The organism is Rhodococcoides kyotonense (genome assembly GCF_001645385.1).
GTDB lineage: Bacteria > Actinomycetota > Actinomycetes > Mycobacteriales > Mycobacteriaceae > Rhodococcoides > Rhodococcoides kyotonensis_B.
Map to the genome: position 1 here is coordinate 1 of NZ_LVHI01000020.1, position 57,671 is coordinate 57,671.

General features: G+C 65.9%; 60 protein-coding genes (1 of these 60 running past the window's edge). 50 read left to right on the forward strand and 10 right to left on the reverse strand.

Annotation, left to right across the window (positions count from 1 at the left end):
* Positions 1–187: 187 nt before the first annotated feature.
* A complete protein-coding gene (gene purU / locus A3K89_RS14940; protein ID WP_068427364.1) occupies positions 188–1,075 on the reverse strand; it encodes a formyltetrahydrofolate deformylase in 888 nt (295 codons plus the stop codon).
* A 12-nt stretch (positions 1,076–1,087) separates the two neighbouring features.
* Complete coding sequence (locus A3K89_RS14945; protein ID WP_068427365.1) at positions 1,088–1,936, reverse strand: class I SAM-dependent methyltransferase; 849 nt, start codon at positions 1,934–1,936, stop codon at positions 1,088–1,090.
* Between the two features lie 43 nt (positions 1,937–1,979).
* Between A3K89_RS14945 and deoC the strand changes: the two genes are divergently transcribed.
* Positions 1,980–2,636 (forward strand): deoxyribose-phosphate aldolase, encoded by a 657-nt coding sequence (deoC, locus tag A3K89_RS14950; RefSeq protein WP_068427470.1) that lies wholly within the window; start codon positions 1,980–1,982, stop codon positions 2,634–2,636.
* 14 nt (positions 2,637–2,650) lie between these two features.
* Here the strand turns inward: deoC and A3K89_RS14955 are convergent, their stop codons facing one another.
* Positions 2,651–3,388, reverse strand: a complete 738-nt coding sequence (locus A3K89_RS14955) for an LmeA family phospholipid-binding protein (protein ID WP_068427472.1) — start codon at positions 3,386–3,388, stop codon at positions 2,651–2,653.
* Positions 3,389–3,498: 110 nt separating this feature from the next.
* Here A3K89_RS14955 and A3K89_RS14960 point away from each other — a divergent pair, with 110 nt between their 5' ends.
* Entirely contained in the window at positions 3,499–4,083 is a 585-nt protein-coding gene (locus tag A3K89_RS14960; RefSeq protein WP_068427366.1) for a type IV toxin-antitoxin system AbiEi family antitoxin domain-containing protein, read from the forward strand.
* A 14-nt stretch (positions 4,084–4,097) separates the two neighbouring features.
* Here A3K89_RS14960 and A3K89_RS14965 read toward each other — a convergent pair whose 3' ends face one another.
* Genes A3K89_RS14965 through A3K89_RS14975 form a run of 3 tightly spaced genes read right to left on the reverse strand, consistent with a single transcriptional unit; the run spans position 4,098 to position 5,920 of the window.
* Positions 4,098–4,889, reverse strand: a complete 792-nt coding sequence (locus A3K89_RS14965) for a class I SAM-dependent methyltransferase (RefSeq protein ID WP_174551431.1) — start codon at positions 4,887–4,889, stop codon at positions 4,098–4,100.
* Positions 4,873–5,379 (reverse strand): DUF2505 domain-containing protein, encoded by a 507-nt coding sequence (locus A3K89_RS14970; RefSeq protein WP_068427367.1) that lies wholly within the window; start codon positions 5,377–5,379, stop codon positions 4,873–4,875. The genes A3K89_RS14965 and A3K89_RS14970 overlap by 17 nt, the downstream gene beginning before the upstream one ends.
* A gap of 37 nt (positions 5,380–5,416) precedes the next feature.
* Positions 5,417–5,920 carry a DUF2505 domain-containing protein gene (locus tag A3K89_RS14975; protein ID WP_068427372.1) on the reverse strand — a complete coding sequence of 168 codons (504 nt, stop codon included), beginning with the start codon at positions 5,918–5,920 and terminating at the stop codon, positions 5,417–5,419.
* Here A3K89_RS14975 and A3K89_RS14980 point away from each other — a divergent pair.
* From A3K89_RS14980 to A3K89_RS14990, 3 genes are all read left to right on the forward strand, one after another.
* Positions 5,907–6,962, forward strand: coding sequence for a UDP-N-acetylmuramate dehydrogenase (locus A3K89_RS14980; protein WP_217266262.1), 1,056 nt, complete (start codon positions 5,907–5,909; stop codon positions 6,960–6,962). The two genes, A3K89_RS14975 and A3K89_RS14980, sit on opposite strands and share 14 nt — an antisense overlap.
* A gap of 72 nt (positions 6,963–7,034) precedes the next feature.
* Positions 7,035–8,585 carry an MBL fold metallo-hydrolase gene (locus tag A3K89_RS14985; protein ID WP_068427376.1) on the forward strand — a complete coding sequence of 517 codons (1,551 nt, stop codon included), beginning with the start codon at positions 7,035–7,037 and terminating at the stop codon, positions 8,583–8,585.
* Positions 8,586–8,729: 144 nt separating this feature from the next.
* Positions 8,730–9,926 (forward strand): L,D-transpeptidase, encoded by a 1,197-nt coding sequence (locus A3K89_RS14990; protein WP_217266263.1) that lies wholly within the window; start codon positions 8,730–8,732, stop codon positions 9,924–9,926.
* Positions 9,927–9,986: 60 nt separating this feature from the next.
* On the opposite strand, the gene A3K89_RS14995 is transcribed toward A3K89_RS14990, so the two are convergent.
* Positions 9,987–10,742 (reverse strand): SDR family NAD(P)-dependent oxidoreductase, encoded by a 756-nt coding sequence (locus A3K89_RS14995; protein WP_068427378.1) that lies wholly within the window; start codon positions 10,740–10,742, stop codon positions 9,987–9,989.
* Between the two features lie 298 nt (positions 10,743–11,040).
* Here A3K89_RS14995 and A3K89_RS15000 point away from each other — a divergent pair, with 298 nt between their 5' ends.
* The 19 genes from A3K89_RS15000 to A3K89_RS15090 all read left to right on the forward strand — a co-directional run bounded on the left by A3K89_RS15000 (position 11,041) and on the right by A3K89_RS15090 (position 34,434).
* On the forward strand, positions 11,041–12,321 hold the full coding sequence (locus A3K89_RS15000; RefSeq protein ID WP_174551432.1) for an ROK family transcriptional regulator: 1,281 nt from the start codon (positions 11,041–11,043) through the stop codon (positions 12,319–12,321).
* A gap of 31 nt (positions 12,322–12,352) precedes the next feature.
* On the forward strand, positions 12,353–13,189 hold the full coding sequence (locus A3K89_RS15005; protein ID WP_068427477.1) for an alpha/beta fold hydrolase: 837 nt from the start codon (positions 12,353–12,355) through the stop codon (positions 13,187–13,189).
* 33 nt (positions 13,190–13,222) lie between these two features.
* Positions 13,223–14,563 (forward strand): D-inositol-3-phosphate glycosyltransferase, encoded by a 1,341-nt coding sequence (mshA, locus tag A3K89_RS15010; RefSeq protein ID WP_254303542.1) that lies wholly within the window; start codon positions 13,223–13,225, stop codon positions 14,561–14,563.
* On the forward strand, positions 14,560–15,060 hold the full coding sequence (locus A3K89_RS15015) for a YbjN domain-containing protein (protein WP_068427382.1): 501 nt from the start codon (positions 14,560–14,562) through the stop codon (positions 15,058–15,060). The genes mshA and A3K89_RS15015 overlap by 4 nt, the downstream gene beginning before the upstream one ends.
* Positions 15,061–15,172: 112 nt before the next feature.
* Complete coding sequence (locus A3K89_RS15020) at positions 15,173–16,270, forward strand: BMP family lipoprotein (protein ID WP_240931051.1); 1,098 nt, start codon at positions 15,173–15,175, stop codon at positions 16,268–16,270.
* A 14-nt stretch (positions 16,271–16,284) separates the two neighbouring features.
* A complete protein-coding gene (locus A3K89_RS15025; protein WP_068427387.1) occupies positions 16,285–17,784 on the forward strand; it encodes an ABC transporter ATP-binding protein in 1,500 nt (499 codons plus the stop codon).
* The gene (locus A3K89_RS15030) at positions 17,777–19,021 is read left to right on the forward strand and encodes an ABC transporter permease (RefSeq protein ID WP_254303543.1); all 1,245 of its coding nucleotides are present in this window, start codon (positions 17,777–17,779) and stop codon (positions 19,019–19,021) included. Before A3K89_RS15025 ends, A3K89_RS15030 begins: the two co-directional genes overlap by 8 nt.
* Positions 19,018–20,280 carry an ABC transporter permease gene (locus A3K89_RS15035; protein ID WP_068427388.1) on the forward strand — a complete coding sequence of 421 codons (1,263 nt, stop codon included), beginning with the start codon at positions 19,018–19,020 and terminating at the stop codon, positions 20,278–20,280. The genes A3K89_RS15030 and A3K89_RS15035 overlap by 4 nt, the downstream gene beginning before the upstream one ends.
* A gap of 507 nt (positions 20,281–20,787) precedes the next feature.
* Positions 20,788–22,317 carry an AMP-binding protein gene (locus tag A3K89_RS15040; protein ID WP_254303546.1) on the forward strand — a complete coding sequence of 510 codons (1,530 nt, stop codon included), beginning with the start codon at positions 20,788–20,790 and terminating at the stop codon, positions 22,315–22,317.
* A gap of 208 nt (positions 22,318–22,525) precedes the next feature.
* Positions 22,526–23,818, forward strand: coding sequence for an NDMA-dependent methanol dehydrogenase (mdo, locus tag A3K89_RS15045; RefSeq protein ID WP_068427390.1), 1,293 nt, complete (start codon positions 22,526–22,528; stop codon positions 23,816–23,818).
* 86 nt (positions 23,819–23,904) lie between these two features.
* Positions 23,905–25,122, forward strand: coding sequence for an AAA family ATPase (locus tag A3K89_RS15050; protein WP_068427393.1), 1,218 nt, complete (start codon positions 23,905–23,907; stop codon positions 25,120–25,122).
* Positions 25,123–25,128: 6 nt separating this feature from the next.
* Positions 25,129–26,655, forward strand: coding sequence for a VWA domain-containing protein (locus tag A3K89_RS15055; protein ID WP_068427395.1), 1,527 nt, complete (start codon positions 25,129–25,131; stop codon positions 26,653–26,655).
* Positions 26,652–27,734, forward strand: coding sequence for a HoxN/HupN/NixA family nickel/cobalt transporter (locus A3K89_RS15060; protein WP_068427397.1), 1,083 nt, complete (start codon positions 26,652–26,654; stop codon positions 27,732–27,734). Before A3K89_RS15055 ends, A3K89_RS15060 begins: the two co-directional genes overlap by 4 nt.
* A 31-nt stretch (positions 27,735–27,765) precedes the next feature.
* Complete coding sequence (locus A3K89_RS15065) at positions 27,766–29,241, forward strand: carboxylesterase/lipase family protein (RefSeq protein ID WP_068427398.1); 1,476 nt, start codon at positions 27,766–27,768, stop codon at positions 29,239–29,241.
* A 112-nt stretch (positions 29,242–29,353) separates the two neighbouring features.
* Positions 29,354–30,475 (forward strand): low temperature requirement protein A, encoded by a 1,122-nt coding sequence (locus A3K89_RS15070; RefSeq protein WP_068427481.1) that lies wholly within the window; start codon positions 29,354–29,356, stop codon positions 30,473–30,475.
* Between the two features lie 51 nt (positions 30,476–30,526).
* Positions 30,527–31,282: a phosphoglyceromutase gene (locus tag A3K89_RS15075; RefSeq protein ID WP_068427400.1), complete on the forward strand. Its 756-nt coding sequence runs from the start codon at positions 30,527–30,529 to the stop codon at positions 31,280–31,282.
* A gap of 137 nt (positions 31,283–31,419) precedes the next feature.
* A complete protein-coding gene (locus A3K89_RS15080; RefSeq protein ID WP_068427401.1) occupies positions 31,420–32,589 on the forward strand; it encodes a sensor histidine kinase in 1,170 nt (389 codons plus the stop codon).
* Complete coding sequence (locus A3K89_RS15085; RefSeq protein WP_068427402.1) at positions 32,586–33,275, forward strand: response regulator transcription factor; 690 nt, start codon at positions 32,586–32,588, stop codon at positions 33,273–33,275. Before A3K89_RS15080 ends, A3K89_RS15085 begins: the two co-directional genes overlap by 4 nt.
* A 133-nt stretch (positions 33,276–33,408) precedes the next feature.
* Positions 33,409–34,434, forward strand: coding sequence for an NAD(P)-dependent alcohol dehydrogenase (locus A3K89_RS15090; protein WP_068427403.1), 1,026 nt, complete (start codon positions 33,409–33,411; stop codon positions 34,432–34,434).
* 64 nt (positions 34,435–34,498) lie between these two features.
* Here the strand turns inward: A3K89_RS15090 and A3K89_RS15095 are convergent, their stop codons facing one another.
* The gene (locus A3K89_RS15095; RefSeq protein ID WP_068427404.1) at positions 34,499–35,299 is read right to left on the reverse strand and encodes a hypothetical protein; all 801 of its coding nucleotides are present in this window, start codon (positions 35,297–35,299) and stop codon (positions 34,499–34,501) included.
* A 33-nt stretch (positions 35,300–35,332) separates the two neighbouring features.
* Here A3K89_RS15095 and A3K89_RS15100 point away from each other — a divergent pair, with 33 nt between their 5' ends.
* From A3K89_RS15100 to A3K89_RS15145, 11 genes are all read left to right on the forward strand, one after another.
* Entirely contained in the window at positions 35,333–36,286 is a 954-nt protein-coding gene (locus A3K89_RS15100; protein ID WP_068427406.1) for a Ppx/GppA phosphatase family protein, read from the forward strand.
* Positions 36,283–37,425 carry a hypothetical protein gene (locus A3K89_RS15105; RefSeq protein WP_068427408.1) on the forward strand — a complete coding sequence of 381 codons (1,143 nt, stop codon included), beginning with the start codon at positions 36,283–36,285 and terminating at the stop codon, positions 37,423–37,425. Before A3K89_RS15100 ends, A3K89_RS15105 begins: the two co-directional genes overlap by 4 nt.
* Positions 37,426–37,434: 9 nt before the next feature.
* Positions 37,435–38,277 (forward strand): sugar phosphate isomerase/epimerase family protein, encoded by an 843-nt coding sequence (locus tag A3K89_RS15110; protein ID WP_068427410.1) that lies wholly within the window; start codon positions 37,435–37,437, stop codon positions 38,275–38,277.
* Positions 38,278–38,345: 68 nt separating this feature from the next.
* Positions 38,346–38,951 (forward strand): MerR family transcriptional regulator, encoded by a 606-nt coding sequence (locus A3K89_RS15115; RefSeq protein WP_068427483.1) that lies wholly within the window; start codon positions 38,346–38,348, stop codon positions 38,949–38,951.
* Positions 38,948–39,778, forward strand: a complete 831-nt coding sequence (locus A3K89_RS15120) for a thioesterase family protein (RefSeq protein WP_068427413.1) — start codon at positions 38,948–38,950, stop codon at positions 39,776–39,778. The genes A3K89_RS15115 and A3K89_RS15120 overlap by 4 nt, the downstream gene beginning before the upstream one ends.
* A 160-nt stretch (positions 39,779–39,938) precedes the next feature.
* Complete coding sequence (proC, locus tag A3K89_RS15125) at positions 39,939–40,754, forward strand: pyrroline-5-carboxylate reductase (RefSeq protein ID WP_068427415.1); 816 nt, start codon at positions 39,939–39,941, stop codon at positions 40,752–40,754.
* Positions 40,755–40,881: 127 nt separating this feature from the next.
* Positions 40,882–41,118: a helix-turn-helix domain-containing protein gene (locus tag A3K89_RS15130; protein WP_068427418.1), complete on the forward strand. Its 237-nt coding sequence runs from the start codon at positions 40,882–40,884 to the stop codon at positions 41,116–41,118.
* Between the two features lie 262 nt (positions 41,119–41,380).
* The gene (locus A3K89_RS25480) at positions 41,381–41,482 is read left to right on the forward strand and encodes a 30S ribosomal protein bS22 (protein WP_003402602.1); all 102 of its coding nucleotides are present in this window, start codon (positions 41,381–41,383) and stop codon (positions 41,480–41,482) included.
* Positions 41,483–41,692: 210 nt separating this feature from the next.
* Entirely contained in the window at positions 41,693–42,802 is a 1,110-nt protein-coding gene (locus A3K89_RS15135) for an NAD-dependent epimerase/dehydratase family protein (protein WP_068427485.1), read from the forward strand.
* Positions 42,799–43,845 (forward strand): lysophospholipid acyltransferase family protein, encoded by a 1,047-nt coding sequence (locus A3K89_RS15140; RefSeq protein ID WP_068427420.1) that lies wholly within the window; start codon positions 42,799–42,801, stop codon positions 43,843–43,845. Before A3K89_RS15135 ends, A3K89_RS15140 begins: the two co-directional genes overlap by 4 nt.
* A 17-nt stretch (positions 43,846–43,862) precedes the next feature.
* A complete protein-coding gene (locus A3K89_RS15145; protein ID WP_068427422.1) occupies positions 43,863–44,351 on the forward strand; it encodes a GNAT family N-acetyltransferase in 489 nt (162 codons plus the stop codon).
* On the opposite strand, the gene A3K89_RS15150 is transcribed toward A3K89_RS15145, so the two are convergent.
* Entirely contained in the window at positions 44,348–45,277 is a 930-nt protein-coding gene (locus A3K89_RS15150) for an HAD family hydrolase (RefSeq protein ID WP_068427487.1), read from the reverse strand. The two genes, A3K89_RS15145 and A3K89_RS15150, sit on opposite strands and share 4 nt — an antisense overlap.
* 288 nt (positions 45,278–45,565) lie before the next feature.
* On the opposite strand from A3K89_RS15150, the gene A3K89_RS15155 reads away from it, so the two are divergent.
* The 15 genes from A3K89_RS15155 (at position 45,566) to A3K89_RS15220 (ending at position 56,113) form a co-directional block, all read left to right on the forward strand.
* Positions 45,566–45,847, forward strand: a complete 282-nt coding sequence (locus tag A3K89_RS15155; RefSeq protein WP_068427423.1) for a glutaredoxin family protein — start codon at positions 45,566–45,568, stop codon at positions 45,845–45,847.
* A gap of 204 nt (positions 45,848–46,051) precedes the next feature.
* Positions 46,052–46,894 (forward strand): redox-sensing transcriptional repressor Rex, encoded by an 843-nt coding sequence (locus A3K89_RS15160; protein WP_068427424.1) that lies wholly within the window; start codon positions 46,052–46,054, stop codon positions 46,892–46,894.
* Positions 46,891–48,273, forward strand: coding sequence for a glutamyl-tRNA reductase (locus A3K89_RS15165; RefSeq protein WP_068427427.1), 1,383 nt, complete (start codon positions 46,891–46,893; stop codon positions 48,271–48,273). The genes A3K89_RS15160 and A3K89_RS15165 overlap by 4 nt, the downstream gene beginning before the upstream one ends.
* Positions 48,270–49,280, forward strand: coding sequence for a hydroxymethylbilane synthase (hemC, locus tag A3K89_RS15170; protein ID WP_254303544.1), 1,011 nt, complete (start codon positions 48,270–48,272; stop codon positions 49,278–49,280). The genes A3K89_RS15165 and hemC overlap by 4 nt, the downstream gene beginning before the upstream one ends.
* 159 nt (positions 49,281–49,439) lie before the next feature.
* Positions 49,440–51,002, forward strand: coding sequence for a uroporphyrinogen-III synthase (locus tag A3K89_RS15175; RefSeq protein WP_068427431.1), 1,563 nt, complete (start codon positions 49,440–49,442; stop codon positions 51,000–51,002).
* Positions 51,003–51,076: 74 nt separating this feature from the next.
* Complete coding sequence (hemB, locus tag A3K89_RS15180) at positions 51,077–52,051, forward strand: porphobilinogen synthase (protein WP_068427433.1); 975 nt, start codon at positions 51,077–51,079, stop codon at positions 52,049–52,051.
* A complete protein-coding gene (locus A3K89_RS15185; RefSeq protein WP_068427435.1) occupies positions 52,048–52,653 on the forward strand; it encodes a hypothetical protein in 606 nt (201 codons plus the stop codon). The genes hemB and A3K89_RS15185 overlap by 4 nt, the downstream gene beginning before the upstream one ends.
* A gap of 96 nt (positions 52,654–52,749) precedes the next feature.
* A complete protein-coding gene (locus A3K89_RS26600; protein WP_261768920.1) occupies positions 52,750–52,875 on the forward strand; it encodes a hypothetical protein in 126 nt (41 codons plus the stop codon).
* An 86-nt stretch (positions 52,876–52,961) separates the two neighbouring features.
* On the forward strand, positions 52,962–53,141 hold the full coding sequence (locus A3K89_RS15190) for a hypothetical protein (protein WP_068427436.1): 180 nt from the start codon (positions 52,962–52,964) through the stop codon (positions 53,139–53,141).
* Between the two features lie 17 nt (positions 53,142–53,158).
* Positions 53,159–53,599: a hypothetical protein gene (locus tag A3K89_RS15195; RefSeq protein WP_084423820.1), complete on the forward strand. Its 441-nt coding sequence runs from the start codon at positions 53,159–53,161 to the stop codon at positions 53,597–53,599.
* The gene (locus A3K89_RS15200; RefSeq protein ID WP_068427438.1) at positions 53,592–54,068 is read left to right on the forward strand and encodes a hypothetical protein; all 477 of its coding nucleotides are present in this window, start codon (positions 53,592–53,594) and stop codon (positions 54,066–54,068) included. The genes A3K89_RS15195 and A3K89_RS15200 overlap by 8 nt, the downstream gene beginning before the upstream one ends.
* Positions 54,065–54,313 (forward strand): hypothetical protein, encoded by a 249-nt coding sequence (locus A3K89_RS15205; protein WP_068427441.1) that lies wholly within the window; start codon positions 54,065–54,067, stop codon positions 54,311–54,313. Before A3K89_RS15200 ends, A3K89_RS15205 begins: the two co-directional genes overlap by 4 nt.
* Before the next feature lie 16 nt (positions 54,314–54,329).
* Positions 54,330–54,611 carry a metal-sensitive transcriptional regulator gene (locus A3K89_RS15210; protein WP_068427494.1) on the forward strand — a complete coding sequence of 94 codons (282 nt, stop codon included), beginning with the start codon at positions 54,330–54,332 and terminating at the stop codon, positions 54,609–54,611.
* A gap of 36 nt (positions 54,612–54,647) precedes the next feature.
* Entirely contained in the window at positions 54,648–54,851 is a 204-nt protein-coding gene (locus A3K89_RS15215; protein ID WP_371828807.1) for a heavy-metal-associated domain-containing protein, read from the forward strand.
* Between the two features lie 92 nt (positions 54,852–54,943).
* Entirely contained in the window at positions 54,944–56,113 is a 1,170-nt protein-coding gene (locus A3K89_RS15220; RefSeq protein ID WP_068427499.1) for a PQQ-dependent sugar dehydrogenase, read from the forward strand.
* Between the two features lie 257 nt (positions 56,114–56,370).
* Here the strand turns inward: A3K89_RS15220 and A3K89_RS15225 are convergent, their stop codons facing one another.
* Positions 56,371–57,671 carry the 3' portion of an acyl-CoA dehydrogenase family protein gene (locus A3K89_RS15225; protein WP_068427443.1) on the reverse strand. It continues 664 nt past the right edge of the window, so only the last 1,301 of its 1,965 coding nucleotides appear in the window; its start codon lies beyond the right edge, outside the window; it ends in the stop codon at positions 56,371–56,373.

Sequence of the window (57,671 nt, forward strand, 5' to 3'; positions counted from 1 at the left end):
CACTCCGCCCCACCGGTCGCGTGTGCTTCAGGTGTCCATCGATGCAGCAGCCGACACATCACGGGAAAGACAGCCATCGGCGTCAGCGCGGAAACGAGTCAAACCACTGCATCGACGAACCATTCCAGTATCACTGCGCGGATAGTCGGCCCCTGGGCCATCTATCCGCGCACGGGTGCGGAGCGCCCTAGCTGAAGACCACCGTTTTCTTGCCGTGCACCAGGACACGATCCTCGAGGTGCCAGCGCAGCCCGCGGGACAGCACGAGCTTCTCGATGTCACGGCCCTGTCGGACCATGTCGGCGACCTCGTCGGAGTGGTCGACGCGGATGACGTCCTGTTCGACGATCGGACCCGCATCGAGTTCGGCGGTCACGTAGTGGCACGTCGCGCCGATCAGTTTCACGCCGCGCGCGAACGCCTGGTGGTACGGGCGAGCGCCGACGAACGACGGCAGGAAGCTGTGATGAATGTTGAGGGCCTTGCCCGCCCAGTGCTCGCACAGCTCTTCCGGCAGGACCTGCATGAACCGAGCGAGCACGACGGCGTGCGGGTCGTACGAATCGACGAGCTCGCGAACCTCGTCGAACGCCGGTCCGCGCTCGGCCGGATCCTTCGGGAATTCGACGTGGTGGAATCGGATGCCGTGCGCGCGGGCGACCGGTTCGAGTGACTTGTGGTTGCCGATGACAGCCGAGACCTCGGCGGGGAGTTCGCCTCCGGCTGCGCGCCCGAGCAGGTCGTGCAGGCAGTGCGCTTCCTTGCTGACGAGGATGACGACGCGTTTGCGTTGGCCCGAATCCTCCAGTGTCCATTCGGTTTCCGGGCCGATCTCGGCTGCGACGGACTCGAACCGGGCGCGCAGTTCCTCGATGCTCATGTCGACGGACGACGCACGCACGGCCTGACGAGTGAAGAACCATCCCGTGTCCGGATCGGCGTGGTACGCGGCTTCGACGATCCATCCGCCGACCTCGGCGAGGAACGTCGAGATCTTGGCGACGATGCCCGTGCGGTCGGGGCATCCGAGGGACAGAACGTACCGACGGTCGTCGGCGACACCAGCTGAACTCATGCGTCGATTCTCTCAGGCGGTCCTGACCCCGGTTGCCACCAGTGTCGTCGCATCGACCGAATCGATGCCGCGAGCGGTCAGGAGTTCGAGGAACTCGGTGCGGACTCTCTCGCGGGTCGCGTCGTCGAAGTCGGCCAGTGCACCGCGAAAACCGCTGCCCAGCACGAGGTTCCAGACGAACTCCTCGGTGGCGGGGACGTGATTGGACAGCTCCCGAACCTGAACCGACTCGCACCGCTGTGCTTCGAGCCACGCCGCGAGCGTGTCCGCGGTCTCGATGCGGCGCAGCGGGTTGGACTCGTATCCCTGTCGCGACAGCGGGCCGGTGTGCCCGTCGCCGGGGGAGTGGCGCGCGATGACCTCGAAGTAGGCGTCGCCGAAATCCTTGACCGCGCCCTTGCGCCAGACCGTGACGCCGACGCGGCCGCCGAGCCGAACTTCGCTCACCAGGCGCGAGAACGTGATGTCCATGTCCGGAAGGAAGAAGATTCCGTAACTGCAGGCCAGGGCGTCGTAACCGCCGTCGATCGTGCTCGGAGCCTCCCACTCGGTGGCGTCGGCGCAGACGAAGTCGATGTTCCGCAGGGCGGCCGATGTGGCCTTCAGGCGACCGACCTCGAGCAGGTCGTCGGCGAGATCGATGGCATGGACGATGCCGTCGGGACCGACCGCCTGCGCCGCGGGAATCGCCGACGCGCCCGTGCCTGCGCAGACGTCGAGCACCGATTCACCTGCCGCGAGATCCAGAGCGAACGACAGGGCTTGGCCTGCGGGACCCCAGACGAGAGGGGTGATCAGATCGAATTCACGGCTGGTGGAGTTGAAGGTGTCGGCGGTTCCGGCCGCGCGAGAATGGGACATGTCCCCGAGCTTAGGACGGGCGACGCTGTGGTTGGGTGGTCTCATGTCTGCAACTCGCGCTTCCCTGGCCCGCATGATCGATCACACGCTGCTCAAGCCCGAAGCGACGCCCGACGACGTCGCCGCGCTCGTCACGGAAGGACTGGAGCTCGGCGTCCTCGCTGTGTGCGTGTCGCCGTCGATGCTGCCCGTCCGGGCGGAGGGTCTCGTCGTCGCGGCTGTCGCGGGATTCCCGTCGGGCAAACATCATTCGCTCGTCAAGGGGTCCGAGGCGCGCCTCGCCGTCGACCAGGGCGCGACGGAAATCGACATGGTCATCGACGTCGGCGCAGCTGTTGCCGGCGACTACAACGCGGTGCTGTCCGACATTCTCACCGTCCGTGAGGCGATCGGGCCGACACCGGTGCTGAAGGTGATCATCGAGTCGGCCGCGCTGTCGGACGAGGCGATCGTCGAGACGTGCCGTGCCGCCGAACGAGCGGGCGCGAACTTCGTCAAGACGTCGACCGGGTTCCACCCGGCCGGAGGCGCGAGCGTGGAGGCCGTGCGGCTGATGGCCGAGACCGTCGGCGGTCGGTTGGGCGTCAAGGCCAGTGGCGGCATCCGAACGACGGATGCCGCCCTGGCGATGATCGACGCGGGTGCCACGCGCCTCGGACTGTCCGGCACGCGGGCCGTGCTGGACGGCCTGGGGGCCTAGCTTTCGAGGCCCGGTCAGGTGAACGTGCTGCACGCCTCCGGCTGCTGCGGCGCGGTCTGACCGGGCTGCGCGGCCGGCATCGTGTACTGGCCGCCCTCGAGTCGCAGATCGATCGCGTTGTCGCTGACGGTGAGCGACGTCGGCTTCATGTCGAGCGGGTACTGCTGCAGGCTGTCGGTCAGCACGCCGACGATGCTGTCGACGAGGTCGGTCGGAATGCCGAGTCCCAGGATCGACGCGTTCACGGTCTCGACTTGGACCTGATCGCCGCTGATCTGCGGCTTGACGGTCAGCTGGGCGAGGCCTGCCACGGCGAACGACAACGTGCCCGCCGACTGATCCGCCGTCACCCCGGACACGAGCGCGCCGATGCCCTGCGACTGCAGGGTCTTGGCGATGCCGTCGGTGGACCAGTCGATGTCGGCGCTCGAGCTGCCGATGGTTCCGTTGCTGTCACCGTTCTGCTGAAGGTCGACGTCGTTGACCTCGGCGTGCACGTTCATGCCCTCGGCCGGGCCGAACCGGGCGTCCTTGCTGTCGACGGTGACCGACGAGACCTTCTTGTCGACGAGCGACAGCAGCACCGGCTTCCATCCGATGCCGACGTCGACGGAACTGCCGATCTCGCTTTCGAGCTGTCCGGCCAGGCACGACTTGATCTGCTGTCGGAAGTACAGTTCGCCGCCCAGCAATGCCGCGACGAGTACCAGAACGACGAGCAGCGCAATCAGAGGAGCTTTGCTTCGTGTCATTCGCAGCAGTCTTCCGCACAATTCTGAAAGAGCTCTGTGAATCACCGCGAGGAGGGTGAAGTGCATCGAATCTTGTGATGTGCAACACATGCTGTCGTACTCTTGACGGCATGACCACACGTCCGAGCGCCCTCGAATTGCGTCGCCTGGCTGCGAGTCAGGACGGATACTTCACCATCGAACAGGCCGAGGATCTCGGATACGAACACGCCTCGATGCACGCCAATATCGTTGCGGGAGACTGGACGAAGGTCGAACGCAATCTGTGCAGGTTGTCGGACTGGCCGCACAACGATCTCGAACACTTCGCGATGTGGTGCGCATGGTTCGGCGGCGACGCCGTCATCTCGCACCAGAGCGCCGCCGAGTTGCACGGGTTCGGACATCTGCACCCGCAGTTCGTGCACGTGTCGGCGTACACCAATCTGCGCCTCGCGGACACGCGCCTCGCAGTGCACCGGTTGCAGCTGACACCGCACGACATCGAGTCCACCGGCACGTTCCGTATGACGACGCCGGTGCGGACGGTCCTCGACCTCGCCGCGGGCGGAATCTCGCAGATCACGCTCGACGAAGTCGTCGGCGATGCCGTCGCGATCGGACGCGTCGACCCGTCGGTGCTGTACGCCGAGGCCACGAACGGAACCGACCGGGTGGCCGAACGCGTCGAACTGGCGTTGTCCGCTTGTACCTGAAAATCGGCCTGTATCTAAGGGTTCGGTCGTACACAGTCCCACGGGACCGTCAGCACGTTGTCGCGCATGCGACGCCGATGCACCACGACGGGTAGACCATCGCGACTCAGTCCGGCCAACGCCGCGCGCCACCGCACCCGAGGACCGAAGGGGGCGAGGGGAGAAGCCGTCGACCATGCTCGGTCCGCGGCCTGCAGCAGCGCGTGGATCGGCTCGCCGGGAACGTTGCGGTGGATGAGCGCTTTCGGGAGTCTCTCGGCGATGTCCGACGGCTTGTCGACGGTGAACGGATCCCACGCGATCGTCAGCGACAGCGGTCCCCCGGCGTCGAGCAGAACCCACGCGCAGCGACGCCCGAGCTCGTCGCATGTGCCGTCGACCAGGAGACCGCCGGGCGCGAGAGCGGACAGGATGCGGGCCCACGCGCCGGGAACAGCGTCCTCGGGGTACTGCCGCAGCACGTTGAACGCGCGCACGAGGTTCGGTCGTAGGCCGGCCAGCTCGAACCCGCCGCGCGCGAAGTGCACGTTCTCGGTCGGTTCGACGACGCGGGCCGGGTCGATCTCGAGACCGGTGACGCGCAGATCGGGCCGGACAGTGCGGAGGCGTCGGGCAAGTTCGAGGGTGGTGTCGGGGCGGGCGCCGTACCCGAGATCGACGACGAGCGGATCCGGCGCATCCGTCAGGACACGCCGGACCAGGGGGCTGTGCGTCAGCCAGCGATCGCTGCGTCGGAGTCGGTTGATGCCGGTGGTGCCGCGGGTGATGACGCCCTGTGGCTTGGCGGAGCTAGTTGTTCTTGGCAAGCCAGTCGGCCGTCACTTCACCCTCGCCGCGCCAGAGGTCGCGCAGGTTGACCAGCATCAGCTGTTCGAGCTTCCCGCCGACGAACGGCAGGAACACCTTGGCCTCGGACGAGGTGCGCAGCGTCGACCCGGTCTCGGTGGCGAACAGCGACGTCGTGCCCTTGAGGCTGCCGGGGCCGGCCGGAATGGACGCGTCGTAGTGGCCCTCGGTGTTCTCCGCCGTGAAGGGATCGAAGTGCACGTTGCGCGTGATGACCATGTCCTTCTTCATCACGGTCTGCGCGATGTCGGGCAGTTCGGTCCTCGGGATGATGTGGTGCATCACGACGTCGATCCCGTCGCTCGAGACCTCGAAGCTCTTCAGCTCGTTGTGGGAGTACTTCTTCATCTCCTCGATACGAGCGTCCCAGTGATCGCGGCTGGACAGAGCGGCGTACACCTGCTCGGGGGAGTAGGTGAACCGGGCTGAGTAGTTCATGCGGCGCGCCATAGCGGACCAGGGTACCGGCAGTTCCCGAGTAGGTCTGCTACAGGTTCTTCGCTATCCAGTTGCCGGTGTAGTCGTGCTCGTTGTCGATCAGAGAAAGGACCTGCTCGCTGATCATCGCCTCGATCTTGCTGCCGAACAGCGGGATCTTGACCTCGGTCGTTCCCGACAGCGACATCGTCGACGACGTCTCGTCGCCCTCGAGAAGGGTGGTGCCGGAGATCGACGCGGGTGCGCCGTCGACCGTCGCGCCGAATTTGCCCTCTGCACGGTTGCCGCCGAACGGGCCCCACGACTCGGTGCGCTCGATGACGAGCGGCCCCTTCTTGAATGCGGTGACCGCGGCGGGCAGTTCTTCCTCGGGGATCGACTGCGAGATCACGACACTGATGGTGCCGTTGAGCGGGGTGGCGCTGACGAGTTGGGCGCCGGGTCCACCGATCTCGGCGATGCGGTCCTTCCAGTACTGCTCGGAGACGAGTGCGGCGTGCACCTTGTCGACAGATGCGGGAACGGACGCGCTGTGCGCGATGGGGCGAGGCATACGCGGGAGGGTACCCTGGGCTCCCGTGCCTACCGCAATTTCAGGTCTCACCACGATGCGCGTCGGTGGCCCGGCTCGCGCATTCGCCGTCGCGTCGACATCCGACGAGCTCGTCTCCCTCGTGCGTGACGCCGACGCGTCGGGAACCCCGGTGCTGCTGGTCGGCGGTGGATCCAACCTGGTCGTCTCCGACGACGGCTTCGACGGCCTCGTCGTGAAGGTCGAGACGTCGGGCGTGAGGGTCGACGGCGACGCGATGTGGGTCGCTGCTGGGGAGCGCTGGGACGGCGTCGTCGCCCGTTCGTTGGACGAGGGCCTCGCCGGTCTCGAAGCGCTGTCGGGCATCCCCGGTCTGTCGGGTGCGACGCCGGTGCAGAACGTCGGCGCGTACGGGACCGTCACGTCCGACGTGCTCGAGTCGTTGACCGTGTACGACCGCGAGACGGGCGAGACGTCGGTCTGGGGTCCCGAGCGATGCGGCTTCGGGCTGCACCGTCAGTCGGTCTTCAAGCATTCGACGCGGTACGTCATCCTCGACACGACGATGCGGCTGCGGCGTTCGGGGTCGTCGGATCCCGTGCGGTACGCGGGGTTGGCGGACCGGCTCGGCGTCACCATCGGGGACACCGTCGCCGCCAAGGACGTGCGCGAGGCGGTGCTCGATCTTCGTCGCCAGAAGGGCATGGTGCTCGACGCGTCCGACCACGACACGTGGAGCGTCGGCTCCTTCTTCCTGAATCCCGTGCTGGCCGAGGTTCCTTCGAGCGCGTCGCGCGCTCCGCAGTACCCGGATCCGTCGGGAATCAAGATCCACGCCGCATGGCTCATCCAGAACGCCGGCTTCGCACACGGCTACGGCACCGAGTTCGGCAACGGCACCGCGGCGCTGTCCACGAAACACGTGCTCGCCATCACCAACCGCGGCGGCGCGACGACGGCCGACGTGATGGCGCTGGCGTCGCACATCCGCGACGGGGTGGAGGCAGAGTTCGGGATCACACTCGTGCCCGAATGCGATCTGGTCGGCTGCTCGCTCGCCTGATTCCCGAGCGGTCGTGTCGGTTCGAGCGCCTACCATGGAGTCTTCGTACGTCAGCGTTGTAAGGAGTTTTCAGTGCAGGTCACCAGCGTCGGGCACGCGGGGTTCCACATTCGGACCGATGCGGGCAGCATCCTGTGCGACCCGTGGGTGAATCCTGCCTACTTCACCTCGTGGTTCCCGTTCCCGGACAACTCGCAGCTCGACTGGGACGCGCTCGGAAACTGCGACTACCTGTACGTCTCGCACCTGCACAAGGACCACTTCGATCCGAAGAACCTGGCCGATCACGTCAACAAGGACGCGACCGTCCTGCTGCCGGACTACCCGGTGCCGGACCTGAAGCACGAGCTCGAGAAGCTCGGCTTCCACAAGTTCTTCGAGACGACCGACTCGGTCAAGCACCGTCTGTCCGGACCCAAGGGCGATCTCGACATCATGATCATCGCCCTGCGTGCGCCCGCGGACGGTCCGATCGGTGACTCGGGCCTCGTCGTGTCCGACGGCGAGACCGTCGCGTTCAACATGAACGACGCCCGTCCCGTCGATCTCGACGTGCTGACCGAACAGTTCGGGCACGTCGACGTCCACATGCTGCAGTACTCCGGGGCCATCTGGTATCCGATGGTCTACGACATGGTCGAACGCGCGAAGAAGTCGTTCGGCGAGCAAAAGCGTCAGCGTCAGATGGACCGTGCGCGTCAGTACATCGAGCAGATCGGTGCCACGTGGGTCGTGCCGTCGGCGGGCCCGCCGTGCTTCCTCGACGACGAACTGCGGTTCCTCAACGACGTGTACGACGACCCGTCCAACATCTTCCCGGACCAGATGGTCTTCCTGGATCAGATGCGACGCAACGGACACGACAAGGGACTGCTGCAGATTCCGGGCACGACGTCGACGTTCAAAGGCAGCGATCTCGTCTCGCACGAGCATCCGATCCCGACCCCGGAAGTCGAGGCCATCTTCACCACCGGCAAAGCGCAGTACATCGAGGACTACGCGCAGCGTCAGGCAGGCGTCATCGCGGCCGAGAAGGCGGCGTGGGCGTCGGCGGACGGCGAACCGCTGCTCGAACCGCTGCGAGAGTTGTTCGAGCCCATCATGATTCAGACCGATCAGATCTGCGACGGCATCGGCTACCCGGTCGGGCTGATGCTCGGCGCAGAGACCGTCGTACTCGATTTTCCGAAGCGGATCGTGCGTGAGCCGCTGCTGAAGGAGCGGTTCCGGTACAGCTTCACGATCCCGGCGGAGCTGGTGCGGACCGTCGTGCGCGACAAGGAACCGGACTGGGTCAACTCGATCTTTCTGTCCACCCGGTTCCGTGCTCGACGGGTCGGCGGGTACAACGAGTTCCTGTACACGTTCTTCAAATGCCTGACGGACGAGCGCATCGCGTACGCCGACGGCTGGTTCGCCGAGGCACACGACGACAGCGCCACGATCGTCAAGGACGGCTACGAGATTCAGCGTCGCTGCCCGCACCTGAAGGCCGACCTGTCCAAGTTCGGCATCGTCGAGGGCAACAAACTCACGTGCAACCTGCACGGCTGGGACTGGAATCTCGACACGGGTCGTTGTCTGACGTCGCGCGGTCACGAGTTGCGGTCGACCAAGCTGTAGCGCCGCGCTGGTCACGCCGACGCGCGTGCGTTTGCCGACTGTTTGCGCGAAATGTCCGGTTGCAGCCGTGAATTCGGTGTGAATCGGACCGCAGCCCCCGTCTCGATGCGTATCCGTGGAAAATCCCCGAGTACGTTGGAAAACGTGCATGAGCAGGTTGAACGGACAAATCGGACTCGGTTGTTGTGGTTGATCACAGCGATCGCGGCACTGGCGGCGCTCGTCGCAGGGTGCACCATCGGTTCCGACGGAGGATCCACCGGAAGCGCCGCGTCGACGACGGAGGCTCCGCCGGTCGCGAAGGTAACTCAGAACCCGACCGACGGGGCCGAGGACGTCAGTCCGATCGCCCCGATTTCGGTGTCCGTCGCGAACGGAACCCTGAACGAGGTCACGCTGACGAACCCCTCCGGGAAGGTCGTCCAGGGCGCACTGGCCCCGGACAAGGCGTCGTACACGATCACCGAGCCACTCGGTTACGGATCGGAATACACGTGGGCGGGTGAAGCGGTCGGTACCGACGGCAAGACCGTCGACGTCGAAGGCAGCTTCACGACCGTCGAACCGGACAGTCGAACGTCGGTGAGCACGAACATCGGCGACGGCCAGGAGGTCGGCATCGCAGCGCCGATCATTCTGCAGTTCGACCAGTCGATCGAGAACAAGGCGGCCGTCGAACAGCGGTTGACGGTGACGACCAACCCGCCTACGCCCGGTGCATGGGCGTGGTTCCCGGACGACAACGGCTCGCGCGTGCACTGGCGTCCGACGAACTACTGGGCTCCGGGCACGACGGTGTCGGTGCAGGCGAACCTGTACGGGGTCGACTACGGCGGCGGTGCCTACGGTGCCGACGACGTGACCCTCGACTTCACCATCGGCCGCAGTCAGATCGTCAAGGCGGAGGCCACCAGTCACCGCATGCAGGTGGTGCGCGACGGCGAGACCATCATGGACATCCCGGTCAGCTACGGCGAGGGCAACGAGACGCGCAACGTCACGCGCAGCGGCATCCACGTCGTGACCGAGAAGCACGAGGACTTCCTGATGTCGAACCCGCCGTTCTACGAGAACGTCCGCGAACGCTGGGCGGTGCGAATCTCCAACAACGGTGAGTTCATCCACGCGAACCCGTTGACGACGGGTGTGCAGGGCGCGTCGAACGTGACGAACGGGTGTATCAATCTGTCGACCGAGGATGCGCAGCAGTACTTCGGGACGGCGATGTACGGGGATCCGGTCGAGGTGACGGGAACGTCGATCGACCTGTCGGCTGCCGACGGCGATCTGTACGACTGGGCGATCGACTGGCCGACCTGGGAATCCATGGGTGCGGCGTAGCACCCGTGCGTGCGAATGTACAGCCCGCTGTACATTCGCACGCACGTGCGCCGAAGGCGCCTACGTCCGGTGGAACCGCCCCGGGCTGGCCTGATCCCGCGGCTTGATGATGATCTGGTCGAGGTTGACGTGCGACGGGCGCGACGCCACGAAGCCGATGACCTCGGCGATGTCCTTGGCCACCAGCGGCGTGATGCCCTGGTAGACGGCGTCGGCCTTGGACTCGTCGCCGTCGAAACGCACGAGCGAGAATTCGGTCTCGACGGCACCGGGCGCGATCTCGGTGAGCCGCACCGGCTTGCCGAGCAGTTCACCGCGCAACGTACGGTGCAGCACCGCCTGAGCATGCTTCGCGGACGTGTAGCCCGAGCCGTTGTCGTACGCCTCGAACGCCGCGACCGACGTGATGGTGACCACAAGGCCGTCGCCCGATTCGATCAGCTTGGGCAGCAGAGCCTTCGTGACGCGCAGCGTGCCGAGCACGTTGGTCTCCCACATCCAGCGCCAGTCGTCGAGGTCGGCGTCGATGACGGGCGCGAGGCCCTTGGCGCCACCCGCGTTGTTGATCAACACGTGCACGCGGGGAATCACGGCGGTGAACGCTGCGACGGAGTCTTCGTCGGTGACGTCCAATTGCAGTGCGGTGCCACCGATTTCGGCGGCGAGCTTCTCGAGGCGGTCGACGCGACGCGCCCCGATCACGACGTGGTAGCCCTGCTCGGCCAGTTGGCGAGCGGCGGCCTCACCGATGCCCGAGCTGGCTCCGGTGACAACGGCGACACGGGCGTCGGACGAGATTTGTTCGGACAATGTCATGTGCCGAATTCTAGTCTCAGGCGTCTGCCGCTCGCGGGGCGAGGATTGGTGATCGGCCGCAGAAGTGCTAATTTGGCGGTCATGTCCGCCAGCCACACGCCAGCTCTGCGCGTCACCTATGTGACCGCTGCCCTGGGTTCTCGGCTGCCGCTTCCTCGCGAACTGTGTTGTATCGGTTTCGGAGTCCGTCGCTAGTTCTGTGCGACGGCGTGCTCGCATTCTCGTTTCTGCGCTGCTCTGACCGATTCATGCACCACCCGTTCCTTGTCGTACGGGTCTATTGCCGAGGACGAAACACGTGTCACTTGCCACTCTTCCGAAAACGTCTCCCGCTGCGTCTCGCCGGGGTACCCGTTCCACGCCCGGTGCTCAGCGACCGACGCAGAACAGCAGGGTTCAGGTCGTCGCTCCCGACCTGCGTATCGCCGACAGTCCCGCAGCCTCGGTGCTGCGCCTTGCGTCGGCTCGCGGTCCCATTTCGCGCGACGTAGCCGCTCGCGCAACAGGTTTGAGCATCGCCACGGTCAACCGGCAGGTGGCGTCGCTGCTCGGTGCAGGGTTGCTCCGCGAACGCGGCGACCTCACGACGTCGGGCGCCATCGGCCGTCCGCGGGTGCCGTTCGAGGTCAATCACGAGCCCTTCTCGACGGTGGGCATCCACATCGGCGCCCTCGTCACCGGCATCGTCGTCGGTGATCTGCGCGGTCGCATTCTCGGTGCGGTCGAGATTCCCACTCCGGGCGGGCCTGCCGAGGTCGCGCTGCGTGCGATCACCCGCAGTGCGTCCGCATTCGCTGCTCGGTGGCACCGTCGCACCCCGCTGTGGGTCGGCGTCGCGCTCGGTGGTCGTGTCGACGCGGCCACCGGATCGGTCGACCATCCCCGCCTCGGCTGGGAGAACGCGCAGGTCGGCACCATCGTCGGCGGCGGAATGGGTCTGCCGGTCTCGGTGTCCGGTCACGTCGAGGCGATGGCCGCGTCGGAGCTGTTGCTGACGCCCGCCCGAGCCGACGCCGCGCCGACGGGGACGAGCCTGTTCTTCTATGCGCGTGAAACCGCCGGTATCGCGTTGACGATCGACGGTCGTGTGCACACGCCGTCGACCGGTCCCGGTTCCATCGCGCATCTGCCCACCGGCTCGAATGCGCTGTGCGCGTGCGGGAACCGCGGATGCCTCGAAGCATCCGTCAGCGATCGCGCTGTGCTCGCCGCAGCGATCGAACGCGGAGTGCTCGCTCCCGGTGCCTCCGTCGCCGATCTGTACCGGGCAGCGCACGACGGTTCGGCGGGTGCGCGGGACATTCTCGTCGAACGCGCGCAGATCCTCGGCCGCACCGTGGGTCTGCTACGCGATCTGTTCAACCCGGATCGCGTCGTGCTCGGTGGCCAGGCGTTCACCGAGTACGAGGCCGGTCTGCCTCACGTCGCCGAAGCGTTCGGACGCACGTCGACGTTGCCGCGCAAGGACATTCGAGTCACCGGCTTCGGGAACAAGGTCCAGGAGTACGCGGCGGCGGTCGTCTCGCTCAGCTCGGTGTACTCGGATCCGCTCGCATCGATGAGACGTGCCGCTGCCTGATCCGACGGACCTCACTGTCATGATGTCGACCATGGCAACGAGAGGACCGGTGCGTCAGGCCACCGGAATCGACGGGACCAACATCGTCTACCGCGTGTCGGGCGCACCGTCGGGCCGACCGCTCGTGCTGCTGCACGGGTGGGCGCAGTCGTCGGCCTGCTGGGGTGATTCGGTGCTCACCGAGCTGGCCGCGACGTACCGGGTCATCGCCGTCGACCTCCGCGGTCACGGCTACTCGGACGCACCGACGAGCGGCTACGACGACTCGAAGATCTGGGCGGGCGACGTCGACGCCGTGCTGACCGCGGAAGGAATCACGTCCGACGCCGTTCTTCTCGGCTGGTCGTACGGCGGGCTCGTCATCTGCGACTACCTCTCCGTGCACGGCACCGACGCGGTGTCCGGCATCGTCCTCGTCGGCGCGATCACGAGCATCGGGCGGGGTGAGAAGGGCGGCCGCGTCGGGACGTCCATGCGGGCAGCGATTCCCGACGCGATGGCCGAGGAACCGCGGGTCGCGATTCGCGCGTTGGGCAGTTTCGGCAACGCTCTGACCGGCCCGGTCGACGGAAAGGGTGCGCAGGCGCAGGCGCTGTTCGGGCTGACGCTCGCGACGCCGCCGCGGGTGCGGGCCGCGCTGTTCGACCGCGCCGCGTCGAACGACGAACTGCTGCGCACCCTGGACGTGCCCGCCCTCGTACTGCACGGTACGGAGGACACCGTCGTCGACGTGTCCGCCGGCCGTCACGCTGCGTCGCTGATCCCGACGGTGACGGAGTCCTACTGGGACGGGGTCGACCACGGCCCGTTCGTCGCCGACCCCGAACGGTTCCTCAGCGATGTCTCGGCCTTCGTGGACGGGCTGTAACGCGGGGTCTGTGGACGTCCGTACTGTGGAGGCGTGCAGACTGGAGCGGTGAGTGGACGCCAGCTGAACCGGGTTGCTGTGCTGTCGCTGCATACGTCTCCGCTGGCGCAGCCCGGTATGGGCGACGCGGGCGGCATGAACGTGTACGTGCTGCAGTCGGCCAAGGAGCTGGCGAAACGCGGTGTGCAGGTCGAGATCTTCACCCGCGCGACGTCGTCGTCCGACGAGCCGGTGCGTGAAGCGGCGCCGGGTGTGCTGGTGCGCAACATCGTCGCCGGGCCGTTCGAGGGCCTCGACAAGCAGGATCTCCCGACGCAGCTCTGCGCGTTCGCCGCGGGTGTCCTGCGCGAGGAAGCGCGTCACGACGCCGGTTACTACGACCTCGTTCACTCTCATTACTGGCTCTCGGGTCAGGTCGGGTGGCTGGCTCGCGACAGGTGGGGCGTCCCGCTCGTCCACACCGCTCATACGTTGGCGGCCGTCAAGAACGCGTCGCTCGCGGCAGGCGACTCTCCCGAACCGCCCGCTCGGCAGATCGGTGAGCAGCAGGTCGTCGCGGAGGCGGATCGGCTGATCGCCAACACCTCCGAGGAAGCCAAGCAGCTGATCGAGATCTACGGTGCATCCGCCGACGCGGTCGACGTCGTCGCCCCCGGCGCCGATCTGCATCAGTACCACCCGGGCGACATGCTCGCGGCGCGAGCGCACTTGGGTATCGATCCACGTGAAACCGTCGTCGCGTTCGTGGGTCGGATCCAGCCGTTGAAGGCGCCCGACGTGTTGCTGAAGGCTGCGGCGGAACTGTGCGCGCGGGAACCCGAACTGCCACTTCGCATTCTGGTCGTCGGCGGTCCGTCGGGGAGCGGGCTCGACCGGCCGGACAGTCTCATCGAGCTCGTCGACGAACTCGGAATATCGACCCGGGTGACGTTCCTGCAGCCGCAGCCGTCGAACGTGCTGGCGCAGATCTATCGGGCCGCGAATGTCGTTGCGGTGCCGAGCTACAACGAATCCTTCGGCCTCGTCGCGATCGAGGCGCAGGCGTGTGGCACTCCGGTCATCGCGGCCGACGTCGGTGGACTCGGGGTGGCTGTGCGGTCCGGTGAGACGGGCGTTCTGGTGCAGGGGCACCGGACGGACGACTGGGCGCGTGCGCTCGGTGACATGCTTCGCGACCGAGACGCGTTGGCGCGCATGGCGTCTGCCGCGCCTCGGCATGCGTCCGAATTCTCGTGGGAGCACACGGCCGAGGGACTGCTCGAGAGTTATCGAGCCGCGCAGTTCCACTTCGCCTTGGGTGAAGCGCCCAGCGAGTTCTCGCCGCGCCGCACGCGCGGTCTGTCGAAGCTACGACGAGGAGTGGTCAAGGCATGAGCGAAGCGCAGTCGCCGAAGGACACCGCCGCATCGATCGATGCGATGTTGAAGGAGCGGGAGCTCGAATATCAACGCAAGGACGACAATTCGTTCGTCGTCGAACTCCCGGGCGAGCGCAAGCTGAAGACGACGACGATGCTGACCGTCGGCAACCACGGTGTGCGCGTCGAAGCGTTCGTGTGCCGTAAGCCCGACGAGAACTTCGAAGGCGTGTACAAGTATCTGCTTCGGCGCAACCGCAGGCTCTACGGCGTGCACTACACGATCGACAAGATCGGCGACATCTATCTGGTCGGCCGTATCTCGACGCACGCCGTGACGGGCGACGAGATCGACCGCGTGCTGGGGCAAGTACTCGAAGCCGCCGACGGTGACTTCAACGTTCTGCTCGAACTCGGTTTCGCGGAATCGATCAAACGCGAGTGGGCGTGGCGTGTGTCGCGCGGGGAATCGTTGGCGAACCTGAAGGCGTTCGAGCACCTGATCGAGGAATAGCCGACGAAGTCTCGGGTCGGATGTGAAATGGTGCGGACGCGACGGGCGGCGAGTAGCGTCCCGAATCAGACATAGCAACGAACACCGCACTGCACGATCCATGGAGGAAGTCTTGACCGTCGGCACCCGTTCACGTACTCGGAGACTGGCATTCGGCGGCGTCGCGTCGCTCGGTGCCGTCGCACTCGTCGCCGGATGTGGCTCAGCACCCGACGACAGCGGCTCGGATTCAGGCGGGAGTGCCTCCGGCGATTTCAAGCCGTGCATGGTCTCCGACGCGGGTGGCTTCGACGACAAGTCGTTCAACCAGCTCGGCTACGAAGGCCTGGTGGAGGCCTCGGACTCGCTCGGTGTCGAGCCGATCACCGTCGAGTCGGCGTCGCCGACGGACTACAACCCCAACATCTCGAACCTGATCGATCAGGGCTGCAACCTGATCCTCACCGTCGGCTTCGACCTCGCCGACGCCACCAAGTCCGCCGCCGAGGCGAACACGGACATCGATTTCGCGATCATCGACGATTCGTCGATCGACCTGCCGAACGTCAAGCCGCTGACCTACGACGCCGCGCAGTCCGCATTCCTCGCGGGATACGCCGCCGCCAGCTTCTCCAAGACCGGCATCGTCGGCACGTTCGGTGGTTCGCAGCTGCCGACAGTCACCATCTTCATGGACGGCTTCGCCGACGGAGTCAACTACTTCAACCAGCAGAAGAACCGCGACGTGCGCGTCATCGGTTGGGACGTTCCGTCCCAGAACGGTTCGTTCACCGGCGGATTCGAGGCCAACGCGGTCGCCAAGAACACCGCGCAGGGCCTGATCGACCAGAACGCGGACGTCATCTTCCCGGTCGGCGGCCCGATCTATCAGAGTGCCGCGCAGGCCATCCGTGACTCGTCGCGTCCCATCGCCCTGATCGGCGCCGACGCCGATGTCTACGAATCGGATCCGTCGGTCGGCGACCTGCTGCTGACGTCGGTCACGAAGGGGCTCAAGCCCAGCGTGGACGAGGTCGTCGCGAATTCCGGTGGGGGATCGTTCGACAACGCGCCCTACGTCGGAACGCTCGAGAACGACGGCGTCGGCATCGCGCCGTTCCACGACTACGAGTCGCAGGTCGATCCGGCACTGCAGGGCGAACTCGACGCGATCAAGGCAGGCATCGTCGACGGCTCCATCACCGTCGAGTCGCCGTCGTCGCCCAAGTAAGTACCACGTAAGCAATGAAGCTCGAACTACGCGGCATCACCAAGCGTTTCGGATCGCTCGTCGCCAACGATTCCATCGACCTCGTCGTGGAGCCGGGCGAGATCCATTGCCTGCTCGGCGAGAACGGCGCAGGCAAATCGACGCTGATGAACGTGCTCAGTGGTCTCTATCGGGCCGAGGAGGGTGACATTCTGCTCGACGGCGTCGAGCAGCATTTCGCCGGACCCGGCGAGGCCATGAACGCCGGAATCGGCATGGTGCACCAGCACTTCATGCTGATTCCGGTGTTCACCGTGGCCGAGAACATCATCCTCGGCCACGAGACCACCAGGAGCGGCGGACGTCTCGATCTCGACGCGGCACGCGCGCTCGTCCGCGAGATATCGGGACGCTTCGGGTTCGACCTCGACCCCGACGCGCGCGTCGACGAGCTCCCCGTCGGCGTGCAACAGCGCGTCGAGATCATCAAAGCCCTCAGTCGCGACGCGAAAGTGCTCGTGTTCGACGAGCCGACGGCCGTTCTCACCCCGCAGGAAACCGACGACCTCATGCGCATCATGCGCGAGCTCGCCGCGTCGGGAACCACGATCGTGTTCATCACGCACAAGCTGCGCGAGGTGCGCGAGGTGGCCGACCGGATCACCGTCATCCGGCTCGGCAAGGTCGTCGGCGAGGCCGAGCCCACGGCGTCGAATGCGGAACTGGCCGCGCTCATGGTCGGTCGCGACGTGCAGCTGACCGTGTCGAAGGCGCCCGCGACGCCGGGCGACGCTGCACTGTCGATCAAGAATCTGACCGTTTTCGACGCCGGCGGCCACACGGTGGTCGACGACGTCAGCCTCGACGTCCGGTCCGGAGAGATTCTCGCGATCGCCGGTGTCCAGGGGAACGGCCAGAGCGAGTTCGTCGAGGCGCTGCTCGGCGCCCGTGAACGTCTCACCGGCGAGATCGTCCTCGACGGTGTCTCGCTCGTCGGGTCGTCGGTCCACGACGTACTCGGTGCGGGCGTCGGATTCGTTCCCGAGGATCGCACCGTTCACGGGCTCGTCGGCGAATTCTCGATCGCCGAGAACCTGATGCTCGACCGATCGACCGGAGAGCCGTTCGTGCGTCGCGGTGCGATACGCCGCGATTACCTCGACGCGTTCGCCGCCGAGAAGGTCGAGGAATTCGACGTACGAACCCCGAGTATCGGCACCGCCGTCGGCCGGCTGTCCGGCGGTAACCAGCAGAAGGTCGTGCTCGCCCGCGAATTGAGCAGGGAGCTGCGGCTTTTCGTGGCCTCGCAGCCGACGCGTGGTATCGACGTCGGCTCGATCGAGTTCGTGCACAAACGCATCGTCGCGACGCGGGACGCGGGCGTGCCGGTGATCGTCGTGTCCAGCGAACTCGACGAGGTCGCAGCACTCGCCGATCGCATCGCCGTCATGTATCGCGGACGGATCGTCGGCATCGTTCCGGCCGACACGTCACGCGAAGTTCTGGGATTGATGATGGGTGGAGAACATGGCTGACGCAGGTGCGTCGGAAAAGCAGGCGCCGCAGGAGCCGTCGCGTGCTCACGTGGTCCTACGGCAGATATTCACCGGAAGCGCAATCATCTCCGTGCTCGCGGTCGTGCTCGCGATCGTGGTCGGCGCCGTGCTCATCGCCGTCACCGACGAGCAGGTGCAGGAGTCTGCTGGCTACTTCTTCGCGCGGCCGACGGACATGCTCACCGCGATCTGGGATGCGGTGTCCGGCGCGTATTCGTCGCTGTTCCAGGGATCGGTCTACAACTTCCGACGCCCGGGATTCGAGAACGGCATCAAGCCGCTCACCGAGACACTGACGTTCGCGACACCGTTGATCGTCGCCGGTCTCGGTGTGGCGCTTGCGTTTCGCGTCGGCATGTTCAACATCGGTGGTCGCGGACAGATGCTCATCGCCGCAGCATGCGCGGGCTGGGTCGGGTTCTCGCTGCAACTTCCCGCCGGGCTGCACCTCGTCCTCGCGATCGTCGCGGGCGTCGTCGGCGGTGCGGTGTGGGGCGGTATCGCCGGAGTTCTGAAGGCGCGCACCGGCGCTCACGAGGTGATCGTGACGATCATGCTGAACTACATCGCGTTCTATCTCGTCGCCTACCTGCTCAGGACCCCGGGCGCGCTGCAGGCGCCCGGCCAGAACAACCCGAAGACGGCGGCGATGGAGTCGACGGCGGTGTTCCCCAAGCTGTTCGGAGACAGGTACTCGTTGCATCTGGGATTCCTGCTGGTCGTGATCGTCACCGTCGGTGTCTGGTGGTTGCTCGAGCGGTCGTCGCTCGGATTCCGGTTCCGTGCCGTCGGTGAGAATCCGCACGCGTCGAAGATTGCGGGTATCGACGTCAACCGGATGTACCTGTACGCGATGGTGCTGTCCGGTGCTCTCGTCGGTCTCGCAGGCGTCGCGCAGTTGTTGGGCACGGTCACCACCGGATTCGGTGCGGACATCGACGCCGGAATCGGATTCGACGCCATCACCGTCGCGCTGCTCGGCCGATCGAAGCCGTGGGGCGTGTTCTTCGCCGGAATTCTGTTCGGCGCGTTCAAGGCAGGTGGCTTCGCGATGCAGGCCGCCGAGGGTATCCCGATCGACATCGTGCTCGTCGTGCAGTCCGTCATCGTGCTGTTCATCGCCGCGCCGCCGCTGGTTCGAGCGGTGTTCCGACTACCACCGCCGGGCGCCGAGGTCGCGGCACGGGCGGATACCGCGAAGGTGGCGGCACTGTGACCACCGTGAAAGAACCCGACGTTCTGGCGCCCGCCCGCAGCTGGAAGGTGCCCGGCATCCTCGGCGTCGTCACACTTCTCGCGTTGGTGCTCTTCGTGTTTCGTGGCAAGTCGGGTACGACGACGTTCGCCCTCGCGAGCGAGAACGATTTCTTCGCACTGCCGGCGGTAGGGCTGCCGACGTCGGGAACCGGAATCGCCGTGTTCGTCGTACTCGCCCTGATCACTGCCTATGCCACGTGGAATGCACTGCAGCGCACGAGGACCCCGCTCTGGCTGCTCGGCGTCTATGCGGTGCTGTTCGTCGTCGGATTCCTGACGTGGGCTGCTGCAGGTGCAACGGTTCCGGTGCCCGGTTTGCTCATCGGAGCGGTTGCGCTCAGCACGCCCCTCATCTTCGGTGCGATGGGCGGCGTGATCTCCGAACGCGTCGGTGTCATCAACATCGCCATCGAGGGGCAGTTGCTGTCGGGGGCGTTCGTCAGCGCTGTCGTCGCCTCGATCACCGGGTCGACGTACGTCGCGCTGCTCGCGGCTTTGGTCGCAGGAGCGCTGACCGCGTCGCTGCTGGCGATGTTCTCGATCAAGTACTTCGTCAACCAGGTGATCGTCGGCGTCGTGCTCAACGTGCTGGTCGTGGGGCTGACGAGTTTCCTGTACTCGGTGGTGCTCACGAAGAACACCGAGGCGCTCAACTCGCCACCTCGATTCGGGCGCATCGAGATTCCGGTGCTGTCGCAGATCCCGGTGATCGGTCCGGTGCTGTTTCGGCAGACGCTGATCGTCTATCTGATGTACATCGTCGTCGCGTTCGTCTGGTTCGGTCTGTTCCGCACCAAGTGGGGACTGCGGCTACGTGCCGTCGGCGAGCATCCGCAGGCCGCCGACACCGTCGGTATCGATGTTGCGCGGACGAGATTCTGGAACGTGTGCCTCGCCGGCGCCATCGCGGGACTGGGCGGCGCGTACTTCACGCTCGGATCCGTGGGCGCGTTCGGCAAGGAGATGACGGCAGGTGCGGGCTACATCGCCCTCGCCGCGGTCATCTTCGGACGATGGGATCCGGTGCGAGCCACGTTGGCGGCCTTGCTGTTCGGTTTCGCGTCGAATCTGCAGAACGTATTGGGAATCATCGGCTCGCCGGTGCCGAGCGAGTTCATGTTGATGTTGCCGTACGTGGTGACGATCTTCGCGGTCGCCGGACTCGTCGGACACGTACGTGGTCCGGCAGCGGCCGGTAAGCCGTACGTGAAGTCCTGAGCGGTGGGGCCCGCATGCACGGGCCCCACCGTCACTCGCGCATCAGCGTCCGAAACGCAACCAGGCGAACCAATCCGGAATGTGCGGTGCCCACTGCTGGAAAGGCTGCACGAAGTTGTTGTGGAAATCGTTGAACACGTATCTTCTCCTGTTGTCGTGTTTGTTTCTGACCAGAACGAAACTAGCTGCGGCGCCGGGTATTTCAAGCGATTCCCGGGGTTCGTGAGCATTCCCGAACCGAGCTGCCAGGAAGCGTGGGAAACCTGGCAGCCTGCCAGACAGTCGATGCGGTCCGACCTGCATCGCGACTGGCTGCCACATCGCCGGGCCGTGCGCAATGGTCGACAGGAGATCCGAACCTGACTCCCCAGTAGGGCTCATGTCCGTTGTGACGGCTTTCACTGTAGTGTTCTGACAAGTTGCCGATGCACGTTTCGAAGGAGAGTCATGAGCTTCAAGAGCCCCTTTCCCGATGTCGAGATTCCGAATCTGAGCGTCTAGGACTACCTGTTCGGGTCCATCTCGGACGACGATCTCGAGAAGCCTGCATTGATCGACGGGTCGTCGGGAGCCGTCACCACGTACCGCGCTCTGATCGGGCAGATCGACGGCATCGCCGGCGCCCTCGCGGCACGCGGCCTCGGACTGGGTGACGTCGTCGGCCTGCACTCGCCGAACGTCCCCGCGTTCGCGTCGGTGCTGCACGGCATTTTGCGCGCGGGTGGCACCGCCACCACCATCAACGCTCTGTACACGGCAGAGGACATCGCGAAGCAGCTCACCGGATCGGGTGCCAAGTTCCTGTTCACGGTCTCGCCGCTGTACCCGCAGGCGAAGGCGGCAGCCGAGAAGGTCGGCATCCCCGACGACCACGTCATCGTGCTCGACGGCGCCGAAGGGCACCCGAGCCTGCGCGACCTGCTCGCCGAAGGCGCACCCGCCCCGGAGGTCTCCTTCGACCCGGCCACGCAGGTGGCGGTACTGCCGTACTCGTCCGGCACCACGGGCGTGCCGAAGGGCGTCATCCTGACGCACCGCAACCTCGTCGCCAACGTCGCTCAGATGGAGCCGCGCGTCGGCATCGACACGAACGACGCGATCCTGGCGCTGCTGCCGTTCTTCCACATCTACGGCCTCACCGTGCTGCTCAACATCGCGCTGAAGCTGCGCGCGCACCTGGTGACGATGCCCAAGTTCGACCTCGTCGAGTTCTTGAAGCTCATCCAGGAGCACAAGCTGACCTACCTGTTCATCGCCCCGCCCGTCGCCGTCGCGCTGGCCAAGCACCCGCTCGTCGATCAGTACGACCTGTCGAGCGTGCACACCATCTTCTCCGGTGCCGCGCCGCTCGACGAAGAACTGGGCAAGGCCGTCGCGAAGCGTCTGGACACGCGCGTGCGTCAGGGCTACGGCATGAGCGAGCTCAGCCCCGTCAGCCACGCCATCCCGTTCGACCGCGACGACATGGCGCTCAGCTCGGTGGGACTGCCGCTCGCGAACACCGTCAACAAGCTCGTCGACCCGGAGACGGGCGAGGAAGTGGATCTTCCGTCCGAAGGGCTGTCCAAGCCCGGTGAGCTGTGGGTGCAGGGCCCGAACGTCATGGCCGGCTACCTCAACAACCCCACCGCCACCGCCGACACCCTCGACGACGAGGGCTTCCTGCACACCGGTGACATCGCCGTCGTCGACGCCGAAGGCGTCGTCTACATCGTCGACCGGCTCAAGGAGCTCATCAAGTACAAGGGCTACCAGGTGCCGCCGGCCGAGCTGGAGGCTCTGCTGTTGACGCATCCGGAGATCGCCGATGCTGCGGTCATCGGTGTCCTCGACGAGGAGGGCGAAGAGGTTCCGAAGGCGTTCGTCGTACGCCAGGCCGACGCGACGATCGACGAGGACGCGGTCATCGCGTTCGTCGCCGAGCGAGTGTCGCCGCACAAGAAGGTCCGCAAGGTCGAGTTCATCGACATCGTCCCGAAGTCGGCTGCAGGCAAGATCCTTCGTAAGGATCTGCGGGCCGCCGAGACCACGAAATAGGACCGGTCGAGCTCTCGTCAGGCCGCCTACCCGATCGGGTAGGCGGCCTTCCTGTCTCATAGGGGCCTTCTCGTGACTTACGGAACAGTCTCGCCGGAAAGTGACTGACACCTCTGCACTGTCGGATTTAGCGTCGTTCTCAGCACCGTGGCTCGAACCGCGTTGCGAGACCATCAGACGTTTTCCGTTTCGCGGAGAGGATCCTTCCATGCAGGTCGACGACCTACTCAAGCCGTTCCCCATCAAGGAGTTCCACCCGTTCCCACGCGCCATGATGGGCCCCGGCGCGCACGAGATGATCGGTCCCGAGGCACTCAAGCTCGGATTCAAGAAGACCCTCGTGATGACGTCCGGCCTGCGCGGAACCGACATCGTGCACAACATCGTCGAGTCGATGCGCTACCACGGCCTCGAGGTCGTCGTGTACGACAAGGTGGAGTCCAACCCCAAGGACTACAACGTCATGGACGCCGTGGCGATGTACACCGAGAACAAGTGCGACAGTTTCGTGTCCATCGGTGGCGGCTCCGCGCACGACGCGTGCAAGGGCGCTCGTATCTCCGTCGCACACGACGGACGTAGCGTCAACGAGTTCGAGGGCTTCAACAAGAGCGAGAACCCGAAGAACCCGCCGCACATCGCCGTATCCACCACGGCAGGAACAGGTTCCGAGACGTCGTGGGCGTACGTCATCACCGATACGACGACCGACCCCGACAACCCGCACAAGTACGTCGCTTTCGACGACGCGTCCGTGACGACGCTCGCGATCGACGATCCGGTCCTGTACTACAGCTGCCCGACCGACTACACCGCACAGTGTGGCTTCGACGTTCTCGCGCACGCGAGCGAGCCGTACGTCTCGCGCCTGAACTTCGAGCCGTCGAAAGGCAATGCGCTGCATGCCATTCGGATGACGGTGGCCAATCTCCGCGCGGCGACGTGGAACGGTGAGGACCTGCCGGGCCGCGAGGGAATGATGTACGCGCAGTACATCGCAGCCCAGGCGTTCAACTCCGGCGGCCTCGGCATCATCCACTCGATCAGCCACGCCGTCAGCGCGTTCTACGACACGCACCACGGACTGAACAACGCCATTGCGCTGCCGCGAGTGTGGGCGTTCAACATGACAGCCGACTACCGCAAGTTCGCCGACATCGCCGTCGCCATGGGCATCGACACCCACGGCATGTCCGATCAGCGTGCATCGCACGCCGCGCTCGAAGCAGCGATCCAGTTGCTGCGCGACGTCGGCATTCCGGAGAAGTTCGCCGACGTCGACCAGAACAGCTACAGCAAGAACCGTCTCGGCCAGGGCCCGACGAAGTACTACGAGAACTCGCCGAAGATCGTCGGTGACGACAAGGACATCGACCGAATCACCCACCACGTCCTCGGTGACGCCTGCACCCCGGGCAACCTGAAGGAATGCACGTTCGAGACGGTCCGCCCCGTCGTCGAGCACTCCGTGCACGGAGATCTGGACGACCTGATCGGCTGATCTCTCCCTCGATCCTCGCTCCCGCCCGCGGAACCCCTTGCTGCGGGCGGGAGCGGGTCGGACACTCTTCTCGGAAGGAACGCACCGTGTCAGTCCCGACGCCCATCGATGCTTCGGCAGGGCCAGATTTCGACTCCGTCGCCGACGTCGTCAGCCGATTCGGCGACGCAGGCTACATCGCCGACGAACGCCTCGCGACGACGGTGTTCCTGCAGACCAGGCTCGACAAGCCCGTGCTGTTGGAAGGCCCGGCCGGCGTCGGAAAGACCGAGCTGGCAAAGACTCTCGCCGCGGTGACCGGGCGTCGACTGCTGCGGTTGCAGTGCTACGAGGGCCAGGACGAGACCAAAGCGCTCTACGAGTGGGACTACGGCAAGCAGCTGCTGTACACCCAGGTGCTCAAGGAGAAGATCGGCCAGCTCGTCGCCGACACCGAAACTTTGGGTGAAGCAGTCGATCGCATCGCCGCGCAGGACAGTGTGTTCTTCTCCGAGCGCTTCCTGGCGCCTCGCCCGCTGCTCGAGGCCATTCGTTCCCAGGAACCCGTCGTCCTGCTGATCGACGAGGTCGATCGTGCCGACGAGGCGCTCGAAGCGGTTCTGCTGGAATTGCTTGCGGAGAATCAGATCTCGGTTCCCGAGCTCGGCACGTTCACCGCGACGGTCGCCCCGTACGTGATTCTGACGTCGAACAACACCCGCGATCTCTCGGCGGCTCTGAAACGTCGTTGCCTGCACAGCTTCCTCGACTACCCGTCGGCCGAGCGTGAACTCGAGATCGTGGTGTCGAAGGACACCGGTTTGTCGGGTGCCCTCGCCGGCCAGTTGGTCGACGTCGTGCGTGGATTGCGTGACCTGGAACTGCGCAAGTCGCCCAGCATCTCCGAAACCGTGGACTGGGCAAGGACTCTCGCGGTCCTCGGTGCGAGCGAGCTGACCGCCAAGCTGCTGAACGACACGGTGTCGGTCGTCGTCAAGTACGACAAGGACGTGCGCAAGGCGACCGCTGCGATTCCGCGTCTCGTCGATCCGAACGCCGTCATCGATCACGGCCATGGTCACGGTCACGGTCATGGGCACGGCCATGGGCATGGTCACGAGGAGCCCTTGTCCGTTGTGGGGGACGATGATTCGGGTCCAGACGGTCGTGCGATCCGCGCGTCGAAGAACGAGCCCGGCCGCCACGGAAACTACTACGGAGGATCGACGGCATCGACACCGTCACCGGCCAAGGACGTGCCGAAGACGCAGGGCAGCCGCTCGTTCGCGAACGGGTTCGGCAGCAAGAAGAACCGGAAGGCCTGAGTCACCGTGGAGCAGAGTCTGCACCGCTTCGTGCGGTTGCTCCGGCTGCGCGGCATGAGGATCTCGGTGCCCGAGATGCTCGACGCGATGGAAGCAGCTGCGCAGCCGGGATTGCTCGCCGATCGTCGGCTTCTGCGCGAGGCGCTGCGCGTCGCACTGGTCAAGGATCGCGACTCGGACCCGGTGTTCGAGGAGGTCTTCGACCTGTTCTTCGCGCTGGTGAAGGTGCAGAAGGACGACGGTCAGCGCGGACACGGACACGGTCACGACGACCTGTCCGACGACGGACTGCTCGAATCCTTCACTCTCAGTGAGGAGCCCGGCAACCTCCCCGAGCAGGGGCACGAGCACGGGGCGCCGTCGGACATCCGCGAGTTCTTCGATCCGGACGACCTCGCGACGCAGTACAACCTGCATCAGGAGGCGAACAAGATCGACCTCGCCGCGATGACCGACGAGATCGTGTTCAGCAAGGATTCGACCGACAATCTCGGTCAGGGCGAACGCATCCAGATCGAGACGGATCACCTGAAGGGTGCAGGCGTACCCGGCAAGATCTCGACGTCGACCGGCACCAAGGTCGACGCGGATCTGTCGGTCGCGGAGGAGGATGCACTGTTCGGCTGGCTCGACGACCTACCCGACGACGTGCAAGGTGACGTGCTCGACGAAGCGACGGCGCTGCGTGAACGTCTCGCGGGTGTGTTGGCCAACCTGCCTGCTGCGCTCAAGCATCATCTGGAATCGCTTCTGGCACTGGAGAACACCGTCGTCGAGGGCCGTGAGGACCGCGTCGCGAAGGTCGATCACGTCGGCGAGCACGAGCGGGCCGAACTGGAAGAATCGCTGCGGAGGCTGACCCAATCGCTGCACGGTGCGCTGACACATCGCCGAAAAGCAGGCGCGCGCGGACGCGTCGACTCGGGCCGGACGATGCGTCGAAACATGCGGTACGACGGTGTCCCGTTCCGGCCCGTGACCGTGCAGCGCAGCGAGGACAAACCACGGCTGCTGCTGCTGACCGACGTCAGCCTGTCGGTCCGCGCCACCGCCCGGTTCACCCTCCATCTCGTACATGGCCTGCAGGACTTGGTCAGTCAGGTGCGAACCTTCGCATTCGTCTCCGAACTGGTGGAGATCACCGATCTGTTCGCCGACCACAGCGTCGAACATGCGTTGGGGTTGGTGTTCGGCGGTGACGTGCTCGACGTCGACGGCAACTCCGATCACGGAAATGCGTTCGGGCAGTTCCTCGACGAGCACGGCAACGCCGTGAGTCGTCGTACGACCGTGGTGGTTCTGGCGGACGGACGATCGAACGGTCTCGATCCCAATGTTGAGGCGTTCGCCGAGATCACGCGTCGCGCACGGGAAACGATCTGGCTGACACCCGAACCGCGGTACTCGTGGGGGCTCGGCTCGTGTGACCTGCCGCTCTATGCCGAACATTGCCAGCGGGTGCGCGTCGTGCGGGACCTGACGGGACTGACGAGCACCGCCGATGCGCTCGCGACGGAACAGGTGGGACGATGACGACTCTGGACAGGCCCGCGGCCACCTCGGACCGGCGTGGTCGGTTCACGCGCGACGAGATTCCGCGCCTGGTCGGGATGTTCGTGTTCATCGCCGGTCTGCACGTCGTGGGATGGGGATTGTTCGCGCACTACGACGCCATCCCACGTATTCACGAATTGACCGGCGCCGACGGCACTCTCGTCTACGCAGGTGCCGGAGTGCTCGCCTACACACTCGGGATGCGTCACGCATTCGATGCCGACCACATCGCGGCGATCGACGATACGACGCGATTCCTGTTGCAGAAAGGCAAGCGGCCGTTGGCCGTCGGGCTGTTCTTCTCTCTCGGACATTCGACGGTCGTGTTCGTGTTCGTCGCAGCGATCGCCGTCGTGGCCGCGAAAGCCACTGCGTTCCAAGATGCGTTCGCGGGCGTCGGAGGCATCATCGGCACGCTCGTGTCGGGCGGATTCCTGTTCCTGATCGCGGTGCTCAACTTCGCCGTCCTCGCCGGGATCGTGCGGGTGTGGCGACGGGCGAGGGCAGGGGAGTACTCGGAGGAACACCTCGACGAGTTGCTCGCGAAACGTGGGCTGCTGAACCGAATCTTCCGCGGACGCTACGACCGGTTCATCAAGGACTCCTGGCAGATGTACCCGCTCGGCCTGCTGTTCGGGCTCGGATTCGACACGGCCACCCAGGTCGGACTTCTCGCCGTCGCCGGCACGACGGCGATGGCAGGAGGGTTGCCGCCGCTCGCGATCATCGCGTTGCCCATCATCTTCGCCGCAGGCATGACGACGATGGACACCATCGACGGAATCTTCATGTCCAAGGCGTACGGCTGGGCGTTCGTCACCCCGATCCGAAAGATCTACTACAACATCACGATGACGTCGCTGTCGATCTTCGTCGCCGTCGTCATCGGGTCGGTGCAGCTGCTGTCTCTGCTCGGCGACGAACTCGGGCTGACCGGGCAGCCGTGGGATTTCCTCGCGTCGATCGATCTGAATCTCGCCGGGCAGTTCGTCGTCGGCACGTTCTTCGCCGTGTGGATCGGTGCGTTGGTCTACTACAAGGTCGCGAGAATCGAGTAGTGCGGGACCCTGAATCGGGTAGTAAAGGTTCATGGACGTCACTCTCGACATAGCTCAGGGCCGGTTGCGCGGACTGCGTGACGGAGCGGTCACCTCGTTCCTCGGAATTCCGTACGCGGAAGCACCGTTCGGGCCGCTGCGCTTCGCGGCGCCGACGGCCCCTCCGACGTGGGAGGGCGTGCGCGACGCGACGACGCTTGGCGCCACCGCACCCAAGATCGGCTACCGGCCGCCGACCAGCGACATCCTCGTCGAGCCGGTCGTGCCTGGCGACGAGTGCCTCAACCTGAACGTCTGGACGCCGGGCACCGAGGAGTCCGGCCTGCCGGTGTTCGTCTGGATCCACGGCGGCGCGTTCGTCAACGGCAGCAACGCCGTGCCGATCTACGACGGTTCGGCGTTCGCCCGCGACGGCGTCGTCGCGGTGGCGATCAACTACCGACTCGGCGCCGACGGGTTCGCACGCATCGAGGGCGCGCCCGCGAACCGGGGTCTGCTGGATCAGGTTGCGGCGCTCGAATGGGTACGCGACAACATTTCGGCGTTCGGAGGTGATCCGGGGAGGGTGACGGTCGCCGGCGAATCGGCCGGGGCCATGAGCGTCGGGACGCTGGTGTCGATGCCGCGTGCGGAAGGGCTGTTCCAGCGCGCGGTTCTGCAGAGCGGTGCCGGACACCACGTGATCTCGGAGCCGACTGCGTCCAAGGTGGCGGAGGCACTGGCTCAGGCCGTCGGAGTGGAGCCGACGGTAGAGGGACTGGCGTCCGTCCCGGTCGAGCAGTTCGTCGACGCGCAGCGAGAACTCGGCGATCGGATTTCGGCCGAGGCCCCGACGGGTGCGTGGGGCGAACTCGCGTTCAACGTCATGCCGTTCGAGCCGTACATCGACGGTGACGTGGTGCCGGAGTTGCCGTATGCGCGCATCGCCGGGGGAGCGGGCGCGGACGTCGAAATTCTGATCGGGACCACCAGCGAGGAGTTCGCGTTCTTCCTCGTGCCCGCAGGCGTGACCGGCTACGTGAACGAGGACCGGATTCGGCTGCTGCTCGGCGCGTACGGCGTCGACGTCGACACCGCGGTCGACGCCTACCGCGCGCAACTACCCGACGCCTCTCCGGGCGAGCTGCTGATCGCAGTGATGACGGACTGGTTCTTTCGGATCCCGGCGCTCCGCGTCGTCGAATCGCGGGGCGGGCGGGCGTTCGTCTACGAATTCGCTTGGCGCTCATCGCTGTTCGACGGAAACCTCGGCGCCTGTCATGCGCTCGAGATCCCGTTCGTGTTCGACGTGCTGGGCAAGCCCGAGACCGCGCGCATCACCGGTGCGAACCCTCCGCAGAAACTCGCGGACGAGATGCACCGGGCCTGGGTCGATTTCGTGCGCGACGGTGACCCCGGGTGGGTGCGCTACGGCGACGATCGCTCGGTCATGATGTTCGGCGAACAATCGTCGGTCGTCGACGATCCGCGTCCGTCGACGCGAGAGGTCTGGGCGGGGGTGCGCTGACGCGTCCGTGCGTGGGAATGTACAGCCCGCTACACATTGCCACGCACGTGCGGCGACGTCGCCTATCGTCCTACCCGTGAACCTACCGACCACGTCGTTTCGCCTCGTGCCGATGCGCGCGAGGGATCCGCAGGAGCCGCATCGCGTCGCGAGTTCGTTGGAGCTGTTCTTCGACCTCGTGTTCGTCGTGGCGGTCAGTATCGCCTCGGTCCAGCTGCACCATGCGCTGACCGAGGATCACATCGCGCAGGGGCTCGTCAGCTACCTGATGGTGTTCTTCGCCATCTGGTGGGCGTGGATGAACTTCACCTGGTTCGCGACGTCGTTCGACACCGACGACTGGCTCTACCGAGCGATGACGGTTGTGCAGATGGCGGGCGTGCTCGTGCTGGCGGCAGGTATCGAGCCGGCGTTCACGGACGAGAACTACGCGGTGCTTGTCTTCGGCTACGTGGTCATGCGCATCGCGATGATCGCGCAGTGGCTTCGGGCGTCGAGGTCACCCGATCACAAGACCACTGCGCTGACCTACGCGTTCGGCATCGGCGGCGTCCAGATCCTGTGGATCCTGTGGCTGTTCGTGCCCGGAGGGCCATGGCAGATCGTCTGTTTCGTCGCGCTCGCCGCCGTCGAGGTGTCGATTCCCGTCGTCGCCGAAAGAAACGGTTCGACGCCGTGGCATCCGCACCACATCACCGAACGCTACGGATTGTTCACCCTGATCCTGCTCGGTGAGAGCCTGCTCGCGTCGGCCAACGCCATCATCGAGGCGCTGCACGACGAGACCGCACTCGCTCCGCTCATCTCGATCGCGGTACTGACACTCGTCGTCACGGCCTCGCTGTGGTGGATCTACTTCTGGCCGCCTCATCACCGGGCGATCCGCGGCATCGGCTCCTCGTTGAAGTACGGCTACGTGCACTACTTCGTGTTCGCGGCGGCCGGTGCGTTCTCCGCAGGCATCGAGGTCGAGATCGACGTGCTGACGCACCACAGCGAATTGAACGACGTCGCCGCGTCGTTCACCGTCACGGTGCCGATCGCCGTCTTCGTGCTCGGCGTCTGGTTCCTGGCCATCAGGAACAACGCGGATCGCGTCGTCAACACAGTCGTGCCGGTGGGCGCTGTGCTGGTGCTTCTCGACCCGGTCATTCCGATTCCCATCACCCTGACGGCCGTGGTCATGGTGGTGATGGTGGCTGTGCTGGTGGCGCGAAAGCCTGTCGACGCCTGAACGTGGATCGGCGACCGAGAGAGCTGGGCGCCCGCGTGAGAAACTGGCCGCATGAGTATCGGAACCTTGATTCTGCTCCGCCACGGCGAGAGTGAATGGAACGCATCCAACCAGTTCACCGGGTGGGTCGATGTCCGCCTGACGGAGAAGGGCGAGGCCGAGGGCAAGCGCGCAGGCGAACTGCTCGCAGAATCCGGCGTGCTTCCCGACGTGCTGTACACGTCACTGCTGCGCCGGGCGATCAGCACGGCGAACATCGCGCTCGACGCGGCCGATCGCCACTGGATCCCCGTCGTCCGCGATTGGCGACTCAACGAACGGCACTACGGCGCTCTGCAGGGTCTGAACAAGGCCGAGACCAAGGACAAGTACGGCGACGAGCAGTTCATGCTGTGGCGTCGTAGCTACGACACCCCTCCGCCGCCGATCGAGGCAGGCAGCGAATACAGCCAGGATGCCGACGCCCGGTACTCCGATCTGGACAGCGTCCCACTGACGGAATGCCTGAAGGACGTCGTCGACCGGCTCATTCCGTACTTCGAGGAGACCATCGTCGCCGAGCTGCGCGCGGGCAAGAACGTCCTCGTCGCCGCTCACGGCAACTCGCTTCGCGCACTCGTGAAGTATCTCGACGAGATCTCCGACGCCGATATCGCCGCGCTGAACATTCCGACGGGCATCCCGCTGCAGTACGACTTCGAGGGCGGCGACGGCAAGCTCGTGCCGTCGAACCCGGGTGGCACCTACCTCGACCCCGAGGCCGCAGCCGCCGGCGCTGCCGCCGTCGCGAACCAGGGTGCCAAGTAGCAGGATCCGCTCCGGGAGTCCGTTTCTCCGGAACAATAGGTGAACGAACGAAGAACATCGTCGACGAGGGCTGTGACGACCAGGGAAATGCCTGCACCCTGCGTATGTGAGCTGTCCATCGAACGTACGATTCCGGTGTGAGTGTTGCATCGGCCGTCCTGCTGGCATTGTCTGCAGCGTTCGGTGGATACCTCGTCGGCGGTGTTCTCATCCCGTACATCAACACGCGACATTCGGAGCGGCGACGAGCGTCGTCGGGCTTGACGATGTCCCAGGTTCTGGACTTGATCGTGTTGGCGTCGGAGAGCGGGATCGCGGTCGTCGACAAGTTCCACGACGTAGTCCTGTTCAATCCGCGGGCCGAGGAGTTGGGCCTCGTGCGTAATCGCCTCATCGACGATCGGGCGTGGGAGGCGGCGCAGAAAGTTCTCGAAGACGGGCAGTCCGTCGAGATCGATCTGACCGCCAAGAATCCACGCACCGGACGCGACAGGATCGCCGTCAAAGCCGTCGCACGTCTCCTCAGCAAGGAGGACAGTCGCTTCGTCGTCCTGTTCGCCGACGACGATTCCGAGCAGGTCCGGATGGAGGCGACGCGTCGGGACTTCGTCGCGAACGTCAGCCACGAACTGAAGACGCCCGTCGGTGCGATGAGTCTGCTCGCCGAGGCGCTTCTCGAATCCGCCGACGACCCGGACTCGGTACGCCACTTCGGTGGAAAGGTCGTCGCCGAATCGAAGCGGCTCGGCAACATGGTGACCGAGTTGATCGCGCTGTCTCGGCTGCAAGGGGCGGAGAAGCTGCCGGATCTCGAGGTCGTCGACGTCGACAGCGTCGTGGCCGCCGCGCTCGACCGGTCCAAGCTCGCCGCCGAGAACGCCGGCATCACCGTCACGACCGACCACCCCAGCGGCCTCGAGGTGCTGGGCGATCAGGCGCTACTGGTGACGGCCCTCGCCAATCTCATCCAGAACGCCATCGCCTACTCGCCCGACGGCTCGCCGGTGTCGGTCAGCCGCGCGCTACGCGGCCAGTCCGTCGCCTTCGCCGTGACCGACCGCGGCATCGGCATCGCCAAGGAAGACCAGGAACGGGTCTTCGAACGATTCTTCCGCGTCGACAAAGCGCGTTCGCGGGCAACCGGCGGGACGGGCCTCGGCCTGGCCATCGCCAAACACGTCGCAGCCAACCACAACGGGAGCATCTCGCTGTGGAGCAAGCTCGGCACCGGATCGACTTTCACCCTTCAGATCCCCGCCTATTTCGAGGAAGACGACCCCGGGTCGACGGAAAGAGAGAAACAGTGACCAACGTGCTGATCGTCGAGGACGAGGAATCGTTGGCCGATCCTTTGGCCTTTCTGCTCCGTAAGGAGGGTTTCGAGGCGACGGTCGCCGGTGACGGACCCTCGGCTCTCGCGGAATTCGATCGTGCGGGCGCCGACATCGTTCTGCTCGACCTGATGCTTCCCGGTATGAGCGGTACCGACGTGTGCAAGCAGCTGCGTGCACGGTCGGGTGTTCCGGTGATCATGGTGACCGCGCGGGACAGCGAGATCGACAAGGTCGTCGGTCTCGAACTCGGCGCCGACGACTACGTCACCAAGCCGTACTCGGCTCGCGAGCTGATCGCGCGGATTCGTGCCGTGCTGCGACGCGGCAGCGACGCCGACATCGACGGCGCGGCCGACACCGGCGTGCTCGAAGCAGGCCCGGTGCGCATGGACGTCGAGCGGCATGTGGTGATGGTCGACAACGAGCAGATCACGTTGCCGCTGAAGGAATTCGACCTGCTGGAGTACCTGTTGCGTAACTCCGGCCGCGTGCTGACGCGTGGCCAGTTGATCGATCGGGTGTGGGGCGCGGACTACGTCGGCGACACCAAGACCCTCGACGTGCACGTCAAGCGTCTGCGATCGAAGATCGAATCGGATCCGGCCAAGCCCGAGCATCTCGTCACGGTCCGCGGTCTGGGCTACAAGCTCGAGGGGTAGGCGCCTTCGGCGCACGTGCACGAAAATGCATAGAGGGCTATGTATTTTCGTGCACCTGGGGACCGAGTCGCCCTTCCGTAAGGTTTAAGATTCAAGTATTGCAATCGACGAATACTACGGAAGAAGCGTTGCCATGAAAGCCCTGCAGTACCGCACCATCGGATCCCGCCCCGAACTCGTCGAGATCGACACGCCCACCCCGTCGGCGTCGGAGATTCTGCTCCGCGTCACGGCCGCGGGCGCTTGCCACTCGGACGAGTTCATCATGGGTGTCTCCGAGGAGGAGTACTACTTCAAGCCCCTGCCGCTGACGCTCGGCCACGAGGTTGCAGGCGTCGTCGAGGCAGTGGGTGACGGCGTCACCGGCGTCGAGGTCGGCGAGTCGGTGCTGGTCTACGGGCCGTGGGGATGTGGCCGCTGCTACCAGTGCGCACAGGGCAACGAGATGAACTGCGAGAAGGGGATGCGCGCGCCCGGCATCTTCAGCGACGGTGGCATGGCCGAGTACATGATCGTCGACGACGCCCGCCACCTCGTCCCGCTGGGTGACCTCGACCCTGTCACCAGCGTGTCCCTGACCGACGCGGGCCTGACGCCCTACCGCGCAGTCAAGTCGGTGCTGCCGAAGCTGACGCCGGGAACGACGGCCGTCGTCATCGGTGCGGGTGGTCTCGGGCACGTCGCGATCCAGATTCTGAAGGCCCTGACGCAGGCGACCGTCGTCGCGCTGGATCTCGGTGACGAGCAGCTCGAATTCGCGAAGAAGGTCGGAGCCGACCACACGTTCAAGTCCGAGCCCGCAGCGGCCGACTCGGTCAAGGACATCACTCGCGGACTCGGCGCGGACGTCGTGTTCGACTTCGTCGGCATTCAGCCGACGGCCGACCTCGCGGCAGGAATGGTCGCGATGGCCGGACACGTCGTCGTGATCGGTGTCGCGAGTGGTGCGGTGAAGATCGGACAGCGCACGGTTCCGCTCGACGTCACCGGCCGAGCCATCAACTGGGGTTCGCGGGCAGAGCTCATCGAGGTGGTCGAGCTCGCCAAGCGCGGTGCGATCCAGATCCACGTCGAGAAGTACTCGCTCGACGAGGCACCGCAGGCGTACGAGAACCTGCACGCGGGCAGGATCCGTGGCCGCGCGGTGATCGTGCCCTGACAGCCCTACGTGCGTGGGAATGTATAGCCCGCTATGTATTTTCGCGCACGTGGGCCGAAGGCCCCTACTTCGTCCGCTGCGCCTCACGCGTCGCCGGGTGCACGGCGATGAGCCCGAGTCCGCGACGACGCCTGCACAGCGACGCCAACTCGTCGTACGCCGCCTTACCGAGCAGTTCGGTCAGCTCGGGCTCGTACGACTCGAACACCTGCTTGCTGCCGACGTGCGCGTCGGGGGAGCCGGAGCAGTACCACGCCAGGTCGTGTCCACCCTCGCCCCAGCCGCGACGGTCGTACTCGCCGATCGTCGTCTTCAGGATCTCGGTGCCGTCGGGACGCGTTTCCCAGTCCTGGGTGCGACGGATGGGGAGCTGCCAGCAGACGTCGGGCTTCACCGTCAGCGGCTCGATGCCCTTCCTCAACGCCATCGAGTGCAGCGCGCAGCCGATTCCACCGGCGAATCCCGGCCGGTTCTGGAAGATGCACGCGCCCTTGTAGCGCCGGGTGCGCAGCGATTCCTCGTCGTTCAGGTCGTCGTACTCGACGTAGCCCTTCTTGCCCAGGCCCTTCTCCATGAACTGCCAGTCCTCGGCGGTGAGCAACTTCACCGACTCGTCCAGCTTCTTCTTGTCGTCGTCGTCGGACAGGAACGCGCCGTGCGAACAGCATCCGTCGTCGGGGCGGCCCGCGACGGTTCCCTGGCAGGCGGGTGTGCCGAACACGCAAGTCCAGTTCGACAGCAGCCACGTCAGGTCCGCCGCGATGATGTGTTCGGAGTTGTCCGGGTCGGGGAATTCCACCCACTCGCGGGGAAAATCCAGATCGACTTCTGCAGCAAAGGTCGGCTGCTTGCTACCTGCTGTCACAAGTGACGACGCTAGACCCAGTACCGTGGTTGTGTGCGATTAGGGGTGCTCGACGTCGGAAGCAACACCGTGCATCTACTGGTGGTGGATGCACATCGTGGTGGGCACCCCACTCCGATGAGTTCGTCGAAGGCGACGCTCCGACTCTCGGAGAACACCGACGCCGACGGCAACATCACCGCGGCCGGTGCAGAACGCCTGGTGAACGAGGTAGGCGACTTCGCAGCGATCGCCGAGAAGTCCGGGTGCGAAGAGTTGATGGCGTTCGCCACCTCCGCGGTCCGCGACGCACACAACTGCGACGTCGTCCTCGCCCGCGTGAAGAACGAGACGGGCGTCGATCTGCAGACGCTGTCCGGCGTCGACGAGGCTCGTCTCACGTTCCTCGCGGTTCGACGCTGGTTCGGGTGGAGCGCAGGACGCATTCTGAACATCGACATCGGTGGCGGCTCGCTCGAACTGACGTCGGGGAGCGACGAGGATCCGGACGTCGCGTTCTCGCTGCCGCTCGGTGCAGGCCGTCTGACAAGAGATTGGCTCGTCGCCGACCCGCCCGGCAAGCGGCGCGTCGCCGTTCTGCGTGACTGGCTCGACGCGGAACTCGCGACACCGGCCAAGGAGCTGCTCGGCGCAGGCGAGCCCGACCGCGTGGTCGCGACGTCGAAGACCTTCCGTTCGCTCGCGCGGTTGACGGGTGCGGCACCGTCGGCGGCAGGCCCGCGGGTGCCGCGGACGTTGACGGCGAACGGTCTCAGGCAACTCATAGCGTTCATATCGCGGATGACCGCGGCGGACCGTGCAGAATTGGAAGGAGTCAGCGCCGACCGCTCACCGCAATTGGTGGCCGGGGCGCTCGTAGCAGAGGCGGGCATGCGGGCTTTGTCGATCGATACGATCGAGATCTGTCCGTGGGCGCTCAGGGAAGGTTTGATTTTGCGGAAGCTGGACACCGAAACGGACGGCGATCTGGTGGTGAGCACGACGTGACCGAGAACAACACGAACCCGGAGGACACCGGGCAGATTTCCGTCGCCGAACTCCTCGCGCGTAACGGGCAGAAGGGCAACTTCAGCACGGGCGGCCGACGTCGGCGCGGTGTGAAGGGCGGCATCTCGGTCGCCGAACTCACCGGCGAGATCCCCGTCGTCCGCGACGAACCGACCGCGGGTGAGGCCCCCGTCATCACGCCGGAGCCCGAGGCGGCCCCGAAGCCGACGCCGGCAGTCTCCAAGGCGGCTCAGTTCAAGCCTGCCGAGTCCAAGCCGTCCGAACCCAAGCGCGCGCAGCCCGAGCCGGAACTGCTGTCCGGTTCGACCACCGCCGCAGGCGACCTGATGAACAAGGCGCACGACGAGAACGAGCGACGGCCGTACGGGTCCGTCCCGTCTCAGCGACCGGTTCCGATCACGTCGCGCTCGCGGTCCGCCGGATTCGTCCAGCGCAACCGGTCCGATCGATCCGAACGTGACGCCGAGCCGAAGACCGACGTCACGGCCAAGACCGACGGGACGTCGGAAACCCAGGCCCGGCCGAAACCGGCCGTCGCGCAGAAGCCCGTCGTCGCGCCGAAGCCCGCTGTCGCGCCGAAGCCCGCTGTCGCGCCGAAGCCCGAGGTCGCTTCGACGCCCGAGGCGAAGGCCGACACCACGTCGACGACGGCGAAGCCGGTCACTCGCGCGATGCCTGCGGTCGAGCGTCCCGCGGACGACGTCGACAAGGACGACGTCGACAAGGACGAGAAGCCGCAGCTCGAGAAGAAGCCCTCGCGCACCTCCGATTCCGACGACGCGGCCACCGAGATCACCGATGCGGTCACGGACGATTCCGGCGACTCCGACGTCCCCACGACCCCGGCCAAGAAGGACGCCGCCAAGCAGTGGCTCGTTCTCGCGGGTCAGGGTGTCGTCGCGATCGTCGTCGGCGCGCTGCTGTTCAAGGGCTTCGAGAAGCTGTGGGACATGCTTCCGTGGGTCGCACTGATCCTGGCGGTGCTGGTGATCGTCGGACTGGTCGCCGTCGTGCGCATTCTGCGACGGACGGACGACATGATCAGCATGGTCATCGCGATCGCGGTCGGGGTGTTCGTGACGCTCGGGCCGCTCGCGTTCCAACTGAGTACCGGCTGACAAGGCGTCATGAGCGCGCCTGAGGTTGCCGTCGGACTGTCCACCGCTTCGGTGTATCCGCAGAACACCGAGGCTGCGTTCCGGTTCGCCGCCGAACTCGGCTACGACGGCATCGAGCTGATGGTGTGGGCCGAGTCGATCAGCCAGGACGTCGAAGGCGTCGCCGCGTTGTCGCGGAAGTACGGGGTGCCCGTGCAGGCGATTCATGCGCCTTGCCTGCTGATCTCGCAGCGCGTGTGGGGTTCGGATCCGGTGGCCAAGCTCGAGCGATCGGTGCAGGCGGCAGAGAAGCTGGGCGCTGCCACCGTCGTCGTGCACCCGCCGTTCCGATGGCAGAAGCGCTACGCCGACGGCTTCTCCGACCAGGTCGCGGATCTCGAGATGGGTTCCGACGTCATCGTGGCGGTCGAGAACATGTTCCCGATGCGCGCCGACCGCTTCTTCGGCCGCAAGGAAGGATCGGCGGCTCGGCTGCGGAAACGTGGCGGGCCCGGCGCGGCGTTGTCGGCGTTCGCCCCGTCGTACGATCCGACCGATTCCGGTCACGCCCACTACACGCTCGATCTGTCGCACACCGCGACCGCGGGCGCCGACGCGGTCGACCTCATGAACCGCATGGGCGACGGTCTCGCGCATCTGCATCTGGCCGACGGGCGTGGTGCGTCGATCGACGAACATCTGATCCCGGGGCACGGTGAGCAGCCGTGCGTCGAGGTGTGTACCGAGCTGATGCGACGCGGCTTCCGCGGTCAGGCCGTCGTCGAGATCAACACCCAGAACGCGAGGACGCTGCAGGAACGGTCGTCGATGCTCGGCCAGGCCCTGGCGTTCGCGCGCCGTCACCTGCGCTGATCGGTCCGGGGACCATGCGATAGGGTCGGTTGGATAGTTCAAGTATCCAACTGGTGGGAAGGGTTCCCGTGCGCGTGTCGGAGCTGGTGGCCACCTCGGGTGTCCCGCTGGCCACGGTGAAGTACTACCTTCGCGAAGGCCTGCTGATGCCGGGGAAGCCGACGAGCGCCACGCAGTCGACGTACGGCGACGAGCACGTGGAGCGGCTCGCGTTGATTAAGGCGCTGGCCGGCGCCGGACTCTCGATCGATCGAATCGGGACAGTGCTGCGCCTGATCGAGCACCCGAAGGCGTCTCTGTTCGAGACGTTGGGACGCGCAATCGCCGAACTGCCGCCCTACGACGTCGACGTCCCCGACTACCCACGAGCGAAGGCGGCGTTGGAGAAGCTGGGACAGGTCTACGACCCCAGATTCGTCGCGGTCGCCCAGCTCGAACGGGCGCTCCGGGCGGCCGAGGAAGTCGGCATTGCGATGACCGACGAGCGTCTCGAGGTGTACGGACGCCATATCCGCGGTATCGCCGACTACGACCTCTCGCTCATGCCGGACTCCGTGGAAGCCGCCGTCGAATACGCGGTGATCGGAACGGCCGTCTACGAACCCGTCATCACGGCGCTGCGGCGCCTCGCCCATCACGACATCGCCTCGGCACTCGAAAGGCCAGAACAATGACCAGCCCGTTCCGAACCGCAACGACGGTCACGACGATCGACCTCGGCGACACCGAGGGCACGTTCGCCGCGGTGATCGACTCCACCTGGACGATCGGTCCCAAAGTGCACGGCGGTACGTTGCTCGCCACCTGCGCCGCCGCAGCCAAGGCCCAACTCGCCGACGACGACCTACAGCCGCTCGCGGTCAGCGCCAGCTATCTGAACGCGCCCGATCCGGGTGGCGTCGACCTGGCGACGATCGTCCGCAAGCGCGGCAAGCAGGTCAGCCACGTCGACGTCGAGCTGAGCCAGGGCGGACGCGTCGCCGTCCGGGCCGTCGTCACGCTGGGACGTCCGGACACCGACGCGCCGCGCCACGAGGTGGCGTCGTCGCTCGCGTCGATGCCCGCGGAGCCGCCTGCCGAGACCCAGGCGATCGGTGGTGACCATCCGATGGCGTCGATCGTGCACCTCGCGCAGGGCTGCGAGATGCGGATCGATCCGTCGTCCGCCCATTTCTTGACAGGCCAGCAAGGCGAGCCGGAGGTCCGGATGTGGGTACGTCCGCGTCCCGACGACGAGGCAGACGTCGACACAGCGGTGCTGTTCGCGCTCATGACGGGCGACATCTGCGCACCGGTCACGATGAACCGCGGCATGTTCGGATGGGCGCCGACGGTTCAGCTGACGGCCTATCTGCGGCGATCTCCCGCGCCCGGGTGGCTGCGAGTGGCCGCGAGCAGCACGGTCATCGGCGGGACGTGGTTCGAGGAAGATCACCTCGTCCTGGATTCGACGGGCGCCGTCGTCGTGCAGAGCAGGCAGCTGGCGATGGTCCCGCGATAGGGCGCCTTCGGCGCCGAAATCGGGTCGTTCCTGCAGGCTCCACTCCCGCCGAAATCGGGTCGTTCCTGCAGGCTCCACTCCCGCCGTGCGCGGATAGTCGGAACAGAGACCAACTACCCACGCACGGGTGGCGCAGCCACATCGTGGCAGGCTTACGGCCATGACGAGAATTGCAGTAATCGGAGGTGGCCGGATCGGCGAGGCGCTGATCGCGGGTCTCCTCGAATCGGGTCACGCGGTTCGTGACCTGGTGGTGGCCGAGAAGTTCGAGGCGCGGGCCGCAGAGCTGGCGTCGACGTACGGAATCCTGACGACCACCATCTCCGAGGCGTCGGAGAACGCCGACGTGATCGTGCTGGCCGTCAAGCCGGGCGACGCCGAGGCCGTCGTCACCGAGATCGCGAAGACCGACCTGGACGGCGAACGTGAGCAGCTGATCGTGTCGCTGATCGCCGGTGTTCCGACCGTCAAGTTCGAGCCGAAGCTCCCTGCCGGTTTCCCCGTCATCCGTGTCATGCCGAACACGCCGATGCTCGTCGGCGAGGGCGTCAGCGTCCTGGCACCCGGGCGCTACGCGAAGGCCGAGCATCTGGAACTCGTCCGCGGCATTCTGTCGTCCGTGGGCAAGGTCGTCACCGTCAAGGAGAACCAGCTCGACGCCGTCACCGCGGTGTCCGGCTCGGGGCCGGCCTATTTCTTCCTGGTCGCCGAAGCCATGATCGACGCCGGTGTCGGTCTCGGGCTGACGCGCGACGTCGCGTCGGCGCTGGTGGTTCAGACGATGGTCGGATCGGCGGCAATGCTCGATCGTTCGGACGAAACGCCGACAGAACTTCGATATGCCGTCACTTCGCCCGGTGGCACGACGGCTGCTGCAGTCCGAAAATTGGAGCAAGGTGGCCTCCGAGCTGCGTTTTTCGATGCTCTGGGCGCTGCGAACGACCGGGCCACTGAGATGGGCATCACACCCGAATAGAAATTCTCTTACCGACACCCGTCGCAGTAACCCCACGAGTCACGTTAAGCTCACGGGTAGCACGTGCGTGTCTGTTCGGCAGGAGGGGAAGCCTGCCGCGCGAGACGTGCCGGAGGTATGTGGATTGATGGCGCCTGCAAACAAGCCGTCCAAGGTTTCGTCCTCGGATGGTCAGCCAGCCGTAGCTGGAACGCAATTCCTCACGGTCGCCGAGGTGGCGACGCTGATGAGGGTGTCCAAGATGACTGTGTACCGGCTGGTGCACAGCGGAGAACTGCCTGCAGTTCGAGTAGGTCGGTCGTTCCGTGTTCACGCGAAGGCGGTACACGACTACCTCGAGACGTCGTACTTCGACGCGGGCTGACGGAGAACAGCGGCTTACGGGCGGAAGTCGGGCCGGTTTCGTGGATCGATGGATCCACCGGTAAGATCGACATCCGTCGTGCCAGTCGCTGCCGTTGCAACGGGCCGCGAACAACGAGGCCCGAGCGCCAGCTCGGTGAATCGACGGCTTCGCCGGCAACTTGTCGTGTCAGACAGGGTGCCGGGGGAGTTCGAGGCGCCAGGTAGGCGTACGCAACTTCGCGTGCGCGAAACGCAAGAGAAGAACGTGAGGGATACCCGCCATGGGTTCAGTGATCAAGAAGCGTCGCAAGCGCATGTCGAAGAAGAAGCACCGCAAGCTGCTTCGTCGTACCCGAGTGCAGCGCAGGAAACTCGGTAAGTAAAGCTTCGCCGAAGAGCCCGTCACCGTCCGGTGACGGGCTCTTTTGTTTTCGCAGAAGCTCTGCGGTCAGGTTGTCCGCACATACATTCTTCCTGCACAGGGTGCCTTTTCGTGAGCGCTCGCATCTTCTCGGTATTCCAGTAGGCTGCTGAGAGTGGAGCCTGCGGGAGGACCCGCGTAGGGCAGACTGCGGCCAGGGACGGGGGTGTCGGTGAACTCGATCGACCGCGGCGTGGCAGCGCCGAAAGTGGCTCTCGTCACGGGGGCGAGCCGGTTCCTGGGTGGATATCTCGTCACGCGTCTCGCGCAGAATCCGTCGATCGAACGAGTCATCGCCGTCGACGCCCGGTCACCGAGCAAGGATCTGCTGCGACGCATGGGTCGGGCGGAATTCGTTCGTGCGGACATCCGTAACCCGCTCATCGGAAAGGTCATCCGCAACGCGTCCGTCGACACCGTCGTGCACGCGGCGACCATCACCAAGCCGCCCAAGTCCGGCGGCCGCGCCACGATGAAGGATCTCAACGTCATCGGCGCGATGCAGTTGTTCGCGGTATGTCAGAAGTCGCCGACGGTGCAGAAGGTCGTGCTTCGGTCGTCGTCGTCCGTGTACGGATGCAGCGCCAAGGACCCGGCCAAGTTCACCGAGGAAATGAGTGCCAGGCGCCCACCGAAGGGTGCGTTCGCCCGCGACACGATCGACATCGAGGGCTATCTCCGCGGTCTGGGTCGTCGTCGCCCCGACATCGCCGTGTCGATCCTGCGGATGGCGCCGCTGATCGGGCCGAGGCTCAACGGAACCATCTCGCGATACATGACGTCACCCGTCATTCCGAGCATCATCGGGCGCGACGCGCGCATGCAGCTGTTGCACGAGGAAGACGCGCTCGCGGCGCTCGAGCGGGCCACGGTCAGCGGTCCCGCAGGCACCTTCAACGTCGGCGCGGACGGCACGATCATGCTGTCGCAGGCAATCCGTCGCGCAGGACGCATCGAAGTGCCCGTGCCGTTCGCGTTGTTCAAGAGCGTGGGTCGCGCACTGATGGGCGGGATGATGCGCGAGTTCACGACCGAGCAACTCGACTATTTCCACTTCGGCTGTGGGCTCGACACGACGCGTATGCGGTCGGACCTCGGTTTCGAGCCGCGGTGGACCACGGTTCAAGCGTTCGACGACTTCGTCCGGGGCGCCGCACTACGGCCCGTACTGGGAGTCGACTGGGTCGACACGGTGGAGAAACGGTTGCTCGCGGCTGTCGAGACGGGGGCAGACGTATCACGGAGAGCTTTGGCCACAACGGATTCAGGACGGGAAGGGTGACGGACGTGGCCAAAGTGATTCCACTGCACGGCGGTGGGTCGGGGCGTTCCGTGCGTCCCGCCGGCCACGCCGATCAGGGCCGCAGCAGGCATCCGTCGTCGTACACCGAGCCGTCGCCGCCCACCCCGCTGATCACGCCGACGACGGCACTGCCGATGCCCACCGAGGCGCCGGAGCCGTCGCCGGTCGACGCCGTCAAGGACAAACTGGTCGAGCAGATCGCGGGCACCGCCGAGTTCGTCCGCCGACGGCTGGCCGGTGAGTACTCGGTCGACGAGTTCGGATACGACCCGCACTTCGCCGACGCGGTCTGGCTTCCCTTGCTGCGGCCGCTGTTCGACAAGTGGTTCCGCGTCGAGATCAAGGGCATCGAGAACATCCCCGACGACGGCGGTGCGCTCGTCGTCGCCAACCATGCCGGTGTCATTCCCATCGACGCGCTCATGGCGTCCGTCGCCGTCCGAGACCATCACCCGCAGCGTCGCCCGTTGCGAATGTTGGCCGCGGACATGGCATTCGAGATGCCGGGCGTCGGGACCATCGCGCGCAAGGCGGGCCACACGCTCGCGTGCAATCCCGATGCGGAACGACTGCTGCGGATGGGTGAGGTCGCCGCGGTGTTCCCGGAGGGCTTCAAGGGAATCGGCAAGCCGTTCAGCGAGCGATACAAGCTGCAACGCTTCGGGCGCGGTGGATTCGTCTCGGCCGCACTACGTGCAGGTGCTCCGATCGTGCCGTGCTCGATCGTCGGCTCCGAGGAGATCTATCCCAAGATCGGTGACATCGCCCCGCTCGCGCGGTTGATGGGTATGCCGTATTTCCCGGTCACGCCGTTCTTCCCGCACCTCGGTCCGCTCGGGCTGATTCCGCTGCCGTCGAAGTGGTACATCGAGTTCGGCAAGCCGATCCCGACCGACGCGTACGACGCCCAGGCGTCGGAAGATCCGATGGTGTTGTTCGAGCTCACCGACCACGTGCGCGAGACCATCCAGCACACCCTGTACCGGCTGCTCGCCAAGCGCAGAAACGTGTTCTTGGGCTGAGCAGTAGTGTTCTCCGAATGCTCATTCGCGACACCGTGACCGAAGACCTTCCGTCGATCCTCGAGATCCACAACGACGCCATCAGAAACACGACGGCGATCTGGGACGAGACGGAAGTCGGTCTCGACGACCGGATGGAGTGGCTCGACGGTCGACTTCGCGCCGGCTACCCCGTCCTGACGGCGGTGATCGACGGCCGGGTCGCCGGATACGCGTCGTACGCGCAGTGGCGGCCCAAGAGCGGCTACCGGCTCACGATGGAGCATTCGGTCTACGTGCAGGGCGACTTTCACCGGCGAGGCGTCGCGAGTGCGTTGATGACGGAGCTGATCGCACGTGCTCGTGGCGGGGGAGTGCATGTGCTCGTCGGCGTCATCGAATCGCTCAACTCGACGTCCATCGCACTGCACGAGAAGTTCGGCTTCGTGACCGTCGGGCAGATGCCGCAGGTCGGCGTCAAATTCGACCGGTGGCTGGATCTGACGCTGATGCAGTTGACGCTCTAGGCGGCTTTCCGCCGACCCAGGACTGCCGCGAGCCCGCCGCCGACCGCGCCGAGAGCCAGCGCCGTCGGGACGCCGATCTTCGCTGCCTTGCGACCGGTGCGGAAGTCGCGAATCTCCCAGCCGCGGTTCTTCGCCAGCTCGCGCAGGTCGGCGTCGGGATTGACGGCGACGGCAGTTCCGACGAGGGACAACATCGGCACGTCGTTGTGGCTGTCCGAGTACGCCGTGCACCGTTTGAGATTGAGGCCCTCGCGGATGGCCAGCGTGCGGACCGCATGCGCTTTGCCGAGCCCGTGCAGGATGTCGCCGACGAGCCGACCCGTGAAGATGCCGTCCTTGCTCTCGGCGACGGTACCCAACGCACCCGTCAGGCCGAGACGCTCGGCGATGATCTGTGCGAGTTCGAGCGGGGTCGCCGTCACGAGCCAGACCTGCTGGCCTGCGTCGAGGTGCATCTGGGCGAGCGCTGCGGTGCCAGGCCAGATCTTGTCGGCGATGAGCTCGTCGTAGATTTCCTCGCCGAGTCGCGCGAGTTCGGCGGTCGACCGGCCCGTGATGAACGACAGAGCCTTCTCGCGGCCGCTCGCGACGTCGTCGCTGTTCTCCTTGCCGCTCACTCTGAATTTGATTTGCTGCCAAGCGAATTGGGCCAGGTCGCCACTGGTGAAGTACTTGCGCGCTGCAAGGCCACGGGCGAAATGGATGATCGACGCACCCTGGACCATCGTGTTGTCGACGTCGAAGAACGCCGCGGCGGTCAGGTCGAGGGGAACGGTGTTGCCGCCCTCGATCTGCAACGCGATGGCGGCGTCGGCGCTGGCCTCACCTGCGACGCTGGCGCGAACCTGCGCGTCGGTCGGACCGAGCGGATTACGAAAGCGACGTTTGCGCCGTTTGTCGGTCTCCGGGTCGGACGTCTCGAGCATGTCGGCGTCCGGCACGTCGGACACAGGCAGGTCGAGTTCGGCAGCCGTCTCGGGTGACGCGGCGTCGGACTCGGTTGCCTTGGACGTGTCGGCATCGGACGAATCGGTGCCAGGCGTCTCGGAACCCCCGTCGATCATCTTCGGCGTACCTCCCTGCTCGAGCGCTACCCACAACCCTAGACCGTGGGACCGTCACCGACCGAGCGTCCTGCAGGCGGATGACGTGCCACGGAGGGCAGGATGCGGTGTGACGTTCGTCTCGAGCGGCGCCGGTGAAACAGTAGGGGCATGGAATCCGAACGCACGTCCGTGGTCCTTCTCACCCGCGCGGGCTGCTACACCTGCGCCGACGCTCTCGGTGTTCTGACCGCGTTGTGCGCCGAGCACGGGCTGACCGTCGACATGATCGACGTCGACGAGGCTGCGGCGACCAGGCCTGACCTGCGCGCCGAGTACGGAGACCGCGTTCCCGTCGTCCTTCTCGACGGCCGTGAGCACAGTTACTGGGAGGTTGACGAGCCCCGATTGCGCGCCGATCTGGTTGCGCGAGGACACCCTAAGAAGGTGTGATTGCTCTCGCTTTGCAGGTGAGGGCACCTCTAGCACGGATCCAGCGACTTTGTTCATTCGTTCACAAGCAGTTACCGTGGTTGAGGCGCAGGAGGGATTCCTGCGAGTTCAGCGGGGAACGAACCCTGCCGAACGCCACCATGAGCATCAGCAGGATCAGCGTGAAGAACGGCGTCGCGGCCGTTCGGACGAGGAGCCAGGAACGTGACCCGAGAGCGCCCGGTTGTGCCGGCCCCGGTCGAGCGATCCGTCGGTTCCGAACGCGTCATCCCCCAGGCTACGGTGACCCGATTGGCGACCTACTTGCGGGTCCTCGGAATCCTCGCCGACGACGGCGTTCTCATCGTTTCCAGCGAGGAACTCGCCAACGCCGCGGGCGTGGGATCGGCGAAACTGCGCAAGGACCTGTCCTTCCTCGGACCCAACGGCGTGCGCGGAGTCGGATACGACGTCATGCGCCTACGCGCCAAGATCGAGAGCGCCCTCGGACTCGACCGCGGCCACAAGGTCGTCCTCGTCGGAGTCGGCAATCTCGGACAGGCCCTCGCGCGGTACGGCGGATTCGGCCGTCGCGGCTTCTCGATGGTCGGACTGTTCGACGTCGATCCGGCCCGCGTCGGCTTGGACATCGATGGCCTGCAGGTCAGGCACGTCGACACTCTCGAGGTCGGATGTCGTGAGCTCGAGGCCACCATCGGAGTCATCGCGACGCCGGACGACGCAGCCCAGGCCGTCGCGTCGGCGTTCGTCGCCGGCGGAGTCGAGTGCATCCTCAGCTTCTCTCCGGTGGAACTCGACGTCCCGGACCGTGTGGAAGTACGACGCGTCGACCTGGCCGTCGAGATGCAGGTCCTGTCGTTCAACAGCTCCCGCAGGGAAGCTGCCCACGGCGCACCGGATCTACCCACGACGCCTCGGTTGGGACGTAGCCGGGGCCCGAGAGTGTCGCCGGGCGGTCTGCCCGGAGCCGGAGTTGCGGCCGGCGTCATCAGTTCCCCAGGTTCTACCAGCAGTAACACAAGAAATGGATCGGTGATTGCACCGTGAGTGTCCTTCTCGTCGGGATTTCGCACCGTAGCGCTCCCGTCGCAGTCCTCGAGCGTGTCGCGATCACGGACACGGACCGTCCCAAGCTGACCGACAAGCTCATGGCCGGCGGAAACATCTCCGAGGTCATGGTGGTCTCGACGTGCAACCGCGTCGAGATCTACGCAGTGGTCGACGCGTTCCACGGGGCACTCGCCTCGGTCGGCGAGATTCTCGCCGAACACTCCGGACTGCAGGTCCCCGAGCTCACCAAGCACGCGTACGTGCGCTACAGCGAAGCCGCCGTCGAGCACCTGTTCGCGGTGGCCAGCGGCCTGGACTCCATGGTCATCGGCGAACAGCAGATTCTCGGCCAGATCCGGACGGCGTATGCCGCGTCGGACAGCCAGCAGGCGTCGGGACGCGTGTTGCACGAGCTCGCGCAGCAGGCGTTGCGGGTCGGCAAGCGGGTCCATTCGGAGACGGGCATCGACTCGGCGGGTGCGTCGGTCGTCTCGGTGGCGCTCGATCGCGCTGCCGCCCTGTTCGACGGGTCCCTCGCCGGCCGCACGGCCGTCGTCCTCGGTGCGGGTGCGATGGGCGGACTGGCCGTCGCGCACTTGGGACGCGCCGGAATCGGTCGTCTGATCGTCGTCAATCGCACCCGCGTGCGTGCCGACCACCTCGCCGAGACCGCGACGTCCGCGGGAGTGTCGGCCGTGGCCATGGACCTCGACGAGCTGCCTGCCGCGCTGGCCGACGCGGACGTTCTCGTCACCTGTACCGGCGCGGTCGGCGCCGTCGTCTCGCTGGCGGACGCGCACCTCGCGCTCGCACAGCGTGAACCGGGCCGAACGCTCGCCATCTGCGATCTCGGGCTGCCTCGCGACGTCGACCATTCCGTCGCCGGACTGCCCGGCGTCGACATCTTCGACATGGAGTCGCTGCAGCGCGACCCTGCGGCAGGAGCTGCGTCCACCGACGCGGCCGCGGCCCGCGAGATCGTCTCCTCCGAGCTGTCCGGATACCTTGCGGGCCAGCGTCTGGCCGAGGTCACTCCGACCGTCACCGCTCTGCGCCAGCGCGCCGCCGAGGTCGTCGAAGGCGAACTCCTGCGCCTCGAGTCGCGCCTGCCCGGCCTCGACTCGCCGCAGCGCGACGAGGTCGCCAGGACGGTGCGACGCGTCGTCGACAAGCTTCTGCACTCGCCCACCGTGCGGGTCAAGCAGCTCGCGACCACCCCCGGCGGCGACTCGTACGCCGCGGCACTGCGTGAGCTGTTCGAGCTCAGCCCAGGAACGGTCGAGGCTGTCGCCAGCCCGATCGAGATCAACGGAATGGAACTCGTGGACGACTTCACCGCCAGCCGTACCGATGCCCGGAAGGGACAGTCGGAGTGACCGGGACGGGGCAGGAGTGGAGCCTGCGGAATGACCAGGAAAGCAAGCGAGTAGTACGGGTCGGAACGCGAGGAAGCCTGCTCGCGACGACGCAGGCCGAGACGGTGCGGCAGGGCTTGATCGCCGCAGGCCTCGACGCGGAGCTGGTCATCGTCAAGACGGCAGGGGATCTGTCGGCGGCACCGGTTCAGGAGATCGGCGTCGGTGTGTTCACCGCGGCGCTGCGTGAGGCGTTGACGGACGGCAAGGTCGACGTCGCCGTGCACTCCTACAAGGACCTGCCGACGGCACCCGACGAGCGCTTCGTCATCGCCGCGATTCCGCCGCGCGAAGATCCCCGCGACGCACTCGTCGCACGCGACGGGCTCGTACTGGGAGAACTGCCGACCGGCGCGAAGGTCGGAACGTCGGCACCGCGTCGAGCAGCGCAGTTGCGCGCACTCGGCCAGGGACTCGACATCCTCCCGCTGCGCGGCAACCTCGACACCCGCATCGGCAAGGTCGCGTCCGGCGAGCTCGACGCCGTCGTCGTCGCCCGTGCCGGGCTGTCCCGCATCGGCAGGCTGGACGTCGTCACCGAATCGCTCGATCCGGTGCAGCTGCTTCCGGCGCCCGCACAGGGTGCGCTCGCCGTCGAATGCCGTGCGGGAGACACCGAACTCGCCGAAGCCATCGGCACGCTCGACGATCCGAACACCCGCGCGGCCGTGCTGGCCGAGCGTGGACTACTCGCCGAACTCGAAGCAGGCTGTACCGCCCCCGTCGGTGCGATCGCCGAGGTCGTCGAATCCATCGACGAGGACGGACGCGTGTTCGACGAACTGTCGGTTCGCGGTTGCGTCGCGGCGATCGACGGCAGCGACACCATCAGGGCCTCGATCGTCGGATCGACTCACAATGCCGAGGAACTCGGCCGTGACCTGGCCCGCGAGCTGCTCGATCTCGGCGCACGCGACCTCGTCGACGTCACCGAGCCCGCCGCATCCGGAGGAACACCGCATGTCTAGGTCGATCACTGCACCCACACGCGGACGTGCCAAACGCAGGGCCTCACGGCCCCCGGTACGCGGCGAATCCATCGCGACCGCGCGCTTGATACCGAAACGGGGCTCGGCAACCCCGATCGAACTGCACTACCCGCACAAGACAGCACTGGAGAACAACCGATGAGCCCAGTCCGCAAGAACGCCAACGGACGGATCCTGTTCGTGGGGTCGGGGCCGGGCGACCCGGCTCTGCTCACCGTTCGAGCACGCGAGGTGCTCGGAGCCGCTGAACTCGCCTTCACCGATCCCGACGTCGACCAGGGCGTCATCGCACTCGTCGGCAACGACCTGCCGCGCGATCCGGAAACGGGTGAGAACGGCGTCGACGTCCGTCCCGCACTCGGCGAGCCCGCCGAGGTCGCCAAGACCTTGCTGACCGAGGCCAAGAACGGCCACGACGTCATCCGCCTCGTGTCCGGCGACCCGCTGACCGCGGATTCCGTCATCGCCGAGGTCACCGCGGTCGCCCGCACTCACGTGCAGTTCGAGGTGCTCCCCGGTCTGCCGTCCGGATCCGCCGTGCCGAGCTACGCCGGCATGGCCCTCGGATCGGGACACACCGAAGCCGACGTGCGCGGTGAGGTCGACTGGGCTGCGCTCGCCGCTGCTCCCGGCCCGCTCGTGCTGCACGCGACGTCCGGTCACCTGGCCGAGACGGCGAGCGCGCTCGTCGAGCACGGACTCGCACCGCAGACCCCCGCCGCGATCACCGTCCGCGGCACGACGCGTCAGCAGCGCACCGTCGAGGCAACGCTCGCGACGCTCAACGACGCCGGCAGCGAACTCGTCGGCTCACTCGTCGTGACCGTCGGCAAGGTCGTCTCCGGCCGAAACAAGATGTCCTGGTGGGAATCTCGCGCACTGTACGGCTGGACCGTGCTGGTGCCGCGGACCAAGGACCAGGCAGGCGAGATGAGCGATCGGCTGGTCACGCACGGAGCCATCCCGATCGAGGTTCCGACCATCGCCGTCGAGCCGCCTCGTAGCCCGGCGCAGATGGAGCGTTCGGTCAAGGGACTGGTCGACGGCCGTTACCAGTGGGTTGTCTTCACCTCCACGAACGCCGTGCGCGCCGTGTGGGAGAAGTTCGAGGAGTTCGGCCTGGACGCGCGTGCGTTCTCGGGCGTCAAGATCGCGTGCGTCGGCGAAGCAACCGCCGCCAAGGTCCGCTCGTTCGGCATCAACCCCGAACTGCTGCCGTCCGGTGATCAGTCGTCCCTCGGACTGCTCGAGGACTTCCCGCCGTACGACGAGGTCTTCGACCCGGTCAATCGAGTTCTGTTGCCGCGCGCCGACATTGCGACCGAGACGCTTGCCGAGGGTCTGCGTGAACGCGGCTGGGAGATCGACGACGTCACCGCGTACCGCACCGTGCGCGCCGCGCCGCCGCCGGCCGAGACCCGCGAGATGATCAAGACCGGTGGATTCGACGCCGTCTGCTTCACGTCGAGTTCGACGGTGCGCAACCTCGTCGGTATCGCCGGTAAGCCGCATGCACGCACGCTCGTCGCGTGCATCGGGCCCAAGACTGCCGAGACCGCAGTCGAATTCGGACTGCGCGTCGACGTGCAGCCCGAGACCGCGCAGGTGGGACCGCTCATCGAGGCGCTGGCCGAGCACGCAGCTCGCCTCCGCGCCGAGGGCGCGTTGCCTCCTCCGCGGAAGAAGAGTCGCAGGCGCTAACGCGCATGTGCGTGGGAATGTGTAGCGGGCTATACATTCCCACGCACGTGCCGAACGAAGTGAGGCATTCCACCGTGTTCCCAGTAGACCGCCCCCGCCGACTGCGTCGCACGCCGGCGATCCGCCGACTCGTCGCCGAAACCTCGCTGCAGCCACGGCATCTCGTGCTACCGATGTTCGTCGCCGACGGCATCGATGCTCCCCGTGAGATCACGTCGATGCCGGGCGTCTACCAACACACGCTCGATTCGCTGAGCAAGGCCGCCGAGGAAGCGGTGGCTGCGGGCGTCGGCGGCGTGATGCTGTTCGGCGTTCCCCGGCCCGAGGACAAGGACGCCGACGGTTCCGGCGCCACCGATCCGCAGGGAATCCTCAATCGCGGTCTGCGACGGCTGAAGTCGGATCTCGGTGACGCCACCGTCATCATGGCCGACACGTGCCTCGACGAATTCACCGACCACGGCCACTGTGGAGTGCTGACCGAGGGCGGTGCCGTCGACAACGACGCGACGCTCACCCGATACGTCGACATGGCTGTGGCGCAAGCGGATTCGGGTGCACACCTGCTCGGCCCGAGCGGAATGATGGACGGTCAGGTCGCGGCGATTCGTGCCGGGCTCGACGCGGCCGGGCATCACGACGTCGGCCAGTTGGCGTACTCGGCGAAGTACGCGTCGGCGTTCTACGGACCGTTCCGCGAGGCCGTCGGGTCGTCGTTGCAGGGCGATCGCCGTACCTATCAACAGGATTCGGCGAACCGTCGCGAAGCGACGTACGAGGTCGAACTCGATCTCGCCGAAGGCGCCGACATGGTGATGGTCAAACCCGCCATGTCCTACCTCGACATTCTGCGCGACGTCGCGAACATGTCTCCGGTTCCCGTTGCCGCATACCAGATCTCGGGTGAGTATTCGATGATCACCGCGGCTGCGCAGAACGGGTGGATCGACCGTGACGCCGCGATTCTGGAATCACTGACGAGTATCCGCCGCGCGGGTGCGGACATCGTGTTGACGTACTGGGCAACGGAAGCGGCGGGCTGGCTGTGAGTACTCCCTGGAACCCGGAGAACGGCCATCAGCCACCCGAGCCCGATTGGGCACGTTGGGAAGCCGAGCACGGCCCACCTCCGTTGGAACCGAAGCCGAGGCCCGCGCCGGTCGACGTCGAGACTGCCCGTCACCTCTGGTGGGGCGTGGCGCTGCTCGGCACGATCAACCTGTTGGCGACGCTGGTCGTCGTGTACGGGGAGCGCTCGGTGTTCGCGCAGCAACTCGTCGACGACATCAAGGCGCAGGACGCGTCCATCCCGCTGACGCTCGACACCGCCGAGAACTACCTGATCGCGGCACTCGTCGTGATGGTCTTGATCGCGGCCGGATTCGCCGCGTTGTTCCTGTACTGGGTGAACAAGATGCGCACGGGTCGGATGTGGGCCCGCATGGTGTTGACGATGATCGGAACGGCCACCGTTGTTCTGACCGTCCCGCAGCTGTTCGGATTCGGTGCGAACGACGGCGCCATGGCGATCGTCCTGGGTGTCGCAGGCATTCTGCAGGGTGTGCTGGCCGCGGGTGCGATCTACCTGATGCACCGCAGGGAGTCGAACGAATACTTCCTGGCGTCGCGTACGCCGAAACCATTTCGCTGACGTAGTTCGGTCAGTCCCGCGTGTCTCATGCGTCACATGCGCACCATGTGACTAGCATCACTCGTAAGTGAACTTCGAGTGATCGGATCCAGTGCGATGACACAACCGGAAATTCGACGCGAGGACGAGGAACGCGGCAGGCCCGTCTGGGCGCTGCTGGGGCTTCTCGCTGCGGTGTCGGTCGCTGTCTTCATCATGGCCCTGGGCTTCACCGCCGGCTGACGCACGCCCTCGCCTCGGCGCTTCCGCGGAGCACTCGTGCAGGTGTACCGTGATTGCCGTCACAGCGATGTGCGAGGGGGAGTCCCATGCAGTTCGACGCCGAAGGACGGTCCAGCTGGGTCGTTCCTGCCGACTCCACCAGGCACACCACCACAGTGAAATGTCCCCACAGCACCAGTCGTGAACTGCTGCTCATCGGACTGGTGGTGGCGCTCGGCATTCTCGTCGCGCTGATCATCGTGGTGCCTGCGCTCGTCACGGGCTGAACAGGCAGTATGTACGTGTGAGTACCAGTGTTCCCGCCGGTGCACGGCCCGGAGTCGTCACTGCCGCATACGTGTTGTGGCTGGTGGCCGCTATCCTGCTCGTTCTCGTCGCCCTGCTGACGCTGACGGCTCCCGTCGACCAACTGCGGTCCGCTCTCGAATCGCAGGGCAACAGCGCCGCGGACATCGATTCGTATCTGTCGTTCGTTCGGGTCATCGGTGTGGTCTGTGCGGTACTCGGTCTGACCCTGGGTTTCCTCGCCGGACCGGTGCGTGCCGGCCACGCGATGGTGCGGCGAATTCTCGTCGCACTGTCGGGGTTCGCCGCGCTGGTGCTGGTGTTCGGCGTGCTCGCGGTCGGGGCGTTCCAGGAACTTCTGGCCATCGCACTCGTGTTGCTCGCGGCATGCATGCTCGTCTACCGCCCGTCGGCGCGTCGGTGGTTCCACGGTGACTGAACCCGGTCCTGTGCTGTTCACCGAGCCGGGGGCGCGGTGGCGGGCGTTGCTGTGGGGTCCGCTGTTCTGCATCGCCGTACTGATCGTCGAACTCCTGACCGGCCCGGTCTTGCACTGGGTCCCGCTCGGGATCTTCGCCCTCGTGCTCGTCGGCTTCACGTACGTGCAGGTCACGGCCGCGCGTCGGCACGTCAGTGTCGAACTCACGCCCACGGCGCTTCGACAGGGAACCGAGGTGCTGGACATCTCGGACATCGACGCGATCCTGCCGCCCGCCGACTATGCGGACGGCGACTACGAGCCGAAGAAGTGGGAAACCGCGCGCGTGCTCGGCGAGTTGCACGGCGTGCCGCGTCGACGCCATCCGATCGGGCTGCGTCTGGTCGGGGGTGCCTTGGTGCAGGCGTGGGCCAAGGACGACGACGGGTTGCGAGCGGGCCTCGAGCACGCCAAGAAGGAGATCGTGTGAGCAGAGCAGTGGCCGCATTCGAGGCAGTGGGAGCGGTCGTCGCCGTGATCGTCGCCGTCGTGTGCTGGAACGTGGGTGTCGATGTGTATCGGTACGCGGCGGTTCCCGACGGCGCTCCGGCCTACACCTCCACGCAGTACTCCGGGTCGTGGATCACCATCGCCACGGTGTGCGTCGTCGTGGCAGGTCTGCTGGTCGTCGACGCGGTTCGCCGGTGGTCGTGGGTGCGTTCCCATACCCGGTAGGGGTATGGTGGTCGGCATGAGCAGCTACTCGACCGAGCAGGACGACCTCTTGAAGAGGCTCCGTCGTATCGAGGGTCAGATCGCCGGAATCTCGCGCATGGTCGCCGAGGACAGGTATTGCATCGACGTCCTCACCCAGGTGTCCGCCGCCACCAAGGCGTTGCAGTCCGTCTCGATCAAGCTGCTCGACGCGCACCTGGCGGGTTGCGTCGTCGAGGCCGCCAAGAAGGGTGGCCCTGAGGCGGATGCGAAGGTGAAAGAGGCGTCCGACGCCATCGCTCGCCTCGTCCGTTCCTGATTCGTGCGAAAAGCAAGCGGAGAGAAGGTTGTTGGAGTGCAAAGCAGTTACGTCGTCGAGGGAATGACCTGCCAGCATTGTGCCGCTTCGGTTTTCGAGGAGATTTCCGAACTGGCGGGTGTCACCGACGTGCAGGTCGACGTCGCGACGGGCAACGTCGTGGTGTTCAGCGACAACGGAATCGAGAGTTCGGCAGTGGCCGCGGCCGTCACGGAAGCCGGTTACACGCTCGTATCGTGAGCAGCGGTGTTCGTTTCGACGAAGTCCGGTTTACCTATTGATTACTGTGGTATTTGTCATGAGCCTGATTCGACCCCTGTCGAGGAGTGTTCGTGAACAAAGCGCTGACCGGTACCGGAGTTCTCGCGGCGAGCGTCTGTCTGACGCTCGCCTGTTCGTCGGGCGCGGGCGCGCAGCCCAGCCCTGACCTGCCCGAACTGCAGGTGACCACCGAGCTCGACGGGTTGAACAAGCCCTGGGACGTGGTCGTGGCGCCCGACGGCGCAATTCTCACCGGGGAGCGCAGCGGGCGTTTCGTCGTCAAACGACCCGACGGAACCGTCGCCGATCTGGCCGCGGACCTCGACGACCTGTATGCGCAGGGTGAGACCGGTCTGATGGGAATCGAACTGGCACAGGACTTCTCGGAGTCCCGAGCGCTGTACACGTGTCAGGGTGTCGAAGGCGAAGGGCTGGGAACCGGCAGCGCGATGCCCGGCAGTGCGGGCGATGGTGGGAACAGCATCGCAGTCTTTCGCTGGACCGTCGATCCGGAGTGGACCACCCTGACCCGCACGCAGACCGTCGTCGACGACATCCCCGTCGCTGCAACCGGTCGGCACGGAGGCTGTCGAATTCTGGCTGCGCCCGACGGCACTCTTTTCATCGGGACCGGTGACACGGCGTCGCCCAGCGTTCCTCAGGATCGAAACTCGTTGGGCGGCAAGGTTCTTCACGTGAATGCCGACGGTTCGGCGGCGGCCGATGCGCCAGGGCGCGTGTACACGCTCGGTCACCGGAACGTGCAGGGTCTGGCGTTCCAACCGGGAACCGATCGCCTGTACGAAGTGGAGCAGGGAACGACCCGCGACGACGAGCTGAACCTGTTGGTCGCCGGCGGGAACTACGGCTACAAGCCCGACCGAAACCCGTTGATCTACGACGAGTCGGTGCCGATGACCGACCCCGAACGCGTCCCCGGGGCGATCGGAGCCGTCTGGAGTTCGGGCGAGCCGACCATCGCGACCCCCGACCTCGCCTTCGTCGACGGTTCGGCCTGGGGTGAGTGGGCCGGTGCGGCAGTCATCTCCAGCCAGCAGGGACAGAAGCTGGTGTTCCTGAAGCTGACCGACGACGGCACCCAGGTCGCGCAGGAAGCCGTCGCACTCGAAGGGGAGTACGGACGACTCCGGTCGATGGAGCCGCTGGCCGACGGATCGCTCCTGTTGACAACGGACAACGGAAACGGAGACCGGGTCCTGCGCGTCACGCCGAGCCCCTAGTATTTCGGACCGCCCGGGTTTTCCGGACCGAAGGTGACGTTCGCTCACTCTGAGTGACCGTTGGACGCCCTCGCTCCGGAATCCCGCGGGACGCCAGGTGAGCGAATGACGCCCTCGGTCACTCAAAGTGACCGAGGGCGTCATTCGGTCCCGGGCGGGGGTCAGGGGCCGAACGGGGTCCGGTCCCGAGCGGGGGTCCGGACCCGGGCGGGGGTCAGGGGCCGAACGTGGGCACGGGCCGGAATGCCTGCGCAGCGTCAGGCCTTGCTGGGGTTCGCGGCTTCCTCTTCGTCGGTACCCGCTTGCGGGTGCCCGAGCATCGCTGCACCGAGGAGCTGTTCCGGCACCCCGAGTCCGTCGACGAGTTCGACGGCGTGCGGGCGCAGGGTTCGGCAGCGCTCGTTGATTCCGCGGGTCACGGCCTTCGAGCGTTCGGTGGACAGGTAGCGGTGCTCGATGAACCACGCCTTGTCCTCGTCGATGACCGACAGCGCGTACAGGTCGCACACCTGCTCGAGGATTTCCTTCGCCTTCTCGTCCTCGCACGACGAGATTCCGGCGACGAACGCCTCGAGGATGATGCGGTCGATGTGCGCGCTGGCCGCGTGCAGCACGTGATCCTGGACCGAGTTGAACGCGTCGAACGCGCTCATTTCCTTCGCCTTGCCCTGCAGACGGCGTGCGACGGTGGACAGCAGGTAGTCTTCGCGGTCTTCGAACATCTTGACCTGGGTGCCGCGGTTGAACAGCGAACCCTCTTCCTCGTTGTCCTGCCGGCTGTCGAGGATGGTCTGCATGATCGTCTGTGCCGCAGTGCGTTTGACGACGCGATCGCCCGCGAACTCCGCCGCGAAACGCACCCACTCGACGGGGCTCATGCTCTTGATGTCGTCGGCGTACGCGGTGAGAAGTTCTTTGGCGACGAGCTGCGTCAGAACGTGATTGTCACCTTCGAACGTCGTGAACACGTCGGTGTCCGCCTTGAGGGAGATCAACCGGTTCTCGGCGAGATAGCCGGCGCCACCGCATGCTTCGGGTGCTTCCTGGATCGCCTTGGTGGCGTGCCAGGTGTTGGCGGCCTTCAATCCTGCTGCGCGGGATTCGAGTTCGCGCTGCTCTTCGGCGTCGGGGTTGTCGGCCGTCTGCAGCTCGTGCAGTTTGGCGACCAGCTCGTTCTGCGCGAACTGCAATGCGTACGACTTCGCGATCAGTGGGAACAGTCGGCGCTGATGGACGAGGTAGTCCATGATCAGCACTTCCTCGTCGGACTTCGGCGCCGAGAACTGCCTGCGCTGCAGGGCGTATCGCGTCGCGATGTCCAGTGCGACGCGTGCCGCCGCTGCCGCGCTGCCGCCGACGGTGACGCGTCCGCGGATGAGCGTGCCGAGCATCGTGAAGAAGCGTCGGCTGGGATTCTCGATCGGCGACGAGTAGGTGCCGTCCTCGGCGACGTCGGCGTACTTGTTCAGCAGGTTGTCGCGGGGGATACGGACGTGGTCGAACATGATGCGGCCGTTGTCGACACCGGGCAGACCGCCCTTGTACTGACAGTCCGACG

Coding starts and splice junctions, on each gene's coding strand:
- purU (WP_068427364.1), bottom strand. CDS start 1,075: ATGAGTTCAGCTGGTGTCGCCGACGACCGTCGGTACGTTCTGTCCCTC.
- A3K89_RS14945 (WP_068427365.1), bottom strand. CDS start 1,936: ATGTCCCATTCTCGCGCGGCCGGAACCGCCGACACCTTCAACTCCACC.
- deoC (WP_068427470.1), top strand. CDS start 1,980: ATGTCTGCAACTCGCGCTTCCCTGGCCCGCATGATCGATCACACGCTG.
- A3K89_RS14955 (WP_068427472.1), bottom strand. CDS start 3,388: ATGACACGAAGCAAAGCTCCTCTGATTGCGCTGCTCGTCGTTCTGGTA.
- A3K89_RS14960 (WP_068427366.1), top strand. CDS start 3,499: ATGACCACACGTCCGAGCGCCCTCGAATTGCGTCGCCTGGCTGCGAGT.
- A3K89_RS14970 (WP_068427367.1), bottom strand. CDS start 5,379: ATGGCGCGCCGCATGAACTACTCAGCCCGGTTCACCTACTCCCCCGAG.
- A3K89_RS14980 (WP_217266262.1), top strand. CDS start 5,907: ATGGGGCGAGGCATACGCGGGAGGGTACCCTGGGCTCCCGTGCCTACC.
- A3K89_RS14975 (WP_068427372.1), bottom strand. CDS start 5,920: ATGCCTCGCCCCATCGCGCACAGCGCGTCCGTTCCCGCATCTGTCGAC.
- A3K89_RS14995 (WP_068427378.1), bottom strand. CDS start 10,742: ATGACATTGTCCGAACAAATCTCGTCCGACGCCCGTGTCGCCGTTGTC.
- A3K89_RS15005 (WP_068427477.1), top strand. CDS start 12,353: ATGGCAACGAGAGGACCGGTGCGTCAGGCCACCGGAATCGACGGGACC.
- A3K89_RS15015 (WP_068427382.1), top strand. CDS start 14,560: ATGAGCGAAGCGCAGTCGCCGAAGGACACCGCCGCATCGATCGATGCG.
- A3K89_RS15025 (WP_068427387.1), top strand. CDS start 16,285: ATGAAGCTCGAACTACGCGGCATCACCAAGCGTTTCGGATCGCTCGTC.
- A3K89_RS15030 (WP_254303543.1), top strand. CDS start 17,777: ATGGCTGACGCAGGTGCGTCGGAAAAGCAGGCGCCGCAGGAGCCGTCG.
- mdo (WP_068427390.1), top strand. CDS start 22,526: ATGCAGGTCGACGACCTACTCAAGCCGTTCCCCATCAAGGAGTTCCAC.
- A3K89_RS15060 (WP_068427397.1), top strand. CDS start 26,652: ATGACGACTCTGGACAGGCCCGCGGCCACCTCGGACCGGCGTGGTCGG.
- A3K89_RS15065 (WP_068427398.1), top strand. CDS start 27,766: ATGGACGTCACTCTCGACATAGCTCAGGGCCGGTTGCGCGGACTGCGT.
- A3K89_RS15070 (WP_068427481.1), top strand. CDS start 29,354: ATGCGCGCGAGGGATCCGCAGGAGCCGCATCGCGTCGCGAGTTCGTTG.
- A3K89_RS15075 (WP_068427400.1), top strand. CDS start 30,527: ATGAGTATCGGAACCTTGATTCTGCTCCGCCACGGCGAGAGTGAATGG.
- A3K89_RS15090 (WP_068427403.1), top strand. CDS start 33,409: ATGAAAGCCCTGCAGTACCGCACCATCGGATCCCGCCCCGAACTCGTC.
- A3K89_RS15110 (WP_068427410.1), top strand. CDS start 37,435: ATGAGCGCGCCTGAGGTTGCCGTCGGACTGTCCACCGCTTCGGTGTAT.
- A3K89_RS15120 (WP_068427413.1), top strand. CDS start 38,948: ATGACCAGCCCGTTCCGAACCGCAACGACGGTCACGACGATCGACCTC.
- proC (WP_068427415.1), top strand. CDS start 39,939: ATGACGAGAATTGCAGTAATCGGAGGTGGCCGGATCGGCGAGGCGCTG.
- A3K89_RS15130 (WP_068427418.1), top strand. CDS start 40,882: ATGGCGCCTGCAAACAAGCCGTCCAAGGTTTCGTCCTCGGATGGTCAG.
- A3K89_RS25480 (WP_003402602.1), top strand. CDS start 41,381: ATGGGTTCAGTGATCAAGAAGCGTCGCAAGCGCATGTCGAAGAAGAAG.
- A3K89_RS15145 (WP_068427422.1), top strand. CDS start 43,863: ATGCTCATTCGCGACACCGTGACCGAAGACCTTCCGTCGATCCTCGAG.
- A3K89_RS15150 (WP_068427487.1), bottom strand. CDS start 45,277: ATGCTCGAGACGTCCGACCCGGAGACCGACAAACGGCGCAAACGTCGC.
- A3K89_RS15155 (WP_068427423.1), top strand. CDS start 45,566: ATGGAATCCGAACGCACGTCCGTGGTCCTTCTCACCCGCGCGGGCTGC.
- A3K89_RS15175 (WP_068427431.1), top strand. CDS start 49,440: ATGAGCCCAGTCCGCAAGAACGCCAACGGACGGATCCTGTTCGTGGGG.
- A3K89_RS26600 (WP_261768920.1), top strand. CDS start 52,750: ATGACACAACCGGAAATTCGACGCGAGGACGAGGAACGCGGCAGGCCC.
- A3K89_RS15190 (WP_068427436.1), top strand. CDS start 52,962: ATGCAGTTCGACGCCGAAGGACGGTCCAGCTGGGTCGTTCCTGCCGAC.
- A3K89_RS15210 (WP_068427494.1), top strand. CDS start 54,330: ATGAGCAGCTACTCGACCGAGCAGGACGACCTCTTGAAGAGGCTCCGT.